Annotated in this window: 54 protein-coding genes, 2 pseudogenes and 1 riboswitch (1 of these 57 running past the window's edge); of the genes and pseudogenes, 39 read left to right on the top strand and 17 right to left on the bottom strand. The window is 50.6% G+C overall.

Features of this window, described 5'->3' with window-relative positions; translation table 11 throughout:
- The 3 genes from ACNQ6O_RS14880 to ACNQ6O_RS14870 form a co-directional block, all read left to right on the top strand.
- On the top strand, positions 1-183 hold the 3' portion of the coding sequence (locus tag ACNQ6O_RS14880; RefSeq protein WP_323753461.1) for an IS630 family transposase. It extends 924 nt beyond the left edge of the window; 183 of the gene's 1,107 nt are visible here — the last part of the coding sequence; the start codon falls outside the window, past its left edge; the stop codon is at positions 181-183.
- 23 nt (positions 184-206) lie between these two features.
- Positions 207-2,978, top strand: coding sequence for a LuxR C-terminal-related transcriptional regulator (locus ACNQ6O_RS14875; protein ID WP_418053977.1), 2,772 nt, complete (start codon positions 207-209; stop codon positions 2,976-2,978).
- Between the two features lie 139 nt (positions 2,979-3,117).
- Positions 3,118-4,251: a CaiB/BaiF CoA transferase family protein gene (locus ACNQ6O_RS14870; RefSeq protein ID WP_053114429.1), complete on the top strand. Its 1,134-nt coding sequence runs from the start codon at positions 3,118-3,120 to the stop codon at positions 4,249-4,251.
- A 35-nt stretch (positions 4,252-4,286) separates the two neighbouring features.
- On the opposite strand, the pseudogene ACNQ6O_RS14865 reads toward ACNQ6O_RS14870, so the two are convergent.
- Together ACNQ6O_RS14865 and ACNQ6O_RS14860 are read right to left on the bottom strand one after the other, a co-directional pair.
- Positions 4,287-4,742, bottom strand: a pseudogene (locus tag ACNQ6O_RS14865) (DDE-type integrase/transposase/recombinase); the annotation flags it as partial.
- A 2-nt stretch (positions 4,743-4,744) separates the two neighbouring features.
- Positions 4,745-5,085 (bottom strand): annotated as a pseudogene (locus ACNQ6O_RS14860) (transposase); the annotation flags it as partial.
- Between the two features lie 151 nt (positions 5,086-5,236).
- Here ACNQ6O_RS14860 and ACNQ6O_RS14855 point away from each other — a divergent pair.
- From ACNQ6O_RS14855 to ACNQ6O_RS14805, 11 genes are all read left to right on the top strand, one after another.
- Positions 5,237-5,464 (top strand): ATP-binding protein, encoded by a 228-nt coding sequence (locus tag ACNQ6O_RS14855; RefSeq protein ID WP_053114435.1) that lies wholly within the window; start codon positions 5,237-5,239, stop codon positions 5,462-5,464.
- Positions 5,465-5,613: 149 nt separating this feature from the next.
- Positions 5,614-6,420, top strand: coding sequence for an ABC transporter ATP-binding protein (locus tag ACNQ6O_RS14850; RefSeq protein WP_323753289.1), 807 nt, complete (start codon positions 5,614-5,616; stop codon positions 6,418-6,420).
- Entirely contained in the window at positions 6,417-7,139 is a 723-nt protein-coding gene (locus ACNQ6O_RS14845) for an ABC transporter ATP-binding protein (RefSeq protein WP_053114438.1), read from the top strand. Before ACNQ6O_RS14850 ends, ACNQ6O_RS14845 begins: the two co-directional genes overlap by 4 nt.
- A 100-nt stretch (positions 7,140-7,239) precedes the next feature.
- On the top strand, positions 7,240-8,457 hold the full coding sequence (locus ACNQ6O_RS14840) for an ABC transporter substrate-binding protein (RefSeq protein WP_323753288.1): 1,218 nt from the start codon (positions 7,240-7,242) through the stop codon (positions 8,455-8,457).
- A gap of 104 nt (positions 8,458-8,561) precedes the next feature.
- The gene (locus ACNQ6O_RS14835) at positions 8,562-9,449 is read left to right on the top strand and encodes a branched-chain amino acid ABC transporter permease (RefSeq protein ID WP_323753287.1); all 888 of its coding nucleotides are present in this window, start codon (positions 8,562-8,564) and stop codon (positions 9,447-9,449) included.
- 2 nt (positions 9,450-9,451) lie between these two features.
- Positions 9,452-10,447 carry a branched-chain amino acid ABC transporter permease gene (locus ACNQ6O_RS14830; RefSeq protein WP_323753286.1) on the top strand — a complete coding sequence of 332 codons (996 nt, stop codon included), beginning with the start codon at positions 9,452-9,454 and terminating at the stop codon, positions 10,445-10,447.
- 414 nt (positions 10,448-10,861) lie between these two features.
- On the top strand, positions 10,862-12,010 hold the full coding sequence (locus tag ACNQ6O_RS14825) for a DcaP family trimeric outer membrane transporter (protein ID WP_323753285.1): 1,149 nt from the start codon (positions 10,862-10,864) through the stop codon (positions 12,008-12,010).
- 534 nt (positions 12,011-12,544) lie between these two features.
- Positions 12,545-13,729 (top strand): lipid-transfer protein, encoded by a 1,185-nt coding sequence (locus ACNQ6O_RS14820; protein ID WP_273045151.1) that lies wholly within the window; start codon positions 12,545-12,547, stop codon positions 13,727-13,729.
- Between the two features lie 69 nt (positions 13,730-13,798).
- Positions 13,799-14,896: a TRAP transporter substrate-binding protein gene (locus tag ACNQ6O_RS14815; protein ID WP_418053976.1), complete on the top strand. Its 1,098-nt coding sequence runs from the start codon at positions 13,799-13,801 to the stop codon at positions 14,894-14,896.
- Between the two features lie 83 nt (positions 14,897-14,979).
- Entirely contained in the window at positions 14,980-15,528 is a 549-nt protein-coding gene (locus tag ACNQ6O_RS14810; protein WP_323753284.1) for a TRAP transporter small permease subunit, read from the top strand.
- A 31-nt stretch (positions 15,529-15,559) separates the two neighbouring features.
- Positions 15,560-16,924 (top strand): TRAP transporter large permease, encoded by a 1,365-nt coding sequence (locus ACNQ6O_RS14805; protein WP_323753283.1) that lies wholly within the window; start codon positions 15,560-15,562, stop codon positions 16,922-16,924.
- A gap of 1,291 nt (positions 16,925-18,215) precedes the next feature.
- On the opposite strand, the gene ACNQ6O_RS14800 is transcribed toward ACNQ6O_RS14805, so the two are convergent.
- Positions 18,216-19,013 (bottom strand): tyrosine-type recombinase/integrase, encoded by a 798-nt coding sequence (locus tag ACNQ6O_RS14800; RefSeq protein ID WP_418053975.1) that lies wholly within the window; start codon positions 19,011-19,013, stop codon positions 18,216-18,218.
- Positions 19,014-19,755: 742 nt separating this feature from the next.
- A riboswitch (yybP-ykoY riboswitch) is annotated at positions 19,756-19,883 on the top strand.
- 48 nt (positions 19,884-19,931) lie between these two features.
- Here ACNQ6O_RS14800 and mntP point away from each other — a divergent pair.
- Positions 19,932-20,489, top strand: a complete 558-nt coding sequence (gene mntP / locus ACNQ6O_RS14795; protein WP_418053974.1) for a manganese efflux pump MntP — start codon at positions 19,932-19,934, stop codon at positions 20,487-20,489.
- Positions 20,490-20,609: 120 nt separating this feature from the next.
- Here the strand turns inward: mntP and ACNQ6O_RS14790 are convergent, their stop codons facing one another.
- Positions 20,610-21,467, bottom strand: coding sequence for a DMT family transporter (locus tag ACNQ6O_RS14790; RefSeq protein WP_418054069.1), 858 nt, complete (start codon positions 21,465-21,467; stop codon positions 20,610-20,612).
- Positions 21,468-21,740: 273 nt separating this feature from the next.
- Between ACNQ6O_RS14790 and ACNQ6O_RS14785 the strand changes: the two genes are divergently transcribed.
- From ACNQ6O_RS14785 to nhaD, 6 genes are all read left to right on the top strand, one after another.
- Positions 21,741-23,849: a TonB-dependent receptor family protein gene (locus ACNQ6O_RS14785; RefSeq protein ID WP_418053973.1), complete on the top strand. Its 2,109-nt coding sequence runs from the start codon at positions 21,741-21,743 to the stop codon at positions 23,847-23,849.
- Positions 23,850-23,866: 17 nt separating this feature from the next.
- Positions 23,867-24,772, top strand: a complete 906-nt coding sequence (locus ACNQ6O_RS14780; protein WP_418053972.1) for an ABC transporter substrate-binding protein — start codon at positions 23,867-23,869, stop codon at positions 24,770-24,772.
- The gene (locus tag ACNQ6O_RS14775) at positions 24,772-25,773 is read left to right on the top strand and encodes an iron ABC transporter permease (protein WP_418053971.1); all 1,002 of its coding nucleotides are present in this window, start codon (positions 24,772-24,774) and stop codon (positions 25,771-25,773) included. The genes ACNQ6O_RS14780 and ACNQ6O_RS14775 overlap by 1 nt, the downstream gene beginning before the upstream one ends.
- Before the next feature lies 1 nt (position 25,774).
- The gene (locus ACNQ6O_RS14770) at positions 25,775-26,821 is read left to right on the top strand and encodes a FecCD family ABC transporter permease (protein WP_418053970.1); all 1,047 of its coding nucleotides are present in this window, start codon (positions 25,775-25,777) and stop codon (positions 26,819-26,821) included.
- A 14-nt stretch (positions 26,822-26,835) separates the two neighbouring features.
- Positions 26,836-27,648, top strand: a complete 813-nt coding sequence (locus ACNQ6O_RS14765; RefSeq protein ID WP_418053969.1) for an ABC transporter ATP-binding protein — start codon at positions 26,836-26,838, stop codon at positions 27,646-27,648.
- Between the two features lie 105 nt (positions 27,649-27,753).
- A complete protein-coding gene (gene nhaD, locus ACNQ6O_RS14760; protein ID WP_418053968.1) occupies positions 27,754-29,007 on the top strand; it encodes a sodium:proton antiporter NhaD in 1,254 nt (417 codons plus the stop codon).
- A 51-nt stretch (positions 29,008-29,058) separates the two neighbouring features.
- On the opposite strand, the gene ACNQ6O_RS14755 is transcribed toward nhaD, so the two are convergent.
- Positions 29,059-29,610, bottom strand: coding sequence for a porin family protein (locus tag ACNQ6O_RS14755; protein ID WP_418053967.1), 552 nt, complete (start codon positions 29,608-29,610; stop codon positions 29,059-29,061).
- A 241-nt stretch (positions 29,611-29,851) separates the two neighbouring features.
- On the opposite strand from ACNQ6O_RS14755, the gene ACNQ6O_RS14750 reads away from it, so the two are divergent.
- Entirely contained in the window at positions 29,852-31,270 is a 1,419-nt protein-coding gene (locus ACNQ6O_RS14750; RefSeq protein WP_418053966.1) for a TrkH family potassium uptake protein, read from the top strand.
- A 25-nt stretch (positions 31,271-31,295) separates the two neighbouring features.
- On the opposite strand, the gene ACNQ6O_RS14745 is transcribed toward ACNQ6O_RS14750, so the two are convergent.
- Positions 31,296-32,501, bottom strand: coding sequence for a 1-acyl-sn-glycerol-3-phosphate acyltransferase (locus ACNQ6O_RS14745; protein WP_418053965.1), 1,206 nt, complete (start codon positions 32,499-32,501; stop codon positions 31,296-31,298).
- Positions 32,502-32,672: 171 nt separating this feature from the next.
- On the opposite strand from ACNQ6O_RS14745, the gene recQ reads away from it, so the two are divergent.
- The gene (gene recQ / locus ACNQ6O_RS14740; RefSeq protein WP_418054068.1) at positions 32,673-34,544 is read left to right on the top strand and encodes a DNA helicase RecQ; all 1,872 of its coding nucleotides are present in this window, start codon (positions 32,673-32,675) and stop codon (positions 34,542-34,544) included.
- Here the strand turns inward: recQ and ACNQ6O_RS14735 are convergent.
- Positions 34,535-35,089: a YiiD C-terminal domain-containing protein gene (locus ACNQ6O_RS14735; protein WP_418053964.1), complete on the bottom strand. Its 555-nt coding sequence runs from the start codon at positions 35,087-35,089 to the stop codon at positions 34,535-34,537. The two genes, recQ and ACNQ6O_RS14735, sit on opposite strands and share 10 nt — an antisense overlap.
- Positions 35,090-35,275: 186 nt before the next feature.
- Here ACNQ6O_RS14735 and ACNQ6O_RS14730 point away from each other — a divergent pair, with 186 nt between their 5' ends.
- Complete coding sequence (locus tag ACNQ6O_RS14730; RefSeq protein ID WP_418053963.1) at positions 35,276-36,181, top strand: hypothetical protein; 906 nt, start codon at positions 35,276-35,278, stop codon at positions 36,179-36,181.
- Positions 36,182-36,232: 51 nt separating this feature from the next.
- Here the strand turns inward: ACNQ6O_RS14730 and ACNQ6O_RS14725 are convergent, their stop codons facing one another.
- The gene (locus tag ACNQ6O_RS14725; protein ID WP_418053962.1) at positions 36,233-38,122 is read right to left on the bottom strand and encodes a methyl-accepting chemotaxis protein; all 1,890 of its coding nucleotides are present in this window, start codon (positions 38,120-38,122) and stop codon (positions 36,233-36,235) included.
- 187 nt (positions 38,123-38,309) lie between these two features.
- Here ACNQ6O_RS14725 and ACNQ6O_RS14720 point away from each other — a divergent pair, with 187 nt between their 5' ends.
- The 3 genes from ACNQ6O_RS14720 to ACNQ6O_RS14710 all read left to right on the top strand — a co-directional run bounded on the left by ACNQ6O_RS14720 (position 38,310) and on the right by ACNQ6O_RS14710 (position 41,012).
- Positions 38,310-39,848, top strand: a complete 1,539-nt coding sequence (locus ACNQ6O_RS14720) for a GNAT family N-acetyltransferase (protein ID WP_418053961.1) — start codon at positions 38,310-38,312, stop codon at positions 39,846-39,848.
- A gap of 100 nt (positions 39,849-39,948) precedes the next feature.
- Positions 39,949-40,347 (top strand): hypothetical protein, encoded by a 399-nt coding sequence (locus tag ACNQ6O_RS14715; RefSeq protein WP_418053960.1) that lies wholly within the window; start codon positions 39,949-39,951, stop codon positions 40,345-40,347.
- A 41-nt stretch (positions 40,348-40,388) separates the two neighbouring features.
- Positions 40,389-41,012, top strand: coding sequence for a helix-hairpin-helix domain-containing protein (locus ACNQ6O_RS14710; RefSeq protein ID WP_418053959.1), 624 nt, complete (start codon positions 40,389-40,391; stop codon positions 41,010-41,012).
- Here the strand turns inward: ACNQ6O_RS14710 and senB are convergent.
- A complete protein-coding gene (senB, locus tag ACNQ6O_RS14705) occupies positions 41,009-41,980 on the bottom strand; it encodes a selenoneine biosynthesis selenosugar synthase SenB (RefSeq protein WP_418053958.1) in 972 nt (323 codons plus the stop codon). The two genes, ACNQ6O_RS14710 and senB, sit on opposite strands and share 4 nt — an antisense overlap.
- Between senB and ACNQ6O_RS14700 the strand changes: the two genes are divergently transcribed.
- The 5 genes from ACNQ6O_RS14700 to ACNQ6O_RS14680 all read left to right on the top strand — a co-directional run bounded on the left by ACNQ6O_RS14700 (position 41,970) and on the right by ACNQ6O_RS14680 (position 45,898).
- On the top strand, positions 41,970-42,128 hold the full coding sequence (locus ACNQ6O_RS14700; RefSeq protein WP_418053957.1) for a hypothetical protein: 159 nt from the start codon (positions 41,970-41,972) through the stop codon (positions 42,126-42,128). The two genes, senB and ACNQ6O_RS14700, sit on opposite strands and share 11 nt — an antisense overlap.
- A gap of 16 nt (positions 42,129-42,144) precedes the next feature.
- Complete coding sequence (locus ACNQ6O_RS14695; protein WP_418053956.1) at positions 42,145-43,023, top strand: putative selenate ABC transporter substrate-binding protein; 879 nt, start codon at positions 42,145-42,147, stop codon at positions 43,021-43,023.
- Positions 43,023-43,673 (top strand): ATP-binding cassette domain-containing protein, encoded by a 651-nt coding sequence (locus tag ACNQ6O_RS14690; RefSeq protein WP_418053955.1) that lies wholly within the window; start codon positions 43,023-43,025, stop codon positions 43,671-43,673. The genes ACNQ6O_RS14695 and ACNQ6O_RS14690 overlap by 1 nt, the downstream gene beginning before the upstream one ends.
- Positions 43,674-43,690: 17 nt before the next feature.
- Entirely contained in the window at positions 43,691-45,157 is a 1,467-nt protein-coding gene (locus ACNQ6O_RS14685) for a PhnE/PtxC family ABC transporter permease (RefSeq protein WP_418053954.1), read from the top strand.
- A 156-nt stretch (positions 45,158-45,313) separates the two neighbouring features.
- A complete protein-coding gene (locus ACNQ6O_RS14680) occupies positions 45,314-45,898 on the top strand; it encodes a hypothetical protein (RefSeq protein ID WP_418053953.1) in 585 nt (194 codons plus the stop codon).
- Here ACNQ6O_RS14680 and ACNQ6O_RS14675 read toward each other — a convergent pair.
- Together ACNQ6O_RS14675 and ACNQ6O_RS14670 are read right to left on the bottom strand one after the other, a co-directional pair.
- Positions 45,891-46,187, bottom strand: a complete 297-nt coding sequence (locus ACNQ6O_RS14675) for a hypothetical protein (RefSeq protein WP_418053952.1) — start codon at positions 46,185-46,187, stop codon at positions 45,891-45,893. The genes ACNQ6O_RS14680 and ACNQ6O_RS14675 overlap by 8 nt on opposite strands.
- A gap of 37 nt (positions 46,188-46,224) precedes the next feature.
- The gene (locus tag ACNQ6O_RS14670; RefSeq protein WP_418053951.1) at positions 46,225-46,677 is read right to left on the bottom strand and encodes a hypothetical protein; all 453 of its coding nucleotides are present in this window, start codon (positions 46,675-46,677) and stop codon (positions 46,225-46,227) included.
- Between the two features lie 133 nt (positions 46,678-46,810).
- Here ACNQ6O_RS14670 and ACNQ6O_RS14665 point away from each other — a divergent pair, with 133 nt between their 5' ends.
- Genes ACNQ6O_RS14665 through ACNQ6O_RS14655 form a run of 3 tightly spaced genes read left to right on the top strand, consistent with a single transcriptional unit; the run spans position 46,811 to position 49,017 of the window.
- Positions 46,811-47,731 (top strand): ABC transporter ATP-binding protein, encoded by a 921-nt coding sequence (locus ACNQ6O_RS14665; protein WP_418053950.1) that lies wholly within the window; start codon positions 46,811-46,813, stop codon positions 47,729-47,731.
- Between the two features lie 24 nt (positions 47,732-47,755).
- Positions 47,756-48,517, top strand: a complete 762-nt coding sequence (locus ACNQ6O_RS14660; protein ID WP_418053949.1) for an ABC transporter permease — start codon at positions 47,756-47,758, stop codon at positions 48,515-48,517.
- On the top strand, positions 48,514-49,017 hold the full coding sequence (locus ACNQ6O_RS14655; RefSeq protein ID WP_418053948.1) for a DUF192 domain-containing protein: 504 nt from the start codon (positions 48,514-48,516) through the stop codon (positions 49,015-49,017). The genes ACNQ6O_RS14660 and ACNQ6O_RS14655 overlap by 4 nt, the downstream gene beginning before the upstream one ends.
- Here the strand turns inward: ACNQ6O_RS14655 and ACNQ6O_RS14650 are convergent, their stop codons facing one another.
- On the bottom strand, positions 49,018-49,800 hold the full coding sequence (locus tag ACNQ6O_RS14650) for an enoyl-CoA hydratase (RefSeq protein ID WP_418053947.1): 783 nt from the start codon (positions 49,798-49,800) through the stop codon (positions 49,018-49,020). It lies immediately after the preceding gene.
- A 184-nt stretch (positions 49,801-49,984) separates the two neighbouring features.
- Here ACNQ6O_RS14650 and ACNQ6O_RS14645 point away from each other — a divergent pair, with 184 nt between their 5' ends.
- The 4 genes from ACNQ6O_RS14645 to ACNQ6O_RS14630 all read left to right on the top strand — a co-directional run bounded on the left by ACNQ6O_RS14645 (position 49,985) and on the right by ACNQ6O_RS14630 (position 54,127).
- Positions 49,985-51,376 (top strand): hypothetical protein, encoded by a 1,392-nt coding sequence (locus ACNQ6O_RS14645; protein ID WP_418053946.1) that lies wholly within the window; start codon positions 49,985-49,987, stop codon positions 51,374-51,376.
- A 167-nt stretch (positions 51,377-51,543) separates the two neighbouring features.
- Entirely contained in the window at positions 51,544-52,089 is a 546-nt protein-coding gene (locus ACNQ6O_RS14640) for a PEP-CTERM sorting domain-containing protein (protein WP_418053945.1), read from the top strand.
- Positions 52,090-52,194: 105 nt separating this feature from the next.
- Positions 52,195-52,734, top strand: a complete 540-nt coding sequence (locus ACNQ6O_RS14635; RefSeq protein ID WP_418053944.1) for a hypothetical protein — start codon at positions 52,195-52,197, stop codon at positions 52,732-52,734.
- A gap of 265 nt (positions 52,735-52,999) precedes the next feature.
- Positions 53,000-54,127: a zinc-binding dehydrogenase gene (locus tag ACNQ6O_RS14630; RefSeq protein WP_418053943.1), complete on the top strand. Its 1,128-nt coding sequence runs from the start codon at positions 53,000-53,002 to the stop codon at positions 54,125-54,127.
- A gap of 135 nt (positions 54,128-54,262) precedes the next feature.
- Here the strand turns inward: ACNQ6O_RS14630 and ACNQ6O_RS14625 are convergent, their stop codons facing one another.
- The 5 genes from ACNQ6O_RS14625 to ACNQ6O_RS14605 all read right to left on the bottom strand — a co-directional run.
- Entirely contained in the window at positions 54,263-54,661 is a 399-nt protein-coding gene (locus ACNQ6O_RS14625) for an ACT domain-containing protein (protein ID WP_418053942.1), read from the bottom strand.
- 91 nt (positions 54,662-54,752) lie between these two features.
- Entirely contained in the window at positions 54,753-55,160 is a 408-nt protein-coding gene (locus ACNQ6O_RS14620) for a GFA family protein (RefSeq protein ID WP_418053941.1), read from the bottom strand.
- A 103-nt stretch (positions 55,161-55,263) separates the two neighbouring features.
- Entirely contained in the window at positions 55,264-55,689 is a 426-nt protein-coding gene (locus ACNQ6O_RS14615; RefSeq protein ID WP_418053940.1) for a DUF1761 domain-containing protein, read from the bottom strand.
- Positions 55,690-55,779: 90 nt separating this feature from the next.
- A complete protein-coding gene (locus ACNQ6O_RS14610) occupies positions 55,780-56,148 on the bottom strand; it encodes a DUF3703 domain-containing protein (protein ID WP_418053939.1) in 369 nt (122 codons plus the stop codon).
- Between the two features lie 49 nt (positions 56,149-56,197).
- The coding region (locus ACNQ6O_RS14605; protein WP_418053938.1) for a GNAT family N-acetyltransferase at positions 56,198-56,768 on the bottom strand (571 nt) is incomplete at its 5' end.

The following is a 56,768-nucleotide window of genomic DNA, read 5'->3' as shown; positions in this document are numbered from 1 at the left end:
AGCGTTGGTGAATCGAAGTCAGGGATTAAGAAGTGTATTACGGTTCACAACGAAAAACTGGCCAAGCCCTTCCGGTGGAATAAAACTACTGGACACGATTGTATCATTGGCATGGCAATTTTGCGCTTAATCGATAATAAGCGTGTAAATTTAATAGGCGCTATATTTGGTGGGCTGGAATGAGGCAAAAACAAGATCTAAGAGGCATGCGACATCATCTGAGTTCGAATTGGCGCCTGCCGTTGATTCCGACCAAACTTTCACCGCCAAGGAGGTCTCAGCCTCGCTTTTCCCGAAAACGGCTGGAGAGTCTTGCCCCGGCAATCATGAAGCATGCTTTGACACTAGTCCAGGCGCCTGCAGGGTATGGAAAGACTACAATCGTTGGCCAATGGGCGGACATGTATCGAGGTGAAGATAAGCTTATAGCTTGGTTAAGTCTCTCAGAAGAAGACAACTCAGAAAAACGATTCTTATCATATCTCATCGCCTCACTGTCAATAACGAAGTCGAATTTCTGCAATGAATCTATTTTAGCGATTAACTCTGAACTATCTTCATCGATTGAAGTTGTTGAATCGATTTTGCTCGCCGAGTTAGAGGCCTCTCGAGAGGAAATCCTACTTACATTAGACGACTACCACTGCATTACTAATCCTGAAATTCACTCGCTAATGTTGCGTCTGATACAGAATCGACCCGAAAATCTCCATATTATCATTGCAGCCAGATCCGAAATTCCCATACGGCTATCTAAGCTGAAGTTGGAAAACCAATTGTTAATCTTGGGTGTCTCTGATCTTCGAATGGATTTTAGTGAGCTTGAGATGTTTCTAAACGAAGTTGTTGAGTTGGATCTACCTAAGAACGTCGCGAGATTGCTTTACGAGGTTAGCGAGGGATGGGTTGCCGGCGTGCAAATGGCGGCTTTGTCACCAAGGCTTCGCAAAGAACCAAAACAATTCCTTAATGAATTTGCAAGCGGATCGAAGGATCTTAAAAACTACCTCCATGAGGTATTAGTGGAACTATTACCTTCAGATTGTGAGGAAGCCCTTGTACGCTGCTCAATTTTAGAGCGCTTCAACGTATCGCTATGCGAGGTGGTTGGTGGGGTAAGCGATGGGAATGCCTTTTTAGAGAAATTGTCTCGGTTGAATTTGTTTATATTTTCGCTTGATGACAATAATGAGTGGTTCCGGTTTCATCGGTTATTTTCTGATTTTCTTCGAGAACGTTTGGGTCAGTTAGGTAAAAAGGAGGTGTTAGCCCTTCATCGTCTTGCTTGCAACTGGTTCGTCGCTCATGAGTTGTGGTCTGAAGCAGTGAGTCACGCTTTAGCCATTGGTAATTCAGATCTTGCTAAAACGTTCATCGAACGCTGTGCATCGGAAATGCTAGAAAAAAGCCGAACGGCCACACTGGTCAATTGGGGAAAGCAAATACCAGAGCATGAGTTGAGCAAGAATATTGACATACGCTTGGCAATCGTCCGGGCTCAGATGCTAATGATGGAGCTTCCTCCCATTCATGGCTTGCTTCATGAGATAGAGTCTGACTTGCAGAAAAGTGATGATGTTGATTTGATGGAAAGAAGAGAGGATTTGCAAAAACAAATACAGACAACGTCATCGCTACTTGGACTACTTGAGGACCGATTGGAAGACGCTAGGCGCTCTGCGGAGCCATTGATGGAAGCGCCTAGTGAGCTCAATAGATTTGAGTACGAAGTGGTCTTCAATGTCCTAGGCTATATTTATCTCCATCAAATGCGTTTTGATGAGATAGTTGAGGTACAGCGGCAAGCAGCTCGAATGACCAATAAGCTTCACTTCGGTGAGGGATACCGAAAAAGTTTTGAAGGCTTGGCCTGGTTCTGGCGTGGACGCTTAGATAGAGCTAAAGCATTGCTGGGAGAGTCTTTAGCGATTTCTGAAAAAATCGCCGGTCGGCGTTCGATGGCTTCTGTGACAGCCATCGCGAGCTTGGCCGAGCTTTGCTATGAGCGTAACAAAATAGAGGAGGCGGAGGAATTATTGGCATCTGCAATGACGGGCTCTTTGGACGCCTGCCTATTGATAACAGCACAAACCATTTATTCGCTTCTTGCTCGAATAAGTAAGCTGCGCGGAGAAAAAGCAGAATCTTGGATATTACTGGATAAGCTCGAAAAGGTTGCCATGAAAAGAGGGTGGGTCCGACTGGAGGGCCACTGCTATGCAGAGCGTATTCAGTCTGATATTTGGGAGGGTGATGGGGTATCAGCAACGAGAGAGCTAGGGCGTTTTGAACAGTATCTTGAGACCGTGAATCCGGATGTTATTGCTAAAGAACTCCTACATGATGATTGGCTAATATCGAAGGCACGAATTGAACTCCTTAATCAACCATCCAAGGGTTTTATAAAGGAGTTGCATGAGCGTATTACTGTTCTAGACCGTCAGGGTGCGTTTTATCGTAGTGCTAAATTCAGAATGCTGGCTGCGCTTGGAGAGTGGAAAATTGGCCAAACCAAGGCGGCTAAGAAAAGCTTAATTCCAGCACTCGCACTAGGTCAAGCGCAAGGCATGTTTAGAACCTTTGCAGATGAACTTCAAGGTGGGCAGTGTCTTCTAAAAAATATTGCTTCAAGTTTAGACGCACACGAAATGCGGTTGATGCCTTATATTGAAGGCTTAGTAAACAATATGGAACCTGCACCAAAATTGTTAGGCAATTTTGAAAAAGACCTTGAATCTGACTCGTTACCATCTGACATTTCTGATCTCGAACTCTTGAGTGCATCAGAGGTTACTGAAAGGGAGCGTGAGATTCTGGAACTAATTGGGGATGGTCTATTTAATAAGGAAGTTGCGAACCTATTAGGAATATCCGAGGGTACTGTCAAATGGCACCTAAAAAACCTATACAGTAAATTGGGCGTTTCCAGCCGAACTCAAGCCTTAAAAAGGGCGCATAGTCTAAAACTGATAAATTAACCTTCCCTCCCTGTCCCGCCCTTTCGAGGGGGGGAAGGTTGTTTATTTTTGGTTAGTATTTTGGGCCGCGAGAGTAAAGTAATACTGCTGAATTAAATGCCATTTCGATCGAAAGCATCTCGGAATATTAGGAGTTTTTATGGGGCCTCTTGAGGGAGTCAAAGTTGTAGAGTTTGCAGGGATTGGTCCAGCGCCGATAGTGGGTATGCTGTTAGCTGACTTGGGAGCCCAAGTTGTGCTAATTGAACGCAAAGTGATGAATTCAAACGCTGCAACAGTTGATCCCACTTTGATGGGAAAGGCTGCATTTTTTAAACGAGGTAAGAAGTCAATCACACTAAACCTCAGCAAATGTAGTGATGTTGAGGCTGCTTTGAGTTTAGTTGCAAAGGCTGATGTGCTCGTGGAGGGTTTCCGCCCTGGCGTTATGGAGAGATTGGGGATTGGACCAGAGGTATGCCTCGAAAAAAATCCAAAACTAATCTACGGTCGGATGACTGGATGGGGACAGACGGGACCGCTAGCGCCTTCGGCCGGTCATGACCTGAACTTTTCTGCCATCACAGGAGCTCTTTTTTACGGCGGTTTGCCAGGGGATATTCCGTTCCCGACGCCAACTTTGCAGGGTGATGTGGGGGGAGGGAGCATGTCTTTGGCGCTCGGTATCCTATCTGCACTGTTTCATGTCAATAAAACTGGCCAAGGTCAAGTGATTGATGCGGCTATTTCTGATGGTGTAATTTATAACATGATGCTTCTGGCCAGTTTGAGGGAACAAGGAGTCATTAGTGATGGCGACCGTAATGACTTTTTCAGTGGTGCGGCTCCGTGGTGCAGCACTTATCGGTGTGCCGATGATCGCTTTGTTACCGTTCAAGCATTAGAGCCTAATTTTTACCAAAAGCTAGTTTCTATTTGTGGTTTTAGCGATGATCCAGACTTTGTAGACCAATACGATAAGAGTTGCTGGCAGATAGCGAAGACGAAGATGTCAGCGTTTTTTGGCTCCCGTACGCAGGCTGAATGTTGTTCGCTTTTGGAGGGAACAGACGCTTGTTTCGCTCCGATTTTGAATTTTTCTGAGGCTGCAAATCATCCTCATAATCAGGCGCGTGAAAGCTTCATTCGTATTGACGGAGTGCTGCAGCCTGCACCCGCACCTAAGTTTAGTCTCACTAAGCAGGTGGTTGGTAGTATACCTGATTTGGGTGAGCACAATGACAATATTTTGGGACCGCTAGGTTTGTATAACAAATCCAATCTCTCTGATTGATATCAGAATCTTAGACGCGAAAGGTCAGAGGGGTTCTACCCCATTTCCACGGACGGTTTTAAAACGGCTGACAACTTCCGATCCTGAACGGCAACTCTACGTCGCATCCTGGGATTATGGAACCGCTCAATGTAGTCGAATACATCAGCTCGCGCTTCGTTCTGAGTGCGGTAATGCCGGTGGTGAATTCGCTCCCGCTTGAGCATCCCGAAGAATCCCTCGCAGGCAGCATTATCGCCACAATGACCGACCGCACTCATGCTGCTTACCAAACGGTTGCTACCAAGATATCGCTGGTAGTCACCACTGGTAAATTGACTGCCTCGATCTGAATGCAATACCACCGGGACTTTCCCCTGGCGCTGCCAAACGGCCATCTCAACGGCTCTGATCACCATATGCCGATCCTGCCGGTAATGCATGGGCCAACCAACGATCAGCTTGCTGTATAGGTCGAGAACCACGCACAGAAAGAGCTTTCCTTCCTGCGTGGGCACATAATACGTATTGGGAAATGGCTGCGACAACGTTGAATCGCCTGATACCTCAGGGCGACTCCTTTGCGAAGAACACCGCCGCTTCGCGCAAAAAATCACGCTCCTTCTTCACGCGAACCAATTCTCGTTTGAGACGGGCAACCTCCTCGTCTCTGGGAGAACCAGAGCCCTTGAAGGCCTTGTCTGTCTCCTCATCCGCTTCTCTGCGCCACCGAGACAGCAGGTTGGGATTAATACCAACCTCTAGGGCAATCTGGCGACAGCTCACACCGGGCTGACGGGTTAAAGCGATGGCTTCGCGTTTGAACTCTGGGCTATATCTTCTGCGTCTGAATATGAATACTCCTTTGGCACAGTGTGCCTCTTTTTAGGAATGTCCGCAGTAACGGGGTAGAACCCATCCGCCTCGGAGTGGCTGTAGCCCCCAGGCCACAGAGCCAGCTACTTTCCTTGCTGGATTAGCAGTTCCACGACGAACGGAAAACCTGGTGTTTATCAGCCCGTCAGGTGTGGGCAGGTCAACCCAGCAGGCCCGCTACAACTTGCTCCAGTTGATCGATAGCCTTTACGAATACCGGTCGATCATCCTGACCACCACCAAGAACCTCATCAGTTGGGGCGAGTTCTTCCGCGACGACAACGTGGAGGTGCCGATCATCGACAGGACGATACAGCCACTCACACTTCTTGTGTTGGGAGGCGAAACTCTCGACTGAGGCAGAAAGCTACAAGATTCACGATGAAGAGTGGGCAAAGTAGATGGCCATTGGAAAATCTTTACGCGGCCCCTTCTTTTGGGGGGGGAGTCATATGATTTATGAAGATACTTTGGACAAAGTTCAAAAACAAAAATAGTAGGCAAGAAATGAGTAATCCATATGTATTGCAAACCCGAGGCCTCGTAAAGAAGTTTAGGGGATTTCAGGCCGTTGATCATGTCGATCTACAAATTCGGCAGGGCGATATTCATGCCTTAATTGGCCCTAACGGTGCCGGCAAGACCACGGTTTTCAATCTCCTGACCAAGTTCCTGATCCCGACCAGGGGGCAGATCCTTTATAAGGGAGAGGACATCACCTCTCTGAAATCCGCCGCCATCGCCCGTAGGGGTGTGGTTCGGTCCTTCCAGATTTCCGCTGTGTTCCCGCACATGACTGCCCTCGAGAATATCCGCGTCGCATTGCAGACGTTCGAGGGCAACTCTTTCAGCTTCTGGCAATCCGGAGCCCGTCTGAACAAGCTCAATGAGCGCGCTATGGAATTGCTGGATGCGGTGGGACTGACCAGTTTTGCCAATACCACCACCGTGGAGCTGGCCTACGGCCGCAAACGGGCATTGGAGCTGGCGACCACGCTGGCGATGGAGCCGGAAATCCTGCTGCTCGACGAACCCACCCAGGGTATGGGCAGCGAGGATGTGGATCGCGTGGTGGAACTGGTGCGCAGCGCGGCCAAGGGCCGTACCGTGCTGATGGTGGAGCATAACCTGAGCGTGGTCAGCAAACTGTGTGACCGCATCACCGTGCTGGCCCAGGGGGCCGTTCTGACTGAAGGCGACTACGAAACCGTATCTGCCGATCCCCTTGTGCGCGAGGTTTACATGGGATCCGACGGTAGTGGCGAGCGAGGCGCGACCGAGACCAATCCCGCCAGTGCGGAGGCCGCCCAATGAGTCACGGACCGGACAAGGAATACGAACAGCTGCGGGTTTCCGGACTGCACGCCTTCTACGGCGAGTCCCATATCCTGCATGGCATCGACATGGTGGTGCACCGGGGTGAACTGGTAACCCTGCTGGGGCGCAATGGCGCCGGCCGCACCACGACCCTCAAAGCGATCATGAACATGGTGGGCCGCCGCACCGGCTCCATCATGATCAACGGGGAGGAGACCATGTCCTGCGCTCCCCATCATATTGCCAGGTTGGGTGTCGGGTATTGCCCCGAACATCGGGGCATTTTTTCGTCACTCAACGTCCAGGAAAACCTGACCCTGCCACCGGTGGTGCGCAGCGGCGGCATGAGCCTGGAAGAAATCTACACCATGTTCCCCAACCTCTACGAACGCCGATTCAGTCAGGGGACGAAGCTCTCTGGCGGTGAGCAGCAGATGCTGGCCATGGCGCGCATCCTGCGCACCGGTGCCAATATGCTGTTGCTCGACGAAATTACCGAGGGGCTGGCGCCTGTCATCGTGGAAACGTTGGGTGAGGTGTTGGTGGCCTTGAAGAAAAAGGGCCTGACAATCGTTCTAGCTGAGCAGAACTTTCACTTTGCAGCGTCCCTCGCAGATCGCCATTACGTTTTGGAGTACGGCCAGATTGTGGAAGAGATTAGCTCACATGAGCTGAGTTCTAAAAGGGCATTGCTGGATCATTATCTCTGTGTATAGCGAAAGCCAACAATAGGAAAAGAAGTTTGGAATATTGGCGTGCAGTAACTCACTAGTTTTAAACCACAATACAATTAGCGACCTAGTTGGAGATATAAAAATGATAAATATGAAAAAGTCTTTCTTGGCGATGATTTTGTCCGCAGTGATCGTTAGCGATGCGAAAGCAGAAATTTCTGACGATATTGTGAAAATTGGCTATCTAGCTGATATGTCCGGTACCTACCGAGATTTGGTTGGGCCAAATGGCCTTGCTGCACTGGAGATGGCGGTGGATGATTTCGGCGGCAAGGTTGGCATGGCTGATATCCAAATCGTTAGCGCTGATGATCGTAATAGCCCCGACGTGGCTTCAAGCACAGTGCGCCGGTGGTTAGAGAATGAAGACGTGGATATGGTAGCGGGATTTGTAGCCTCTTCTGTATCTCTAGCGGCCATTGAAGTTATAAAAGAGAATAATAAATTAGGCATCGTGTCGGGCTCAATCGCATCAAGTATCACGAATGAGCATTGCTCTCTGAACCATATTCATTATGTATACGATACATATCCGTTAGCTGTTGGAACTGCCCGTGCTGTCGTAGAGGAAGGAGGAGAGTCATGGTTCATTTTGACTGTCGACTATAGTGGAGGCCATGAACTTGAAGCGGCGGTTTCAAGTGTCGTCGAGGCGAGTGGAGGTGAAGTTATAAAGACCCTTCGCCATCCGTTTCCTACACCAGACTTTTCTTCATTCATCCTTCAAGCCCAGGCCTCAGGAGCAGATGTGGTCGCTCTAGCCAACGCCGGAGCTGACGCGATTAACGCTATCAATACCGCTGGCGAATTTGGCTTGACTCAATCCGGCCAGAAACTCGCAGCATTGCTGCTCTTTCTTACAGAAGTGCACTCGCTTGGAGTCGAGACTGCTCAGGGGATCCAACTCACAACAGGTTGGTATTGGGATATGAATCCGGAAGCTCGCGCTTGGGCAGACCGATTCTTTGAAAAAACAGGTGTGCGTCCGACAATGGTTCATGCCGGTATCTACTCCAGCACAATACATTATCTTAATGCTGTCGAAGCTACGGGCTCCGACGACTCTCAGATCGTTCGCACTCAGATGATTAATACCCCCATCAACGACATGTTCGCAACTAACGGAAGGATTCGTCAGGACGGTCGTATGGTCCATGATATGTATTTGGCTCAGGTTAAGACCCCGGAGGAATCCCAAGGGGAATGGGATCTATATAAGATTGTCCGCACAATCCCTGCCGAGGAAGCGTTCCGTCCCCTTTCAAATAGTGTTTGTCCTCTAGTCACCGACAACAGGTAATTTTTCGACATGGGCTCTTGAATATTGAGTTTGAAGAGCCCTTGCCGGTCGGTTCGAATAACTTTTGACTATACATTTTTATTAGCTGATTTGGAGTCCGTTGCATGTCAATGGTGTTCGGCGTTCCTCTTGCTGTGCTGTCCGGCCAGCTCCTGATCGGGATTATTAACGGTGCCTTTTACGCCCTGTTAAGCCTCGGCCTTGCGGTTATCTTCGGTCTGTTGAAAATCATCAACTTCGCCCATGGCGCCATGTATATGCTCGGTGCCCTGGTCACCGTGGTTCTGTTTGACCTGCTGGGCGTCAATTACTGGGTAGCTCTGTTTGTGGCCCCAGTCCTGGTTGGCGCTTTCGGCTTGTTGATTGAATACTTCCTGCTCCGGCGCATTGCTGGTCAGGATCACATCTACAGCCTGCTGCTCACCTTCGGGGCGGCCCTGATCATCCAGGGCGTCCTCACCAACATCTACGGAGTGTCCGGGTTGCGCTATTCCATGCCGGATATGTTCAAAGGGGGCATCAACTTGGGTTTCATGTTCCTGCCGTACTACCGGGCCTGGGTGATCGTGGTGGCCCTGCTGGTGTGTTTCGGCACCTGGTTCATCATCGAGAAAACCAAGCTGGGTTCCTACTTGAGGGCGGGCACAGAAGACTCGCAGCTGATGCAGGGCTTCGGCATTAACGTACCCTTGCTGGTGAGCCTGACCTACGGATTCGGCGTCATGCTGGCGGCATTCGCCGGTGTGCTGGCGGCACCCATTTATTCGATAACTCCGGTGATGGGGTCCAACATTCTCATAGTGGTCTTTGCGGTGGTGGTGATCGGGGGCATGGGCTCCATTGGCGGGGCCATTATCACGGGCATCCTGATGGGCGTGATCGAAGGCCTCACCAAAACCTTTTACCCGCCGGCGTCCTCGGCCGTTATCTTCCTCGTGATGGTGGTGGTGCTGATGATCCGACCCACTGGCCTGTTCGGTAAGGAGGCATAATGATGAACCAGCCTGTTAATCCTGCCGATATCCACAAAGCCATTGTCGAGCAGCAAAAGATCCAGGACCGCAAGAAACTGATGGTGAACGGCGTTCTGCTGCTGTTGTTGCTGGCCGCGCCCTTCGTGATGTACCCGGTCTTCCTGATGAAGATCCTGTGTTTTGCCTTGTTTGCGGTGGCCTTTAACCTGCTGTTCGGGTTTACCGGTTTGCTGTCCTTCGGCCATGCCGCCTTCCTGGCCACCGGAGGCTACACCACGGGCTACCTGCTCAGTAATTTCTCCGGCCTGACCACGGAGATGGGGATTATTGCCGGTACCGCCATGGCCACCCTGTTGGGGCTGGCCTTTGCGTTACTGTCGATCCGCCGGCAAGGCATATACTTTGCCATGGTGACCCTGGCGCTGGCACAGCTGGTGTTTTTCTTCTTTGTGCAGTCGGAATTCACCGGCGGCGAAGACGGCATGCACGGCATCCCCCGGGGCGAGCTGTTTGGTCTGATTAACCTCGAAGACAACCTCAACATGTACTACTTCGTGCTGGTGGTGTTTATCACCTGTTACCTGCTGGTGCAGCGCATTGTCGGCAGCCCGTACGGGCAGATCCTGAAAGCCATCAAGCAGAACGAACCGCGGGCGGTCTCGCTGGGTTACAACGTGGATCGCTACAAGATCCTGGCCTTTGTGATCTCCGCCGCGCTGGCGGGTCTGGCCGGCTCCATGAAATCCGTGGTGTTCCAGCTGGCGTCACTGAACGATGCCCATTGGCATATGTCGGGCGAAGTTATTCTGATGACACTGGTTGGAGGTATGGGCACGCTGCTCGGACCGGTGGTGGGCGCCACCTTTGTGGTGAACATAGAGTATCTGTTGTCGCAGGGCCCGCTACGTGACTGGGTAGACCCCATCCTGGGTGGCACCTTTGTGCTAACCGTTCTGGCGTTCCGCAGCGGTATTGTGGGTGAAATCCAAAAATTCATAAAAAAGAACTTGGGGTGATTTAAACAGAATGTGGCTGGTTTTATTTTGGCGAATTGAGCTACTAGTCATTCTAAATAACGAAATTTTTAGCTCCCTGCAAAAATCCATAAAGACAGTATTTCTATAAGTAAAAGCTACGTGACTAAAAGACATTATCTCAGTTCTACTGATATCCTGAAGTTGAAATTAAATTTGTGGGTATTCGATTTATTCCGGCAGTGGGAATTAATTTTTGGTGCCCTGAAAAATTAATGTACAGATCTAGATTTTCTAAATGTTAGACATATACGTTGAAAGCCGAATATATGCATCAAGCCCCCCCCCACTTTTGAGAGGGGAGCCCATCAGAGGGGTGCATTACGATTGTTTTAGCATTACAAATTAAGTTTGAGATGCAAGTAGGTTTCAATAATTTAAAAAAGGAAACAATTAATGAACTATAAAAAAACCAATATCTATAAACTTAGCGCCCTTGCAGCAATTACTATGTTTTCTACATGTTCGGTATCTGCCTTTGAACTAGATGTGGCTGATATGAAGGCTAGCATTTATGGATATGCGAAGCTCGACATGATTTATGACGTTGACGGGTATATTGGACCTACTGTTACCCACCGTCTAATTTCCCTCGACAGTCAGGAGGGGGCGGAGGGACATGCTAATCTTCACGCCTTTCAAAGTCGATTAGGGTTTAAGACTTCCACTCCCGTCGCCGGAAGCACGCTCAACACAACTATCGAGGGCGATTTTTACGGAGGTGGAGGCGGTCAGTTCCGACTGCGACATGCATATGGTGAATGGAATGGAGTTCTTGCAGGGCAAACATGGACGAATTTTGGAGGTTTCCTGGGTTTTACGCCGGTTGTTGATTTCACTGCTCAGTTTGGACAGGGGAACATTACACGCCAAGCACAGTTGCGATATACGAGCGGTGGATTATCCATAGCATTGGAGGACCCCGGAAACATCGGAAGCAATGTTGATATGACTAATAGCCCCAGTACTGATGATGAGTTAAAGAATGGATATCCCGATTTAACTTTTCGGTATGGAGATCGTTATGGCGCTATTAGTTATGGCGTCTCCACGGTTTTAAGAGAGATCGCATATTACAATTCTGCTAGTGATAGCGATGAAAGTATTCTGGGCTGGGGGGTAAATTTTGAGGCTGCTTCAAAGGTGACGGATAGATTTACCCTTAGGGGCGCATTTACTCATGGTGATGGATTGGGGGGCTATCTTTACGGGTCACCTAGTGGTGCCGGATTTATTGACGCTAGCGGCTCTGTAGAGGGAATTAAGGGTATTGGCGGCACTGTTGGTATGACGATTTCGGTTGGTACCGGAAACGTGAATGTTGCCTATGGAATTGCAACGGTGGACTTGGACGATGCAGTTGGCCAGGGTGCAATGTCTTCGCTAGCGACCGACAGAGCGGAAAGCATCTACCTAAATTATATTTGGTCACCTGCTAAGCGTATCAACTATGGCGTTGAGGCCGGTTATCACAGCCGTAGAACACAAAGTGGCGAGGAGGGTGATGCAGTTCGTTTACAAGGAATGGTGCAGTATGTTTTCTGACGTGCCGTATATGAAAATGTTTGGATAGAATAAAGTCTTATCCCGAATATAAATCGACATTTTGCCCCCGTTGGTATCTTGCCAACGGGGGATTTTACTTGGTGGAGTGTAGAGTTTAGCAAATCTATTGGAAAGTCAAAGTATGAATTTTAATATTTAAATAATATATTGTGCTAGTGTTTTTGATAATAATAAATAAGTAAAAGTGTAAATTCACGATGAGAATAAATTTCTCTAAATAACAATTAAGTTTGAAATTGGCAAGATCGAATTTATTGACTTAATTGAATTTACCTTGCAAAGCGTGCCCCCCCCCTTTTGAGGGGGGATGATTTGGAAATAGGAAACTAATATCCGTTTGTGGCTAAAAGAATGGTTTGATATCGGTGCCTTTGGTGAGTCAGATGTCTTCGATAGAGCTAATACAATTTACCGGCTTTCGCATTGGTTGAGTGCGGAAAGTGTAGCTAGCTAATAACTAAGGATCGGTATTTTTATAAGTTTGAAATATTTATTTTGATAGGAGGCTTTCAAATGGCGGCGTTCATCGCTGGTACAAGTCTTGTGCCGTTTGCGAAACCGGGCTTCTCTGAAATGTATGACAGAATGGGCTCCGATGCACTTTTGCTGGCATTAAACGACGCTGGACTCTCACTCAAGCATCTAGATCAGGCTTATGTTGGGTATGTCTACGGCGACAGCACTTCAGGGCAACGAGCCGTTTACCGTGTTGGAATGACCGGAATTCCCATTATCAATGTAAATAACAACTGTGCGAGTGGATCAACCGCCCTGTTTTTAGCGCGACAGGCTGTAGAAAGCGGTGTTGCCGACTGTGTCTTAGCTTTAGGCTTTGAACAGATGAAACCTGGCGCACTTGAGCAAGTCTTTAGTGATCGACCCTCTCCTTTAGAAAAATTTGAAATGATTGCTGATGAAGCCTTTTTCGATAAGCGTGATTTGCCGGTAACGTTAAAGTTGTTTGGCGGGGCAGGGAAGGCTCATATGGATCTTTACGGAACAAAGCTCGAAACGTTCGCTCGAATTCGCGCAAAAGCCAGTGATCATGCTTTCAACAATCCTCAGGCGCTTTTTCGGAAAAAAGTTTCTACAGAAGAAGTGCTTCATGCTCAATCAATTTGGCCAGGCGTAATGACGAAAATGATGGCATGTCCGCCAACCTGTGGAGCTTCAGCTGCTGTCGTGGTTTCGGAAAGATTTGCGTTGAAGCATGGGTTAGATGCAACTGTTCGAATCAGGTCGCAGGCGATGGTTTCCGATTTGCAAGATACTTTCGAAGGTCCAGACATGATTAAGTTGGTTGGAGCCGGCCTAACGGAGTTGGCGGCCGAAAAAGTATATGAGCAAGCTGGAGTGGCACCTGAAGATATTGACGTAATTGAGTTGCACGATTGCTTTGCTCAAAACGAACTTATCACCTATGAGGCTCTTGGTCTTTGTTCTCCAGGAGAGGGTGAGCGTTTAGTTGAAGATGGTGATAACACATACGGTGGAACGTTCGTTACAAATCCTTCCGGTGGTCTTCTTTCAAAAGGACATCCTTTGGGCGCAACTGGGCTGGCTCAGTGTTTTGAGTTGACTCAACAATTGCGCGGGAACGCTGGAGCTCGTCAGGTCGACAATGCCCGATTTGGATTACAGCATAACTTAGGGCTTGGTAGCGCAGCTGTAGTTACATTATATGAAAGAACGAGATAAGGCTTTCAGAAATCCTATAATTTTTTTGGTAGAAGCTGAATTAACAAAACTAATAAAGGAGTTAAAGAAATGATTAACATAAAATACATACAAAAAAGAATTAAGTCTGGGACTGCCAAAAAGTTGGCATTAAGGTTAGTACTGTTGAGTGGTTTTTGTAGCGGTGCAGCGCCCGTGTCATCTCAAGAGATTGAGCGTGTGCGGTGGCAAGTTCCTACTGGCGCACCCACTACAGTTCCCGGTCTTGATGCAATAGTTCATGCTTCAAAATGGCTCAGCGAAATTTCGAATGGCCACGTTACCTTGAGAACCTATGAGCCGGGTGAGCTCATACCGGGATTTGAGGTAAGCAGTGCTGTTGAAAAAGGAACGTATCCAGCAGGGTTCACTTATACAGCATATGATCAGGGTTCTATGCCTGAAGCTTCACTTTTCTCATATATCCCTTTTTATTTGGGTCCAATAGACTATATCGCCTGGCATTATAGCGGCGGCGGTGAAGAACTGCTAGTTGATGCTTATAGTAAGAGAAATATACACCCAATTCTTTGTGGTGTTACCGGACCTCAATTGGGTGGGTGGTTTACATCACCTGTCAGTTCTATCGAGGATCTTAAGGACCTGAACTTCAGAATTGCAGGCTTTGGCGCAGATGTTCTTTCTGAACTTGGAGTAAATGTATCTTCAATTTCTGCAGCGGAGACTTATCAGGCGTTGGAACGTGGTGTGGTGGACGCTGCAAAACTAGGCCAACCTCTTGTGGGCTTAAAGTTTGGCTTTCCAGAGATTGCGAGATACTACATGGTTCCAGATTGGGCCCAGCCGAGCACTGCAACTCACCTCATGATAAATAAGGGCAAATGGAATGAGTTGGCGGTACCCACTAGAAGATTGATTGAAATGTCTTGTAAGGCAGCAACACTTTATACCCTTTCTGAAACCGAATTTTTGCAAGGTAAGGCAATTAAGGCCATAACTGAAGCTGGGGCTTCGCCAATTCAGCTTTCTGAAAATGACTTGACTAAATTGAAAGAGATAACAGACCAAGTACTGTCGAAGAATAGTGAAAACAGTGCGGCGTTTGCGCGTGTTTTACGAAGTCAGGTTGAGTTTTCAGAGTCCTATAAGAAATGGTCTCAGCAAGGTTATCTTCCTAACAAATATTGACATCTGAGGTATTAGGGAGAGTAGGTGAGCTCTCCCTAATATTGGTGAGGGTTATATATTTTATTAAAACATCTGGGGGCAGGGTGGTTAAAAAAAAGGAAGGCCATTTAAAAAGCGGGTTAAAATTAGAGTATATAAGTTTCTATATAGATAGTTTTGTTGTATTGATAGGGAAGGCGGTGTCATGGATTTGGTTACTGGTTCTGCTCGTCGTATTATTTAATGTTTTTAGTCGTTATTTGTTTAATAGCGGGTCAGCTGCCATGTTGGAGTTATCTTGGCACCTGTTTGGAGCGACCATGTTGATAGTTTTATCATACGCTGTTGTTACAGACGATCATGTGCGCGTAGATTTTTTGTCAGAGAAGCTCCCCGTTAGATGCGTAGCTTTAATTGAATTTTTATTAATTAGCGTTTTGGTAATTCCTCTTTTAGTTTTTATGACTGAAACTCTTGTACAGTACGCTTGGAATTCATTTGTTAAAGGTGAATCGTCTATGGCTCCCGATGGGTTGCCATATAGGTTTATTCTTAAAAGTATTATTCCATTCTCTATCCTGTTGTTGATGCTCTCATTGGTTTCTCGACTTATAAAAGATATCGCTTTAGTGCTCGGAAAACCAAAAAAATAGTAATATTATTTCTGATTTATCGGTTAACTATATGATTAGTGAGCAAGTTCTTGTAAGTTCGATGTTTGGATGCTTCTTCCTATTTCTGCTGATGGGTTTACCGGTAGCGTGGGCGCTATCTGCAGCCGGTTTTTTGTTTGCGATCATAGGATTCTTGTTAGTTGAGTATTTCAATTCGGATATTTGGTTTACGTGGCAAGGAACTATTGGTTCCTTAGATGCGAGAATTTACGGGTTGGTTGCAAATGAATTGCTGGTTGCGTTGCCAATGTTCATTTTTATGGGGATCATGCTTGATCGATCAGGAGTTGCTGAGAAATTGATGCACTCGCTTACTGGCCTATTTTCCACTCTGAAGGGAGGATATGCGGTATCAGTTGTCATCGTAGGAATTCTTTTGGCGGCTTCGACCGGGATCGTAGGCGCTTCTGTGGTGCTATTAGGAATGCTTTCTATCGGCCCTATGCTTTCTCAAAATTATAATAAGGGTTTGGCGGTAGGGACGGCTTCAGCTGTCGGTGTTTTAGGGGTAATCATTCCACCGAGTATTATGTTGGTGTTGCTTGCTGATAGACTCGGTACACCCGAGGCCTCTGTTGGACGGCTTTTTATGGCTGCAGTTGTCCCGGGGTTACTTCTGGCTTTTGGATATATACTCTATATTGTAACCTCTGCATATTTAAGACCTAGCTTTGCCCCATCGCAAGACACCGTTAGAAATTTTTCAATTCGTTATTTAATTGGTTTTTTACGGGCCGCTTTACCAGCCCTCGCTTTAATATTTGGCGTTCTTGGTTCAATTGTCTCCGGTATTGCCACTACAACCGAGGCATCGGCTATTGGAGCTGCTGGTGCTCTAGTTCTCGCAGGGCTTAACAAGCAGTTGAATATAATGGTTGTATCTGCAGCGCTTCATCAAACGAGCCGAACGATTGCATTTATATTTGGTATTTTTCTAGGAGCAACCGTATTTGCATCAGTTTTACGTGGTGTTGGTGGGGACGACGTAATTAGAAATTTAATAATTGATCTTCCGTTTGGTGCGACGGGTGTCGTAATTTGTATTTTGCTGTTAACATTTGTCTTGGGTTTTTTTCTTGATTGGATTGAGATAACGCTTATAGTTCTTCCCCTGGTTGCCCCAACTGTTTTTAGTTTAGGTGTTGACCCTGTTTGGTTTGCGGTCTTATTCGCTTTGTGTCTTCAAACATCTTTTTTGACTCCTCCAGTAGGACCTGCTCTTTTTTACATTAAAGGCGTATGTCCGACCGCTATTAAAACCAGGGATATTTATACTGGCGTTTTTCCGTTCATTATTATTCAGTTGTTGGTTCTTTTTGCGGTTTTTGTTTTAGATGATTTGGCTACCTGGCTTCCAGATATTATTCATAATTAGAGATTCCCATTGCATTGTGTTGCGATCCTTTTGGCCCCTTGTGGGGCCATTTTTTTGCTTGCGAAGCCGGCAATCCCGGCCATCTGAAACTCAGTGGTAATAGCAGAGAACAATTCTACTGGCAGTGGCGTCGCTGGCTTACGTGGGTCTTGAAGAATCCTTAGGACGGTAACGGTACATAAGGCAAGTGGACCTGTTTCTGAAGCCCGGGAGGGTAGGTGTGCAGAAATGCGCGACACCCGTTACTCAGTTAGACCTGTGCTTTGCTAGTAGAGCGTGTGATCTTCAAACCGTGAGCCAATTTAGCAATCGGGAAAGTGTGGCACAGAATCCTGGAGCAGCTGGGTGCAGCTGCGCGAGGTAAAATCCGAGGTCGCGGTGTGTGTGAGGTGGCTGATGAAGTTGTAATAGCGACTATTTTTCGGATTTAGAAACCTCTTATCAGCGTGGATCACAAAACCGGGATGACTGCTAGGGAGTTTCAGCGAACCTGTCTGGGCTACATACTATGGTTGGATGCGAAGGGAGGGCGAAAATCATTGAAGTGAAATGCGGAGGACCAGTGTGAGGGATGCTGCGTTCAAAGGCTGCCCGACGGGTTAGGGATGTGCATCGAGGCGCTGCGGGGACACATTGGCTTGGTAAGGGAGCAGAGAGATACTGTGGCGGCCGATTGCCAGAGTGCTAGTACCCGGACGGATCGGTTGATACAGACCGGCAGCCAGGCCTATCCTCTATGCCGGCACGACAGAGATGTGCAGGCAGGAAGGCATACTATAGTCTGAACTGTTTGATGAAGCATGATGGGCAGTTGTTGTTCTCTTATACGGGCCAGGTTTACCAAGGGTGCTGTCATAAGGGCCAGATCATTGCATAAGCCTGACCTTCGCTGGTTCTTGGATTGCCTTAAGAATCGCTACTGGAACCTCGTTGCATAACCATCTATCAACTAACCTGTGGCTGTTGGCGAACGCTCCTACGCTGTCGCTCCGGCACGCCGCAAAGCCAAGGCGTTATTCCAAAATCTGAATGTCCGCTTTGCGACCAAACCCAACTTCGCATTCAGGCACCAATGCATCCCTAATAGCCATGAAATCTACGTTTGCTTGGTCAGATTCGGCATATGAGTCGTGATTGGAGGGGCAGGGCAGCTGTCGGTGTCCGGCGCTATCAACAAGACACATAACAAATGGGCTGAAAAATATAACCTGTCAGGTACGCAAACCAAGGTGCATTTGAGGTGGTTGAACAATAATAACAAGTGCTCTTGAAAGTTGATTCGGTTGCCGTACTAACCAACATATTTGTACCCGGCATCTTGCAACGCTTCCTTCAGTGACTCCTCGGGAGGTTCTTCGTAAATGAGCGTGGTTGACGGTGAGACATGGCCAGCGATTTTTTGCGCGACTTTAACCGACTTCTTTTGTTCATGAATGATATTCGTCATTAACGTCCTCCGGCCGCTGTGGGAGCTGGCTCGCTCAATACCTGCCCAATGTCTCTGCATGAGAGCAAAGTGTTCCTGGAGAGTATTGGGAGAATAGGCGCCTCCTTTTTGAGTCAGAAATAGAGGATCCGTCCTTTTCACTGAGGGTTGTGCTGCCAGGCGGATCGCAAGGTGATTTCCTATAGCCGTTCTCAGCGCAACGTCATTCATCGGAAGATCACGCGATTTACCACGATGTTTTTTGACCTCAGGATAAAAATCCTCCGGCTTGATCTCGGCACCGGCCTTGACCATGGTTTCAATTCGCTGAATAAGCTGATGAAAATCGTAGACACTAAAACTGATTCGACGCCGCTGGTACGTGGATTTGGATCGCTTTAACGCATCGGAACCTTTAGTGTAGGCCGCAGGCAACGCCAGAATTTCTTTAAGCTTGAACGAGCGCTGACCAGAACGTTCAGGGCCGAGTTCTGCGACGTCCTTGATCTGAAGAAGCGCGATCTCCTGAACTCGCAGTCCAAGCTTGAAGCTGATCTGAACCAGCGCCGTGTTCTTTTCCGGGTAGCGATGCTTCTGGATAACACCTAAGAGGTGGGCGAACTGTTCGGGCGTGAGCACGCGTGCCTGGCCGGTTTTGCTCATCGGATAAGCTCCTGGTAAGCCGCTCGGATGCGAGGAGAGGGTAAAGATAAAATCCGTAATAATGTTATTTTAACGGATTTATGGTTTAGACCACAGGGTAAATTTCGATACTGTAAAAATGTCCAGTATTTGAGAGTACTGGACATTATTGCAACCCTATCAAAATCAAAGCTGAGTGCTTGTATTTCCATCGGCCGTTCCCCGCTTTGCAATATTAGCGAGCTCCGACGCAGTAGATTTTTTTGGTGAGTATCCAGGCCGGAAAAAATATTCGGACTTAATGGATGAACGTTTTCTCAAAACTTCCTTCAGTTTCGTGGATTTCCAGAAAATGATGGAGCAAGAATACCTAGGGCTAGGCTGACACCACCAACACCAATGGTTCCCAGCGACGCGATGTTGAACAGGGTGACGAAGTAATTGTCCATCACATCAAAGTGCGCCGGCGACACCCACCAACCGGAAGGGTTTGTCAGCTAAACAATAGGCTTCTTTCTGCAAACGATAAAGAACAAGGAGGTGGATCTATTGATACTTGGCCGTACCAACTTTTGAGGGATACGCCGGATTTAGTGTTTTGTGTGGAAATTTAGCACTTTGTGTGGAGAAATTTAGTACTTTGCGTGGACGTCTAGCTGCACCTCTGGATACCGAGTATACAAAGTTCTGCTCCATCCACAACTGCGCATAATGTATATTATGTTAAATCATAGTTGTGATTGGAAATACTCGTTGGTAAAGTACGCACTTCTTTGGGGAGTAGCCTGCTTCCATTAACGGAAGAGTCCGTATCAACATACTTGGCCACATGCCATGGTGCGGACACCACTTCGGTTGGCGAGACCATTGATATACCCATGCCTTAGGTCGGGCGTGTGGCTATATCGTGGACTCAATATGCCCGACCGGAGTTAAGGAATGAACCCAGTAGCCCTTCTTTTACTTGCTTTTGCCATGTCCACCGATGCTTTTGCCGCCGCGATTGGTAAAGGCGCAACCTTGAAGAACCCTCGATTTCTAGATGCTTTGCGGATGGGGCTGATTTTCGGAACCGTGGAAGCCATTACGCCCTTGATTGGATGGCTAATCGGCAAAACAGCTGCCGCATATGTTGAGGCGTGGGCCCACTGGATCGCATTTTTCCTGCTCGTCGGCTTAGGCGCACACATGATTTACGAAGGCATGAAGCCCGGCGATGAAGAGGCAGAGAAACCGTCTAGCCATTCGCCGCTCAAAGTTATTCTAACTGCCATCGGCACCAGTATTGATGCTATGGCCGTGGGTGTCGGCTTGGCCTTCATCAACGTGAACATCTGGATCGCAGCAGGCCTAATTGGTGCAGCAACGACCATCATGGTAACGGTCGGAGTGTTAGTAGGAAGGACGGTCGGCTCGTTGTTGGGTCATCGAGCGGAAATCTTTGGCGGGCTTACACTTGCAGGCGTAGGAGTGTGGATTTTGATGAGTAATTTATAGGTCAGTTCACTCAGTTTTCTTGCTTGGTCCAATTCAAATACCAGCGCTCGCTCTCAGTAGGATGCACGTTTTCTCTTCTGAGAGCGATGAAGCGCCACCCTCCTCTGCCTGATCCGCCCGTTACCGAGACGTTTTAATAACCGCTAACGCAACTCCCAACACCGATAGCAGACCACCACAAAGAGCTAGCACACCGAGACGCTCATCAAAAAGGATGTAGGCCTCCAAGGCTGTCACAGGAGGTACCAAATAAAACAAGCTAGCAACTTGAGATGCAGCTCCCCGGCGAATCAATTGCATTAAGAGCAGGATGGCACCCACTGATAGGCCTAGCACCAGCCAACCCGTGGCCAATATCAATTGCAGTTCCCAGGCAACTTCCCGCGATTCAAACGCAAAAGCGCCTATGGCAAACAGGACTGCGGCCGCGCAGTACTGAACGAAAGCCCCTGGGACCAACTCGACACCTTGGCAGTAACGCTTCTGATAGACCGTGCCAATCGAAATGCCACCTAGCGCGATCACAGTCCAGAGTAATGTCCAAAGAGGAAAGCCCGATGCTTGATCCGCTCCCCCCATTTTTTCCAGCATCACTAGAGTGACACCGACCAACCCCAGCACCAAGCCGAGCCACTGACGCATCGCGATGGCTTCCCGAAGAACCACAACTGCCACTGCCGCCGTGGCTAAAGGTTGCAAGCCGACGATAATCGAAACAACTCCAGCGGGCATACCATCCTGAATCGCATAAAACACTCCGCCCAAATAGAGTCCATGTACTAGCAACCCGGTAACCGCTGTATGGGCCACTCCATTTATAGAAGGCCATTTCGACTTCAACCACCAAGCAACCAGACCCAGAACGCCGATGGTCGCCAGCATTCGGTATAGCAACAATGTGAATGGTTCGGCGTAGGGTAGCCCGTACTTTGCGCCAATAAAGCCGGTGCTCCAAAGCCACACAAAAACTATCGGCATCAAACCAACCGTGAAACGGCCATAGCGATTAGCGGACAAAATCCTGGTTCCTATTGTGGGTCAGACAATTACTACCTGAAATCTGGCGCCGGGAAGTGGCTGCATTGCATTGAATTTTCATTCATTAGCGGTTGGAGTGTATCTGTAATAGACGGCACTTAATACTCGGGCTCGTTCGATAGCTGAATACCTCGGGACCCATAGAATAGAATTGTAATGAGAATGCTTCTCAGTATAATGCGCATCATCTTTCCTTGAAGCGCTGGAGCCCCCATGACCAAACCAGAAGTAAAAAAGCCGCTTAACCGTCATCCCCTAGCCGTTGCCATTTCACTGATTCCCTTGTCGTTGGCCGCAATGAGCGCAGCACCGGCAATGGCCCAAAACAATGAAAGCACCTCTACCCTACTGCCCGGCTTAACCGTAACGGCGGATTGGTTGGGGGCTCCGACCAAGGAATCTGAGAAAACCTACACCGGTGCTCGCACCGTCGTAGAAAAGGACCAATTGCAAAATTCGGGCGCACTGAATCTGGAAGATGCCCTGCGCCCAGTGGCAGGCGTAACGGTGCTGGATGAAACTGGCACGGGTATTTTGCCTAACATCGGCGTTCGGGGTCTCAACCCATTAAGAAGTGAGCGGTTGCAGCTGCTGGTCGATGGCTATCCAATCGCAATTGGACCATACAGCAACGTGGGTGTCTCGCTATTCCCGGTTACACTTCCCAGCTTGGAAGTTGTAGACATAGTGCGAGGCGGCGCCTCTGTGCACTACGGCCCCAACAACGTTGGCGGCGTCGTCAATATGGTGACTAAACCCATTCCCGCAGAAACCACGCAAACGCTGCGCGAGCGGATTACCATTGCCGAGGAAACGGGCAACGTCTTTACCGACACCTATTACCGTATCGGTGGGCGAGCAACTGACAACCTCGATTTGCAGCTTCAGGCAAACGTGCAGCGCGGTGACGGGTTCCGTGACCACTCCGACACCAAAGTCGACAACCTGATTCTGGACGCGCGCTATTACCTGAATGATCAGCACGAGCTGGCATCCCAACTGCAGTACTACCGGGTAGAAGCCGACCTCCCCGGCGCGCTCTCGCCAGAGGCCTATAAAGAAGATCGCACCCAAAGCCAGCGGCCCCACGACGGCTACGAAGCCGACATGAAGCGTGCAACCTTTACCTGGACCTACACGCCATCCAATAACGTTGAGTTTCAATGGCGTAATTTCGTGCACGATGCCGATCGAACGTTCTTCTTTGGTCAGAACTTTAGTAGCGGCGGCCACTGGGCAGACCCAGCGGAAGACTCTACGCTTGTTGCCGATTCCCCGCGCCTGTTCACTGTCTACAGCACCGAACCAAGACTCGCGATCAAGCGTGGCCGGCATGACATCACCGTTGGTGCCCGCTTCGTCAGCGAAGATGTGGAGTTTGACGTAAACCGGCTCACTTTGGAGACCAACGAGCGTAATGCCGCACGAGATTGGCATCTGGACACCCGTGCCATGGCGTTTTACCTGAGCGATACGGTGTCGTTCCTTGATGATCGCCTGACCGTCACACCGGGGCTTCGGTACGAAGACGTTGCCATGGACTTTCAGGATAATTTGAACAACCAGAAAGAAGAGAATAACGCAGAAGAGTGGTTGCCCGGGCTGACCGTTGGTTTACAAGCGTCAGACGAACTGTTCGTGTTTGCGAACAGCCAGCGGTCACTCGTACCGGTGCAGATTGCCCAGACTACCCGCGAAGGCGAAGTGGCAAACGAAACCGCATGGAACCACGAGCTGGGCGCTCGTCTTCAGGTTACGCCGGATTTACTCTCTTCAGCGACTCTGTTCCGGATCGATTACGAAGATCAGATTCAGTTCAACCGATCCACTAGCCGATACGAAAACCTTGGCGAAACCCGCCATCAGGGTGTCGAGCTGTCCAATCGCTTGTACCTCAACAACACATGGGAATTGGGGCTTGGATATACCTTTTTGGATACCGAACAGCTGAACGGCGGCAACGAAGGCAATGAGCTGCCTAACGCCCCGCGCCACAAAGTCAGCGCCGATGCGGTGTACAACTATCAGGCGTGGGATGCCCGCCTTAACTGGGTGTACGTCAGTTCCAGCTACAGCGATGCGGACAACACCGAACAGGAAACCGACAACGGTAGCTCAGGCAAGCTACCGGATTACCATCTGGTCAATGCTCGGCTTGGGCGTGATTTCGCGGTCGGCAGCGGCAACGTGTTAAACCTTGGCTTGGCCGTCAACAACTTGCTTGATGAAGACTATTACTTCCGTGGCGTAGACGTTAGCCCGGTTGGCCGTGTGCCGCAGCCTGGCCGTAGCTTTGTTCTCGAAGCACAGCTTGATTTCTAATGTTTGGTTTTCGGAATTTGGCAATAGCGCTGCTCTGTGTTCTGGTTGTCCCGGCCGGCTGGGCGGACAATCAGAACCTAGAGCTGACCGATGACCGCGGGGCTACCCTGCGGTTAACGTCAGCAGCAGTCCGACCAGCAGCAATTTCATCCTTTGGCGCCGATGTGTCGTTGGCGCTTGGCATCGTTCCGGTAGCCGTTACGGACTACGGCCTTCAAGGTGTGCCAGACTACCTGGCCGGCCAACTTAAAGGCGTCCAGACTTTGGGCCCACGGCATCAGCCCAATTTGGAAATACTGTCGGAGCTCTCGCCTGATCTCGTTATCGCCATTCGGCGCTATACCGAGAAAGACGGGGCTCATATCGAATCGATCGCCCCCCTACTCGCGCTGGACCTCATATCCTTACCCGACAGCCTTCGCGCTGTAGATTTGGCGGGGCGAGCATTGGGAGCCCATGAAAAAGCAGTCGCGTTGAATGGGGAATTTCTGGAACGGCTTAAGAAACTCGCCGCACGCGCCGACGGCAATCCCGTAAAGACGATTGCATTGCTGACCAGTGGCAGTGAAACCCCCTTCATTTATTACGACCACTTTCTGCCTACCGCGTTGCTGGAAAAGCTCGGCTTCGACAGCGTAGGGGGCCATCCAAACCCGGAAAACGGCATTCCGTTGGGCTACAGAATCAGTCTGGAAGCACTGCTGGAGCTTAATCCGGACATCATTCTTATGTTGCCGACAAGCCGACAGCGTGCATTTACGATGAACCCGATTTGGCCATACCTGAAAGCAGTACGCGGTGACCGCGTATTTGAAGTGCCTCACTACTGGAAAGAAGGTGCAGGCCCAATCGCCCGCGAGCGCATCCTTGAAGACATCGAGCGGTTGCTAGTCCATCCCTCTGAAGCGGTCGCTGATAAATAATGGAAAATGAAACCACCGTGCGCCCTCATAGGCTGTACAGCGCAGCAATCTTGGTTTTGTCTATCCTGTTTGTACTGGGTTTAATGGCCGGTTCCCGGTGGGTCTCGCTGCCGTCTTTATGGGCCGCAGTGAACGGTGGCGGAGATATGCTGACCAAAGTCAGCGTGATGGAGTTACGACTACCCAGAAATCTGCTGGGCATGCTGGGCGGTGCAGCGCTGGGAGTAGCCGGCGCGGTCATGCAGGGCGTTACCCGAAACCCGTTAGCATCGCCAGGCCTGACCGGCGTGATTGCATGTGCAGCATTGGCGGTGGTCTCACTCAGAACCTTAGCCTCACCGGATGCATTCTGGCTCCCCCTGATGGCACTTGCCGGAGGCCTTCTGGGTGGCGCGCTCACCTTCGTGATCGCTGGCAGGCGACAACTTCAGCCTGAGCGGGTCGTACTTGCTGGTATTGCAGTCACCTCTCTGGCCACTGCTGTGACCACTGGCCTATTACTAGTTTCCGGCGCTGAAGCAGCCGAACTCTATTATTGGTTAGCGGGGAGTCTGATGGGACGCGGATGGGTGCACTTCGAGTTGGTGCTGCCGTGGCTTGCGTTACCGCTGTTGGTTATGTTGTTCATGCATCGCCCGTTCAAATTACTGCAACTCGACGATGACCTCGCACTGGCCATGGGATTAGCCGTTGGGCGCTGGCGTCTCACTTTTCTGCTGCTAGCACTCCTGATGGCCGCCGCACTCGTGGCTTTCACCGGCCCGATCGTGTTTATCGGATTGGTATCACCCCACATCGCCAAACGATTGATTGGCAGCCAAATCAAACACTGGCTCCCTCTGAGTGCATTGCTCGGAGCATTGCTGCTGCTGGCCGCCGACATGCTGGCCCGACAGCTCGCTTTCCCGCAAGAGTTGCCAGTGGGCATGCTCACTGCCCTGATCGGAGCGCCCTGGCTGATCTATCTTCTTAACACCAAAGCATCAGCCCGGAGCGCATAAGGTGACAGCCAACGTAACGGTAAACAAGCCTTCGAATCGCCTAGCCACAGGCCTGGTAATCGGGGGGATTGGCTTAATACTGGCTGTCACGACTGGCGTCCAGGCAGGGTCCGTAGACCTGACATGGTCGCAGATCTGGGCAGCTTTGGCAGGCGACAGCACCGAACACGTTCAAAGGGTCATTTTCGAAATCCGATTGCCCCGAACCCTGGTTGGGCTGATGATCGGAATTCATTTTGCCGTGTCGGGGTGGTTACTTCAGCTACTCAGCCGAAACCCCTTGGCGGAACCCGGTATTCTGGGTATTTCTGCTGGTGCCAGCCTGGTGGCGGTGATCGCCTTTATCATCGGAGACTGGTTGGTTTCCAGCGCGAATCCCTATAACAACGCTTCTCCCGTGCTTCACTATTTACCGTTGTTCGCGATGGCCGGTGGATTAATTGCGGCATCGGCGGTGTATTTGTTGGGTCTGAGCAATGGCCGTTTGTCACCGTTGAAGATGACCCTGACCGGCGCGGTGATCGCCGGTATGCTCCATGCATTGACCACCGGTGCGCTGGCGTTCTGGGGCCACGCCCATACCGAACTGGTTGCGCAGTGGCTAGCCGGCTCGCTCTATGGCGCAAAGTGGAACCATCTTAGTTCGTTGCTTCCATGGACGGTCATCGGGTTGGCTGGTGTTGTCCTGCTCGTAAGACCATTGAAAGTGATGCAACTGGACGACCAACACGTTCACACCCTAGGGTTGTCGCTCAATCGCTGGCGAGCGTTTGCCCTGCTGATCGCTACCCTGCTCGCGGCCAGCGCCGTTGGCGTTGCGGGCCCAGTGGGCTTTATTGGGCTATTGATTCCGCACATTAGCCGCAAACTGGTTGGAGCAAACCTACCGGCGCAGCTTCTGTTTTGTGTCGTGTTCGGCGCCCTGCTGACGGTTGGCGCTGATGTGCTCGGGCGAACTCTGTTTACACCCTACGAGGTGCCCGTAGGCGTAGTGTCCGCCATTCTCGGCGTGCCCTTCTTTCTCTATCTGTTATCGCGGCAATCCTGAGGCCAGATACCACCATGATACGAACCGAACAGCTCTCGTTAGCGTATGGCGCAACACCCGTTGTAAACAATGTTTCTCTGACGATTCCCGAAGGGGGGATTACCTGTTTGCTGGGGCCCAACGGGTCCGGTAAGAGCACCTTATTAAAAAGTTTTGCCGGGTTGTTGCCAGCACGTTCCGGACAGGTTTTGCTGGACGGGCAACCAGTAAACGAATGGGATCGCCGCCGTTTGGCATTACGCCTCGCCATGTTACCGCAAAAGCCGATAGTGCCAGACGGCATCCTCGTGAAAGATCTGGTTGCGTTGGGGCGTTTTCCTCATCGAAAGTGGTGGCAGCGTCACCACGCCGACGACAATCGAATCGCCTACCAATCCATGGATATGACCGGGGTATCCCAATTAGCTGAGCGGCCAGTCGAGTCGCTTTCCGGTGGGCAACAACAACGAGTGTGGATAGCCATGGCCCTGGCTCAGGAAACCACAATTTTGCTTTTGGATGAACCCACTACGTTTCTGGATTGGGGCTACCAACTGGAGGTGCTGGAGCTTCTCGCCAAACTTAATCGCGAGCATGGATTGACCGTGGTCATGTCTCTGCACGATCTCAATCAAGCTGCACAGTTCGCCGATCAGATTGCGATTATGGCAGAGGGTCAGCTGGAGACTACCGGTAGCCCCAGCGAAGTCATTACCGAAGCATTGATCCAAAGAGTTTTTCGGGTTGAAACCACCGTGTCACATCAAGCCAACGGCAGACCATTCTGTTCGGGCTATGCGGCTGCCTATAAAGCTGCAACGACTACTCTTAACATGCATCATGTTTAGTAGATTCAGGTGATAGCTTGCTCATCATCAAAGGTTTAGAATTGCGCCAATCTTGGCTGCTGGAAGCCATGTTCCGACCACTCTAGTATCAGGTTTCTTGTCCCTATGACTGCCCTCGATATTGCTCTCATATCTTTTGCTGTGCTGGCGCTGCTTGGCGTTATCTTCGAAGAAGTTATTCACGTAAATAAGGCAAAAACGACGTTGTTCTTCGGAACACTCAGTTGGATGCTGCTTTTTTTGTTCAGCGGCGGTTCTGAAGAAACGGCAGTCATTGGTACGGGTCTTTCCGAAAGCATTGCAGAAATTGCAGGCCTCTGGCTGTTTCTGGTTGCGGCCATGACGTTTGTTGCTTACCTAAACAAGAAAGGCATGATCGAGAACATGATCTATCTGATTATGCCCCGGCACGTTACGGAGCGGCGCTTACTGTTCCTGACAGGCCTTTTCTGTTTCGTGTTTTCATCGTTAGCAGACAACATAACCGCCACGCTGGTGTCATGTTCACTGATCCTGTCATTAAACCTTGAACTTAAGAAACGATTACAATTCATTGTTTTAGTTGTATTTGCCGTGAACTCGGGCGGGGTCTCTTTGATCACGGGCGATGTGACCACCCTGATGATTTTCTTGGCAGAGAAGGTTGAGATCGTGACTTTGCTCACGTTGGCCATTCCAGCTTCTATTACGGTATTCATACTGGCGGTGCTTCTGTCTCGGGGCTTAGACGGGACGGTTGAGCTGAAAGCCAATACAAATGAGGTTCGAACGGTAGACGCCGTCATTGCCGGGCTCTTTCTGGTCACTATTATCGGGACGATCACGGTTAACGCGCTGTTCAGCGTGCCGCCTGTACTTACTTTCCTGTTCGGCCTTTCAATCATGTTCCTGGTGTCCCGCTTTATGAGCGACGACAACGACCTGGACCCGATCCTTGAATACATACGAGTGATCGAGTTTGAGACCTTGCTGTTCTTCCTAGGCATTTTGCTGCTGGTCGGCATGCTTAAGGAAATTCATGCACTGGATTCCTTAGTCGCGATTTATGACGTGCTACCGCCCATCTATGCGAACTACTTGATGGGGATTTTCTCGGCAGTGATCGATAACGTGCCGTTAACGGCTGCGTTGTTGAAAGCGGGCATCGATATGAGCCCAGCTGAGTGGATGGGCCTAACTTACGCAGTAGGTGTTGGAGGTTCGTTGCTGGTTATTGGCTCTGCGGCCGGTATTGTCGCCATGAGTAAGATCGACGGTCTGACCTTCGGTGCTTATATGCGTTATGCGCTGCACCTGCTGCTGGCTTATTCGATGGGTTATGGTGGCGTGTTGCTTTTGGGTCGTTTCATATTGGCTTAACGAAAAATGCCCGCGGGCTTTCAGCGCGCGGGCATTTCTTGGCAGGCCGGTTTAGAAGTTAAACTGAACGCCTAAGCCGATGCCGTCTATGGTCACGTCGTCGTCATCGTAGTAACGCATGTATTCGAGGTTACCTGATAGGTTTTGGGCCATCTCGAAGTTTAGACCGGCACCGTAAGAAAAGTCAGAATCATCATCCGAATCAGAACCGAAAGCCGTGTCGACTTCAAGCTCAGTGCGGGTAAAGCCGATCACAGCGTATGGAGTGACGGGGCTTTCGTTAACCATGTTAAAGGTCGCGTAGCCACCGAAGAAGTTATTCACTTCTATATCTGCCACCCCGTTAATATCGTCATCATTAACGCCAAAGCCCGCACGAGCTTCAAAGCCTATGTATTCGTTAGCCATTACGCCAACCTTGCCAGAGAGAGTACCTACGTCGGCATCTTCCCCGTCAAAATCCAAGTTCATAAACGTGTAATTCAGACCCGCATACAGCGCACCAACCCCAGACTTATACATGTCCGCAGCCGATGCCGTTCCTGCCATAGCGATACCCGCGGTAGCAATGGATGCGATCAGCAAGTTTTTTCGAATAGTCATCAGCTTTCTCCTCAGCATGAACAACGTTATTTTGCTTCTCCCTTTAACTTGAACGATCAAGGCCGATATAGCCATAGGGAAAAACGAAATTTAACGTCTTTTAATTTCCCGTTAATACTTGGTAGAAGGCCCTGTTTCCTTGCGGTTGCACGGAACGGGGGGTATCCTTCCGCATCTCACTGTTAGCTGTTTTGGGCACCTCTTGAGAAACCTTAGTCCTGTCATTCTAATCGTCAGCATCATGTTTATACTTCTCAGTGTATTCATGACGTTACCGATTTTTCTGCTTTCTTTTACACCGTCTGGTGCGCCCAATGCCACTGCGTTCGCAGAATCGGCGGCTCTGGTATTTATCATTGGGGTGATTGGCGTGCTGAGCACCCGCCACCGGTCAAGAGACTTAAAACCTCGCTACATGTTCGTGCTGACCGTCTCCAGCTGGTTCATTATTTCTGCGTTATCTGCACTGCCCTTCTATCTGAGCGACAACGGGTTGTCTCTGGCAGACGCTGTTTTTGAGGGCACATCAGGGATCACAACCACTGGCGCAACGGTGTTAACGGGGCTCGATGATTTCGATAAAGACCTGTTGCTTTGGCGCTCGATTCTTCAGTGGCTGGGCGGCATTGGCATCATCGGTATGTTCGTTGCGGTACTGCCGCTTCTCCGTGTGGGCGGCATGCGCCTGTTCGCCACCGAATCCTCTGAGTGGACAGATAAAGCACTACCCCGCATGAAAACTCTGAGTCGCGGCCTGCTGGTTGTCTATGTGGTGCTGACAACGGTCGCCGTGTTGACGTACTGGGTGTCGGGCATGTCGCTGTTTGATGCCTTTAACCACGGCTTGACCAGTATCGCGACCGGCGGGTTTTCAACATCTGACTTCTCGATGGGCAAATTCAACGACCTGATTCTGGCAGAAGCCACGCTTTTCATGATTCTAGGCAGTTTGCCGTTCTTCCTGTTTGTTCGGGAAATGCATGGCCAACACTTCGCCTTGTTTCGGGATCAGCAGGTTCGGCTTTTTCTAACCATCCTGCTTACCATTCCGGCGCTGCTAACGCTTTACCGCTGGTGGGTATCACCGGTTCATTTTGATCCGCTGCATAATTACATCTCGGTGCTTTTCAACGTAACGTCAGTGATCAGCACATCCGGCTACGCCTCCGAGGACTATTCCGCGTGGGGGCCTTTGGCTTTCGTGGTGTTTTTCTTTCTGATGTTCGTAGGCGGGTGTTCCGGCTCCACCGCCGGCGGCATGAAGATCTTCCGATTCCAGCTTTCGTTGATTGTTCTTCGTGAACAGCTGATGAGGCTTTTGCATCCCCGAGCAGTGTTCACCCGAAACTACAACGGCAGAGCGGTCAGCGATGAAATCATCTCGTCAATGATTGCCTACACATTTATGTTTCTGCTGTGCTTTCTGGTGATCACGGTTCTGCTGGCCTCCCTTCAGCTCGACTTCATCACCTCCTTGTCCGGCGCTTTAACATCGCTGACCAACGTTGGCCCGGGCTTGGGTGACATTATCGGCCCTGCCGGTACGTTCGGTCCGCTACCAGACGCTGCGAAATGGATTCTGTCGGTGGGTATGCTGATGGGGCGACTGGAGATTTTGAGTGTGGTGATTGTGCTTTCACCGGGGTTCTGGCGCGGCTGATCCTGCCACGCCAGAATATGCCCGGTTAATCTTGCTCGGGCTGATGGCTCTCATCGTGCCTGCGTGCTGCCAGTGCATTAATGACTGGGTTCGCATACATATCAAGCAAATACCTTCTGCCGGCCTCATCGCAAGCATCCAGACGCCTGTTCAGCTCGGCCTTCGCTTCTTCCCGCTCTTCGTTCGAATAAGCGCCAGCCGCAATCGCGTCGATACCCAGGGTGTTAGCCGTTTCGGGTGTTTCAACTTGTAAGCTGCGCATTTCATAAGCCGCCAGGTTCGACGCGTGCAGGTGATAGTTGGCATGCATCTCATGGTCGATACGTGCAGCCAGTGCCTTGGGGTTATCAGGTGCATCGGAAATTGGTGCCCCGAAATGCACGTGTACATGCCCTTTCGGCCCGGTTAGTCCTTTCATGATCTGCTCGGAATCCTCGCCCTCAGCCTTCATGTACGTTCCGGTACGCTCGCGAATCTCCAGCTCTCTGGCTTTGTCGGCATCGCAGGGGTCGTATTCGTAGGAGATAGACACCGGCACAATGTGAAGTCGGCTGAGCGCTTCATCAAAGCCCAAACCGGATTTCTTCTTGCTCATGTAGAACATTTTGATGATGGCCGGGTCTGTGGCATCGATGCCGTCTTTCGCCCGCCCCTCGCGCTGAGCAATCCAAACGCTGTGATTGGTATCAATGCTGTGATTGATGAACCCGGAAAGTGTTAGGTAAGCATCGCGCATCTCGCGTGGGCTGGTGATATTACGTCGCACCAGAAAGCTTTTGTTGAGCTTCATCATTTCGGCGAACACACGGTTGGACAACAGGTTGTCCCCGATAGCAATCCGCGTGGTCTGGAACCCGTTCTGGAACAGCAGGTAGTTCACGATCATCGGGTCGCAGACGATATCACGATGGTTCGAGATAAACAGATGAGCGCTGGTCTTGCTGAGATTCTCAAGGCCGCTGTGGGTGACTTTCAGGGTGGTATTCTCAACCAACTCACCGACATAACCTGACAAACTAATTTGGAGGTCATCGACCGTCTTGATATGACCAAAGTGCTTCAACAACCACCGGCGGATGTAAAATCTTAGCGGCGCCGGTGCCCAAGCAGCCAGCCGCGGGGATCTGAAGCGGCCGATCATGTTCAGGAATTCAGAATCATTAACCAGCCGTTGAATAGTGGGAGCAGTTTCTTCGTCCGAGTAGGGTCGAATTGAGTCAAATTCCTGCATGCGGGCCCTGTTGTTGTTCGCGGATGTTAATCGGATTTATAAGCGGTGCGGTATTGTAGCCGGTATAGAGCCGGTTTGCCTCTATCCAAAAGCCGTGGGCACCCTTCCAAAGACTGAATCTGGTATGATTCCGAGCCTGAAATGAACCCTGCCCAAAGGCCAGCACGCATCATGTACCACGATCAGGACTTCGAGCAATTAGCCAAAGAGCGCCCATTGGTTTCGGACAAGAGCCCGGAGCAAGTGCTGCACGAGGTTTTTGGTTATGAATCCTTTCGCCCACTGCAGGGTGACATTGTTCGTGAAGTCATTAGCGGCGGCGATGCATTGGTACTCATGCCCACCGGCGGCGGTAAATCCCTGTGCTACCAAGTGCCCGCACTGGTTCGAACCGGCACCGCGATTGTTATTTCGCCGTTGATTGCGTTGATGCAAGACCAAGTCAACGCACTGCGTGAATTGGGTGTAAAAGCGGCGTTCCTGAATTCGTCCATGGACTACGAGCAGGCTCGCGCCACTGAATATGCGCTGATGACCGGCGAGCTGGATCTACTCTACTGCGCGCCCGAACGCCTGATTCAACCACGTATCATCGAACTGCTGCACAACGCATCGTTATCGATGTTCGCGATTGATGAAGCTCACTGCGTGTCACAGTGGGGCCATGATTTCCGGTCGGATTATCTTCAACTCAGCATGTTGGCCGAAGAGTTCCCTGGCGTACCTCGCATTGCGCTAACCGCAACCGCAGATGAGCGAACTCGGAAAGAGATTGCCGAACGTTTATCTCTCACGAACGCCAAGCATTTTGTCAGCGGTTTTGATCGGCCGAACATTCAATACCGAATCACACCAAAGACTAATGCAAACAAGCAGTTGCTGGACTTTATCAAAGCTGAACATCAGGATGATTGCGGAATTGTCTATTGCCTTTCCCGAAACAAGGTAGATGCTACGGCGAAGTTACTGGCCGACAAAGGTTATACCGCCCTTCCCTATCATGCTGGCCTGTCCAATGAAGAGCGGTCCCGCAATCAGGAACGTTTTCTGAGGGAAGACGGTGTCATTGTTGTGGCCACCATCGCCTTTGGCATGGGCATCGACAAGCCTGATGTTCGGTTCGTTGCGCACCTTGATTTGCCGAAAAGCCTGGAAGCTTACTACCAGGAAACCGGGCGTGCGGGGCGGGATGGAAAGCCTTCAACGGCTTGGATGGTTTACGGCCTGCAAGATGTCATCAAGCTACGCCAAATGCTGGAAACCTCCCAAGGCAACGATCAGTTCAAGCGAGTTGAACGCCAAAAGCTGGACGCCATGCTTGGCCTGTGTGAAGTCACCCAATGCCGTCGTCAGGTTTTACTGCGCTACTTCGGCGACACTCTGGAAGAACCCTGTGGGAATTGCGATACCTGCCTGACACCGCCGGAAACTTGGGATGGCACTGTCGCCGTGCAGAAAGCATTGTCCTGCGTTTTCCGTACCGGTCAGCGTTACGGCGTAACTTATCTGATTGACGTGCTGCGAGGTTCGAGTAATGAACGCATCCTGCAGGCCGGCCATCAAGCCATATCTACCTTCGGAATTGGTACCGAGCTGTCGGCAAACGAATGGAAGTCAGTCTTCCGTCAATTGGTGGCAAACGGCTACCTGCGAGCGGATCCAGACGGTTACGGGGCGCTTCAGTTAACGGAGATGTGCCGCCCCTTACTAAAAGGCGAACAACGCATCGAGTTGCGCAAAGACCCGGTGGTGAAGAAGTCGTCGTCCAGTGCCGGATTTGGCAAGCGAAGCGGCTCCAACGTAAAAGACCAAATCACCGATCAGGCTGGTTGGGATGCGCTACGTGCCTGCCGCAAAGAGCTGGCGGACAAGCAAGGTGTGCCGCCTTACGTGATTTTCCACGACACCACGCTATTCGACATGCTGGAACGTCGGCCAAACTCGCTGGAAGAGCTGGCCGAAGTCAGCGGTGTCGGCGCAGCGAAGCTGGAGAAATACGGTGATATTTTCCTGCAAACGCTGCGCGAGATTGCTCAGGCCTGAGGCTTGAAGCCCTTCTTGCGCACGCGGTATTGGGCATAAGACGTAGCAACGTGATTGCCGTCTTTATCCCTTAGAACGCCTTCCAGAGTGAACTTGCCTCTGCCGGTCGCATCGGCTTCTGCCAATACCGCAGCCACGGTTTCTTCAGGGAGGTTGAATTCAACTTCCACGTCTGAATCGGCAGGCTGTAGAAATTCCAGCGTCATGCTTTTCAGGATAGGCGTGTAGGCAGGGCCCAGATCGAACAGCGCCAAAATGCCGCCCGGGATCTCAGCCACGAGGAAGTAGGCACCGGCATACAGACTGCCAAAATGGTTTTTGTTGCCCTTCAGCTTTACCTTGGCCCGCACATAGCCTGGGCGAACTTCTTGAACCGAGAAACCGTTACGGGTGGTAAACGGAATAGCCATACCCACAATGCGATTGATTGCGGTATAGCTGCCCGTCTTTTTTAGCCACTCCACCGGCTGCAACAAGGTTGCTTTTGCATCGGTATGTCCAACCCACTGGCCGGCAGTGCCGATGAGCGTATCAATAATAGCCATAATGCGGCTCCTCTAATTGTTGAGGAGGGAATAATTACAATACTGTTGCTTCGGTTCAAGAAACTTCGCGTAATTTCGGGTATTTTTAACGAAGAATACTCAGTTTTCCGTTAATCTTGCAGATCGTCCGATCCTGTTAGCTATAGAAGGACCTAGAGCTTGTTATCCCTTCTCAGAATCAAAGTAATGCGAGCGCGATACCTTTTGGGAGTTACAGCGGCACTATTATGTCCGCAAAGCTTCGCTGAGCCAGCTGACTCACCCGGCATCAGTAGTTACATTCTTTGGTATCGGAGCTACGACAACCCGGCCATTCTCTCCTTGATACAGCTGGCCCTTGAGAAAACGCCTGAATACGGCGACTTCAAACTGATTCGAAGCCAGGAGTTAAGCCAGGGGCGCGTCCTTCGGGAGCTTGCTAATCCCGAGTCCCGCTTGGTCGATATCGCCAATGTAGCCACCTCACCTGAGCGCGAACGCTTTCTTACACCGATCCCCATTCCAGTCGATGGCGGGCTCCTTGGATTCAGGGTCTGCTTGGTGCTACCGGAAAACCTGACAAAGTTCGACGACATCCAAAGCCTGGAAGACCTCCACACCCGGAATCTTCGCATTGGTCAAGGCGCACACTGGCCGGACACCCCCATTCTCGAAAGTAACGGCGTTAACGTGGTCACGCACAGTCGCTATGAAATCTTGTTTGCCATGCTCAGAAATCAGCGCTTCGATTGTTTTGCGAGGGGAATTAGTGAAGTCATGTTTGAAATGGGGCGAGCGGAGACAAAAGGCCTGGTGGTCGAGCCTACGCTGCTTTTCGCCTACGCCATGCCCTCTTACTTATTTGTCGGCCCAGACGATCTTGAAACCGCACAACGCCTACAACTGGGCCTGGAGCGCGCCATTGTTGACGGAACGTTTGCCTCATACCTGAAGCGTTCGTTCGGAGACAGTGTGGCCGAGCTGAAGCTTGATAGTAGAACCGTCATCACCTTAGACAACCCTCACCTAACGGAAGACTCCGAGCATGTTGCTAGAAACATACTCGATAACCTGAAGCGTAGAATCGAGTTTCTAACCAAGGAAGAGGATTAGGAAAGCTGGAGCTATTCGCGGGCCATCCATGGTCCCGCTCGGTAAACACAATCACTCCACTTTAAAGCGGCTCACTTTGTCATGCAGTGTTTGGCCGATGGTTTCAATTTGACCGCTGTACACGTCATTCTCACTCGTGGCCTCCGCCGCTGCCTGACCTTGCTCCGCAATGCGCGTGATCGACGCGTTCAGCTCTTCAGTAACAGACGTCTGCTCTTCCGAAGCGGTGGCAATCTGAGAGGTCATCTGACTGATTGAAGTGATGGCTTCTGCAATTCGATTCAAAGACTCCATCGCATCCTGAGCTTTTTCCATACTCACATTAGAAACCGCGGTAGACGCCTTCATCACGTCAACAGCATCGTTAGCACCTTTTTGCAGGCGCTCGATCATATTATTGATTTCTTCGGTTGAGGCTCGGGTGCGTTGCGCCAGATTCCGTACTTCATCGGCAACCACCGCGAAACCACGGCCTGCTTCGCCAGCTCGAGCCGCTTCAATCGCAGCGTTAAGCGCCAGCAGGTTGGTTTGTTCAGCAATACCTTGAATCACTTCAAGAACCGTGGTGATCGAAGAAACGTCCTGTCCGAGCTTATCAATCACCTCAGCGGCAGCCGTAATCTCATGAGAAAGCTTTTGCACGGCATCACGCGATGCCGCAACCGTTTCCCGAGAACCCAAGCTTTCATGATCAGCTTGCTCGGCGGCTTCCGCTGTTTGCTGGGCGCTTTGAGCAATTTCGTTCGCAGCGGCGGACATTTCATTAATGGCCGTAGCCACCATGTTGATCTCGCCTTGTTGCCCTTCCACGCTGTCGCGACTTTTGCTTGAGGTTTGCCTGAGTGATGTCACATTCTGAGACAACTCCTCACTGCCTTCCTTAACTTCACTCACCACTTGCTGAATATTAGAAACGAACTTGTTGAAGTTCCCCGCGAGAATCCCGAATTCGTCACTGGCACTGTCATCAAGGCGCTGAGTAAGATCTGCATCACCGGACGCAATATCTGACATGGCATCGTTCAATCTCCGTACCGGAGCCATCAATGTACGAATACCAACGTGCAAAATGATCAGGGCGAGAATCAAACCAACAATGGCGATGGACAAGCTGGCAACTCTTGCATCCACGACAGGCTGGGTGATTTGGTCCCAATTAACAACGGAGCCAATGTACCAATCCACGCTTCGAGCATCAGAGATGGGAAAAAACGCGACGCTCCACTCTGTACCATCCCTTTCGAATCTGGCCGGGGTGCCATCCTTTGCCGGAGAATACCCAAGGAAATCCCGTGCACTTTTACCGATCAGCGACTGGTCGGGGTGGAACAGGATGGTTCCGTTACTGTTCATCAGTATGGCGTAGCCGGCATCTCCGAGGGTGATCGAAGCCAGCAGCTCTTGAATCATGTTCAGGCTGATATCCATACCTGCAACACCTTCGAATTTGCCCGAAGAAACCGGGGCGATGGCAGATATGATTGTTTCACCAGATGCCGCATCCTGATAGGTTCCGGTGAACGAAACTTTACCTTCCTCGCGCGCCTGTTTGTACCAAGGGCGCTTCCTAGGGTCGAAGCTGTCGCCCAAGCTTTGCTCGGAGGCTTTCGAGCGCATGATCATACGGCCATCCGTAGTGCCGACATAGACATCCTTCGCATTGCCGCCTTCAGTCATGGTGTTTAAAAGCAAACGTGCCTGCTCGTCCGTTTCTATTTTTGAAAGCGCCTTCGCTGTGGCACTGGTCATATCCAAACGGGAGTTCAGCCAGCCAGCGATGGTATCGGTGCTCTGGTTAACCGCACCGTCTAACATCGCAAATACATAGGTGTCTGTCGTCTTCTGAATTTGCCGATCAGAAGTAAAGGTGAATACTGCCATGATGACGGCGATCAGTACGCCGACAGCAACCAGCAGCTTCTGCCCGAATGAAAGTTGCACGATGAATGTTCCTCCAAAGAATGAGCGGTGCGCGAGTTTAATTTAGTTGTACGCGCGGCACAGTTACCAAGTGTATCGGCGGCCCCTGCTTGTTCTTTAGGTGAACGTGTGGGTGCCGGCATACTCTGCTAATATTCGACGCACCGTCGTCTTTTGCCGATGCTGAACCCTAACGGAGAGAGTTTGAATGGCCCACGAAGATCTACATTTGAATCTGCGCAACCTCACCCTCGATGACTACAGCGAATTACAGGCGTTGATGGACGATGTGTATGACGACATCGGCGGCGCTTGGCCAAAAGACACCATCAAAACCCTGGTTGAACAGTTTCCGGACGGGCAGGTTTGTATTGAGGAAAGCGGCAAACTTGTGGCCGTTGCGCTAACTGTGTGCGTGAAGTACGAAAGGTTCAGCAACCCGCACGCCTACGACGACCTGATTCTTCGAAACGAAAAGATTTGGCATAACCCCAACGGCGACTCGTTGTACGGTCTGGATGTGTTCATTCATCCCGAATACCGTGGTTATCGTTTGGGCCGTCGTTTGTATGAAGCGCGTAAAGAACTCTGCCGCTCCATGAACCTTAGGGCGATTCTGGCAGGTGGGCGAATTCCTAACTACTTCAAATATGCCGAGCAATACACGCCGGAAGAATACATTCAGCGGGTAGATCGAAAAGAGATCTACGACCCTATTCTGAGCTTCCAGCTATCCAATGACTTTCAGGTCACCCGGTTAATGCACAAATACCTGCCGGAGGATGAAAAGTCACTTGGTTATGCCACTCTGCTGGAATGGCGCAACATCCTTTACCTACCGCCCACCTCCGTTCTGGACGTTAAAAAAACCCAAGTCCGTATGGGTGCCGTTCAGTGGCAGATGCGAGAGTTTGCTTCCGTCGAAGAAGTCCTTAAGCAGGTTGAGTATTTTGTCGATGCTCTGTCCGACTACAAAAGTGACTTTGCCCTATTCCCTGAATTTTTCAACGCACCTTTGATGGGCCTGACGGATCAGATGGATCAAACCCGAGCCATCCGTTTCCTGGCCGGGTTTACCGAGCAGTTCCGTAACGAAATGTCGGATATGGCGGTCAGCTACAACATCAACATCATTACAGGGTCGATGCCCCTCATTGAGGATGACCGTGTGTACAACGTTTCTTACTTGTGCCACCGGGACGGCCGCGTTGATGAACAGCGCAAAATTCACATCACCCCCCACGAACGACGCGATTGGGTGATCGAAGGCGGCCACGAATTTAACGTGTTCGAGACGGACGCCGGCCGAGTCGCCATCCTCATTTGTTATGACATTGAGTTCCCCGAGTTGGGCCGTATTGCCGCCGAAAAGGAAGTCGATATCATTTGCGTGCCTTTCTGGACGGACACCAAAAACGGCTATCTCAGAGTGCGGCATTGTGCTCAGGCAAGAGCCATTGAAAATGAGTGTTATGTTGTCATTACTGGCAGTGTTGGTAACCTACCGAAGGTCGAGAATCTGGACGTACAGTACGCCCAGTCTTCCGTGTTTTCTCCATCGGACTTTGCCTTCCCTCACGACGCGGTGATGGCCGAGACAACACCTAACACGGAAATGATCATGTTTTCCGATATGGACCTCGACAAACTCAAGTTGGTACGAAATGAAGGCTCGGTGACCAACCTGCTGGATCGTCGGGTCGATCTTTACCAAATAAAAACGCGAAAAACAGCAATAGAATCATAAACAGGGAAAACGGGTGTCATTGCCAAACGGATACAGTCCGTCTATTGTTCAAATTACGCCCGTTTTAAGTTGTCGCCATTAGAAACAGAGAACAGGTTTCATGAATAACGCTTTACCGGACCTTATCGCCCACTTCCGCTACCGTCATGGCTTCTTCCGCCGCGAAGCCGTTCATGCCCGGTTGTATGAGCTGGACAGCTTTGGTTGTGTGATGAAAACCGATAAGCCTTTCGAACCTGGCGACACGGTCACGCTTGATCTTGTGATGAAAATGCCACTGGATGACATTCGGGCAGAGGGTATATCCGGCCTCGTTACCGAGAAAAGAAAACACTGCAGCAACTTCTTCTACTCGATTGATTTCATTCATCTTGATGAGAATGAAAACTCCCTGTTAAGCGATAAGCTACGCCGAATTAGAGAAGTGCTCTACAAGAAGCAAACGCTCAGATCGCGCAGGGCTGCCGGCCCAGCATCATTATCACGGCAAACAGCCTGAATTGTTTTCTAACCTACGCCTTCCAGCAAGGAGACAGCCTGATGGCAAAGAAATCCAAGCCAAGCATTGAAGCAATCGTTAAATCGGTTAATAAAGAATTTGATAAAGCATCCACGCAGATCGAGGGCTTAATTAATGACGCCCTTAAGCAATTGGATCAGCTGCAGAGCCAGGTTCAGGAGCCTGTCCGCAAGCTACTTAAGGAAGTCGAAGAGCTACGGGAGCGTGAAATCGGGCGCTTTAATGACGAGCTCGAACGCCGAATGAATGATTTCCATGAGCTGCAAACAAGCTTGCTTGAGAAGTTGGGGATCGCGTCGAAAGAAGTCGAAACCGACGTAAAAAAAGTAGCGAAAAGCACAGCCAAAAAAGCTAAGAGTGCAACTAACACCGCTAAGCCTGCAGCCAAGAAACCTGCTGCGAAAAAGGCCCCTACCAAGAAGCCTGCGGCTAAGAAACCTGCTGCAAAAAAGCCAGCCGACAAGACAGACCTGACCTTAGTTAAGGGCATTGGGCCTGCAACAGCCAAGAAAATGAAAGAGGCCGGCATCACCTCGATTGAGCAAATCGCTAACCCGAGTGGTGACGACAAGAAAAAACTGGAAGGTTTTAAGAGCGTGAAAGGCTTCGACAGCCTGTCTAGTGAAGCGAAAAAGCTACTTTAAGCTTTAGGCTGACCAACGAGCGCCAGGGCTTTCTCCAAGCTCTGGCGTTCTTGCTCAGGTTGGAAGGTGTCAGAAAGCTCCACCACCCTCTTCTTAAGCTCCGCCAAAAACTCTTCATCACTCTCAACACGTACCAACAAATCTGCCAAAGCACGGTCATCCTTAGCCGGGAAATACCCCGGGTAATCATCACCCAGTAATCCCCTGTTCCCCGGTATGTCCGATGCCAGTATCGGCAATTCAGCCCGACAGGCTTCAGAGATAACGTTGGCGCCCCCCTCCATAACGGAGCTGATCACCATCACACTGCTGACCGCTATCAACGTTCCTAACTCAGTAGCGTTGAGCTCACCTAACCAACGAAACCTTGGGTTGCTGCGGCTCTCCTGTAAAGCCCTTTCTCGCCATTCATCACTGTGAGGCTTACCGGCACAGGAGACAATAATGTTTGAATCGTCTGGCAGGTGGCGGCTGGCTACAGCCGCTCTCAGGGAGTCTTTTTCATCTCTGAGGTGCCCCAGTACACAAATGTGAAATTGCCCAGGTTCCAGTCGAGAGCCTCCGAAGGCTTCTGGTTTGTCCGCTGATTGGCGTAACGTCAGCAATTTGCTTTCATAGCGTTTGGGGATGTCCTTCCCGACCAAATCGTGCAGTCCGATCAAAAGGTCGGCAAGGTCCATCGACTCATAGGTGACTTCTGGGTATTCGTGCTGGTGGTAATAAATATCCGTGCCGGTCAGCACTACAATCAGCGGCGTTCCCGGCCAGGCAGCCTTGAATGCTTTGATTGCTTTCGCGCTGCGCCAGGCATGAAGAGCGATGAGAACATCGCATTGAACGCCCTGATACTCCGTTTCAACTGCAACCTGATGACCAGACTGCTGAAGCAGCCGCTGCCATCGCATAGCTGTTGCCCGGTTGCCAGCTTTGGAATCCGGCCCTGCCGGAGTAATAATAATGATGTTCATAATCGCCAAATTCGGAGGTTTCAAAGATTCTGCATGGGTAGATGCGTTAGGTAAAGTATTGACTTGGAAAGCGGTTCATCAATCGCGTAATTCAAGGTATCCTGAAATGGATATTGGCATCCGCCTTTCCCTCGCTGATCTGAAATAACAAAGGAATGAATTCCATGGCGATGAAACAATTGCGCAAGTGGTTAGCCACTGGCCTTATCTCAATGTCTGTGTTTTCAGCAGCTCACGCAGAAACGTTCATTTTCACCGCAATTCCCGATGAAGACGAAACCAAGTTAGTTGAACGGTTTCAGGGCGTAGCGGACTACCTATCAGAAGAACTGGATGTAGACGTTCGTTACATCCCCGTTAAATCCTATGCCGCTGCCGTATCGGCGTTCCGCAATAATCAAGTTCAGTTGGCGTGGTTTGGTGGATTGTCCGGCGTTCAGGCACGCCGCTTGGTTGATGGCTCCGAAGCAATCGCACAAGGTGTTGAAGACAAAGCATTCGAAACCTATTTCATCGCCAATACCGAAACAGGCATCGAGCCTTCCGATTCACTGGAAAGCCTTGAAGACAAGCTTCGCGGCAAAACCTTCACCTTTGGTTCCAAAGGTTCCACCTCTGGGCGCTTGATGCCAGAGTTCTATATTCGTGACACATTTGATGAAGCTCCAGACTCCGTATTTTCACGGGTCGGTTTTAGTGGCAACCACACCCGCACTTTACGTCTAGTTGAAGCGGGCACCTATGAAGTAGGCGCTTTGAACTTCCAGGTTTGGGAAAAAGAGTTGGCAGACGGCAACATCGACACCAGCGCCGTGCAGGTGATCTGGAAAACTCCAACCTACCCTGATTACCAGTGGACTATCCGTGGTGACGTGAACGAAACCTTCGGTGAAGGCTTCAAGGATCGTGTCACCAAAGCACTGCTGGAACTGGATGACCCTGCCCTGCTGGAAAGCTTCCCGCGGTCCGGGTTTATTCCAGCTTCCAACGATGATTACGAGCCAATTCGTAAGACCGCTCAAAACATCGGAATCCTGGATTAATGTCAGAGTTTGATTTTCATGGCCTGACAGCCAGCTTTGAAGGACAGCGGGTCATTGGCCCGTTGTCTCTTCACCTCCGGGAAGGTGAGCACATCGCCTTGGTCGGCAAAAGTGGAGCGGGTAAATCCACACTGATTAAAGTGATTTACGAACGCCTGCAACAGCGAGCCTCCCTGATCCCTCAGGGCTTGGGATTGGTGAATGCATTACCGGTCTTCCACAACGTCTTCATCGGTCAACTCGACAAGCACCCAACCTGGTACAACACGGTGACGTTGCTACGCCCCTTTTCGAAAGATAAGCGCGACGTTAAAACTCTGCTGGAAGAACTTTCGATTTCAGAGAAGCTTTGGATTCCCGCAGCAGCACTGTCGGGCGGTCAGCGCCAACGCGTGGCTATAGCCCGTGCACTCTATCGACAGGCACCCATACTACTGGCTGACGAACCTATTTCAGCCCTGGACGGCCCGATGGCCCATGCCGCCATGAAATTACTGACCGGTCGCTTTAATACCAGCATTGTTGCGCTGCACGACGTGGAGATGGCGCTTGCCTACTGCGACCGGATTATCGGCATTCAAGACGGCCAGATTGCGCTGGATGAACCAGCGGCTAATCTGGTAGCGTCAGATATCGCTTCGATTTACTGACCGGCCGATCACAACTCATGTTCGCCTACCCTACCGTCCGCACCAGTTTCATCTTCTTGGCTATCGCCATAGCCGGATTGTTAGTAGCCGACATCGCCATTACCACGGCAAACCCTTGGCAAGATCTTGGTCGGTTATTCTGGGGCATCGTAACCCCTAACTTTTTCAGCACCGAAGGTTTGTTGACGGCACTTCTTCGCACGGTCGCGTTTGCCTTTGTGGGCGTTGCTCTTGGCAGCGTGTGCGGGTTCTTGCTTTCGTTGGTGTATCGATTCTTACCCGTGCGCATGTTCTGCGCGTTTATTCGTTCTATCCACGAATTATTCTGGGCGCTGATCTTTCTACAGTTTTTCGGATTTCATCCGCTCACCGGCGTATTGGCGATTGCCATTCCCTACGCGGGTATCTTTGCCAAGGTGTACTCAGAGATATTCGAAGAGGCAGACCCAGAGCCAGGCCGGCTGCTGCCTCCTGGAACCCGATCAATCTCATCGTTTCTTTACACCAAAATTCCAGACTGCTGGGTGCAACTGAGAACCTACACCGCTTATCGTCTCGAATGCGGTATGCGTTCGTCGGCCATTCTGGGCTTTGTCGGCTTGCCAACTTTGGGCTTTTATCTGGAGTCTTCCTTCTCCCAAGGATTGTATTCCGATGCAGGCGCCATGCTGGTGTTGTTTTACATTTTAATTGCCACCATGCCGCTTTGGGTGCGCCCAAAGTTACTGCCAGCTTACGTGTTGGCGGCACCGTTCTTCCTCGGCGATGGTATGCCCATTATTTGGGGCAACGTAAAACGCTTCTTTACCGAAGACATTGTTCCCGCACCTATTCGTAACGGTGAGGGCCTAATCGGGCTTTCTGAGTGGATGGGAGATGTCTGGGTTAACGAGGCTCTACCCGGCATCTGGAATACAGTGGTGCTCACCCAAGTAGCCTTGGTGGCCACCGGCATCTTATCGCTGTTGGCATTCCCGTTGATTTCCAAGCATTTCGGCGGGCCGGTTCGGCGCACCTCCGGCCATATCTTTCTGGTGATCGCTCGCTCTACACCGGAGTACATCCTCGCGTATATTCTGCTTCAGCTTTGGGGGCCGTCCATGCTGCCAGCGGTGGTGGCTCTGGCGCTACATAACGGCGGCATTATCGGCCACCTGATTGGCAGGCAGACCAACACCATTACACTGCGCCCTGACGCACCAACCGGCTTTTCCCGCTACAGCTGGGAACTGGTTCCCCGCGTATACCGGTCCTTTTTAGCCTTTCTGTTTTACCGGTGGGAAATCATCATGCGGGAAACCGCCATCTTGGGCATCTTGGGTATCTACACCCTGGGCTTCTACGTGGACAGTGCCATTCAAAACATTCGCTTCGATCGGGCGATGGTTCTTATCCTGATTACTGCACTGCTCAACATTGGCGTAGACGCACTCGGCCGCCTTATTCGCCGAAAGCTTGCTCTTAAAACCATGCCCACCTGCTGAATTAGCCCATTCCGCTGGGACAAGCGTCACAGATCAACAAGGCCGTGCGAAATCTGCGCTGAACTGTGGAGTTGGTTGCAATGCTCGCCAGTTACTCAATGTTACACTCCATAACATCTAGTGATGCATCATCCATGTTTTCAGGAACTTAGAACAATGGTTTACGGAGTGGTGGCTATAACTCAAATCGGGCTTCTTTTACTAGTCTGCTTACTAGGTGCGCGCATTTACACCCTGACTCGCACTGAACTCGCCGCCCCTCAGGGAGCGTCTGCTTCAACCGGCACCGGTATCTCCCTTCGATCCAGCCAACGAACCCGCGCACACGAAAACAGCGCGAATCCGTTAACACTCGATCGCACAGAACTGTGTTCCAAGTTACATATACTGGCGGGGCTTCAAGAACGTGATTGCCAGTTGAAAGGGTTGTCGTTAGCTGAATCACCGAATGCCGTGCGGGCGTTCGCAACCGCCTGGCTTTACGGAGCGAGTTGCTCCCTGTGCCCAAAGGCTGTGCGACATTCTGAGAATTTGGCCGGAATCGTAGCGGGCATTGCCAGCCGCAAAACTGGCATTCGTCAATCAGACGCCATGCAAACCATTGCTACGCTGACATCCAGCAATATTTTGCTCGCATGTTATCGAGCGGGACTTGAAGGCGCAGAGTTCTGGGAAGAAAACCACTACGTGCCTGCAACTTCAAGCCTATATGACGCCGTTACCAGCAATGCCTTTATCTGACCTTTTCTAATTCCCAGTCAGTACCAAGCGAGACGACTTCGGTTACTTTGTCTGTGTCGGCCAAAACACAGGTGAGCGCCGGCATACTGTAGCCACCCTCTTCGGTGTGTTGCATGGAATCAACATCCACCGCACGCACTAACCAGCACTGCCCTTTGGCGATCACTCGGGAGCGATGGCTTAACCCAAACACGAAGCGGCAGTAATCGAGCTTGAGCTGCAATAAATCTTGCTCGGTTTTTCGGATTTTCCGCAGCAGTACTTCCTGTACACTTTCCCCGTAATCCATCACTTAACCCCCGGAAGTAAAACCATCGGAAATTTAACTACGTTTTCGCCCTGAAAAACAGGATGGGTGCCTCACTTCCCAACATTTGTTGGCCGCTTTGTAAATCGATCTGCCAGACCATCTCGGAGCCTGTCGCACACAAGGGCGCCTCAAATTCTGCCGTAAAGTGGCTAGTGGATTGTCGCTGGAGAGGAACCGGATACTCACCCATGTACATCGAGCGCCCGCGCAGAACAGCAAGAAAACGGGCGGGGGCCGCCGGGGTATCCACGTTCAGCGCATACAGATGCTCACCGGCACTGTCTTGCTGAGGCTTCAAGCTTACGCGCCATTCCCCTTCTGGCGTGCTCCAGGTGCAAGGGCCATCTAATAGATCACATTCGGAGCGAACCCCTTCTTCTTCAGCATCACCCAAGTACTGCGAAGCAAAAACGGCCAACCCAATGACTGCGATCAGAGCGATCGATACCGAAAAAACACGTAACATCATAAGCCTCAGTTTGTATGCAAGCTCACATTATGGGGATATGTGCGCACAAGGCAAAGGTTTCTAAACTGCCGCCACCATGAGAAAATGTTCGGCTTTCTGGTTTGAGTCACCCACATAGACAGGACACATAGCCGTGCAGCCGGATATCTCCATAAAGAACCTGAATAAGATTTATGAAGGTGGTTTTCAGGCGCTCAACGATATCAATCTGGACATCTACCCAGGGGAGATTTTTGCCCTACTCGGCCCCAACGGTGCTGGCAAAACAACGCTCATCTCCATTATTTGTGGCATCGTCAATAAAACCAACGGGCAGGCGACCGCTGCAGGCTACGACATTGTTAAAGACTACCGTAAAGCCCGTGAAGCCATCGGCTTGGTGCCACAGGAACTCAACACCGACTCGTTCGAAACGGTTTGGGATGCGGTTTCTTTCAGCCGTGGGCTGTTTGGCAAATCCCCGAAGCCCAGCCACATCGAAAAAGTGCTGAAAGACCTATCCTTATGGGATAAGCGCAACAACCGAATTATGTCTCTTTCTGGCGGCATGAAGCGTCGGGTGATGATTGCCAAGGCCTTGTCTCACGAACCTCGCATCCTGTTTCTGGACGAACCCACTGCAGGTGTTGACGTAGAGTTGCGCCGCGACATGTGGGAAATGGTCAGAAAGCTCCGCGAGAACGGCACCACAGTGATCCTGACAACCCACTACATCGAAGAAGCCGAAGAAATGGCCGATCGCATCGGCGTTATTCGCCAGGGCCAGATCATTTTGGTGGAAGACAAAGACCGCTTGATGTCGAAGTTGGGCAAGAAGGAGCTGCGCCTGCATCTGCAGAACAAACTGGAAGCCATTCCGGGAGAGCTGACACTCGAGCCCTTAGAACTTTCGGAAGATGGCTACCAACTGATTTATACCTTTGACTCCCAGAAACAACAGGCCGGTGTAGCCAGGCTCCTACGGACCTTGGGTGATTTGGGCATTGAGTACCGTGATCTGCAAACACGGGAAAGCTCTCTGGAAGAGATTTTTGTTGGCCTAGTTAACGAGTAAAACCGCGCCCGCACGGAGATGGACATGAATTTGTACGGTGTAAAAGCAATTTATAAGTTCGAAATGGCGCGTATGCGGCGCACGCTGATGCAAAGCGTGTTGTCGCCGGTCATCTCTACCTGCCTGTACTTCGTGGTGTTTGGATCCGCCATTGGCTCTCGCATGGGCGACATCAACAGCATCAGTTACGGGGCTTACATCATCCCCGGCTTAGTGATGCTTTCGTTGCTCATGCAAAGCATTTCAAACGCTTCGTTTGGCATCTACATGCCGAAGTTTTCGGGCACAATTTATGAAGTACTTTCAGCGCCTGTATCCTACTTCGAAATCGTATTGGGCTATGTGGGTGCGGCTGCTACCAAGTCGGTTCTGCTTGGTTTGATCATCCTCGCTACCGCTAGGTTGTTCGTTGACTATTCGGTTCTTCACCCCTTCTGGATGGTGGCGTTCCTCGCCCTGACGGCAGTCACCTTCAGCCTGTTCGGATTCATTATCGGCATATGGGCAGACGGTTTCGAGAAACTGCAGATCGTTCCGATGATGATCGTCACGCCTCTTGTGTTCCTGGGCGGCACCTTTTACTCCATCGATATGCTGCCTGAAATCTGGCAAACCATCAGCCTGTTCAACCCTGTGGTGTACTTGATCAGCGGCTTCCGCTGGGCCTTCTATGGCGTTTCAGATGTTCATATTGGCGTGAGCGTGGGCATGACTCTTATGTTCCTCGGCATGTGCCTGACCACCATCTGGTGGATCTTCAAGACCGGCTACCGTCTGCGCTCATGAAAGTACTCTCCTTTTTAATCCCCTTCTTCGCACTGGCCTTGGCGGGCTGTGGCGCGGCAGAAGCGGGAAAGTCCATCGCCCCGGTTGAACTGCCCCGCGCACAAGCCTGCTTTGTCAGTGGTGGAACGGGGTACCCGGTCAAGGTCGAGATTTCCAGCGACTCAGAAGAACGGAAAAAAGGGTTAATGGGTCGGCGCACGATGGCGGAGGACGCCGGAATGGTGTTTGAGTATCAGGAAGAACGGCCTGCGCGTTACGGGTTCTGGATGTACAAAACGCTCATACCGCTCGACATAGCGTTTCTCGATGAAAATGGCGTGATTGTGAGCATACGTCATATGCTGCCCTGCACATCCTCCCGCAGCTCAGGCTGCCCCATTTACCCGGCAGGAACCCCTTTCCGGAACGCCGTGGAAATGAATGCCGGTTACTTCAAAGCTCGGAGCATCGGAGTGGGTGACCGGCTCATTTGGCCTTCCGATGGCGCCTGCCCACCCTGATTATTTGTGGCGCCACTCTGGCTGGCGCTTATCGAGAAAGGCAGAAATCCCTTCTTTCGCATCGTGAGTCACCACGTTGCTGGCCATCACTTCCGCGGTGTAGTCGTAAGCTTCGTTGAGTGGCATTTCCAATTGCCGGTAGAAGGCTGTTTTACCCACGTTCAGGGTGTGAGCGGATTTCCCCGCAATCGTTGCCGCCATTGTGTAAACCGTTTCATCCAGCAACTCCGGTTCCACAACCCGATTCACCAACCCTATTCGCTCTGCCCGTTCGGCATCAATCATCTCACCGGTCAACAACATTTCCATCGCATGCTTGCGAGACACATTGCGTGAAAGCGCCACCATAGGAGTGGAACAGAACAGTCCGATATTCACTCCCGGCGTGGCAAACCGCGCGCCCTTCTCGGCGACCGCGAGATCACAACTCGCGACCAACTGGCACCCGGCCGCCGTGGCCACACCTGCAACGCGAGCGATGACCGGTTGCGGAAGATTTACGATTTGCTGCATCACCTCACTGCATTTTTCAAACAGCTCTTTTTGAAACGCGTAGCTATCGAACTGGCTACGAATCTCCTTAAGATCATGGCCCGCACAGAACACATGGCCTGCTGCTGACAGGACCACAACTCGGGAAGCTTCCTTCGCCGCGATATCCGAAAGCGCATCGCCCAACGCATTCAGCATGTCCATCGAGAGGCTGTTGCGGCGATCCGGTTGGTTCAATGTCAGCGTTGTGATGCCATGGTCATCCGTGCTGAGTGTGAGCAGATCTGCCATACCTAATATCTCCGAAATGCTTAATTGTTAGAATGCGCCCAGTATCAGACAAGTTGATTCGACTGTCGAATAGTAGCGGCAACACAGCCTTTTCCTATACTCTAAGGTACACCTAGATCCTTGATAAATCGCCGGATTCACCAAGGCTAACCCTGAAACGTGTATTGGCTGTTGGGAGAGCAGTGTGTTTTTACTAAAGCGCAAAGGTAACCATCGCCTACAGCTTACCCGCACACTGTCGGAGCCGGGGCGCTACCAGGTTGATCTGTATCTGTTTACCCCGCACGAAGACAGCCTGACCTCCTGGACACTTTCAGAGCAGCAGTTCCTGTTCAATTCGATCGAACACCGGTTCAGTTTGCTGGGCCTGCCGGAGCAGGATCGGATCGGTAAATCCAACCAAGCCTTCGCCCTGCTCTCACCTCACTACGAGATCACCTTTGGTTCCTGGCTGTTTCAATATCGGGCCTCCATGGAGCGCCTGCGCCAACAAATCGAAACCTCTGGCCTGAGTGTTGAGCTGATCAACCGGGCACTTCGCCTGAGCCGTAACTTTGCCCAGCGTTTGCGCAACTCATCACCGGCTAAAAGCAGCCAACAGCGTTATTACCGCTTGGCGGACATTTATTACTCCTGGCATACCGAACAGTTCTTGCTGGAATGTTTGGCGATAGAAGGCTTTGATGAGCTGGGGGAAGAGATCCGGGAATCGGTTATCGAATTTCTTGAACGGGAATACCAGCACCGGCAGGAACACGAATACCAGAGCAGCTTCAAAGGCGACGCAACGCGCGTGTGGAACCGGATGGGCCTTTATCACCGCCTGCTTGAATACCCGGTATTACTCAGGCCGAAGGTGATCGAGCTTGGTGACGGAACGCGCAAGATGGTTAAGGCCGTCTCAACCACACTCATCATGGCGCTGTTCACCTACATTCTGTTCAACACCCGAACCATCAGCGAGCAGTTGTCCCTCAGCCTATTGTTTGGCATCGCGCTGATCTACGCCGTTCGGGATTTGTTGCGCGATGACATGATCACCGCCATCACCCGTTGGCTACGCAAAGGCAAACCCCGCTGGAAAATCCGCCTGCTAACGCCCTACACCAGTAAACCCTTTGCCGGAAAACGAGTGTGGCTGGATTACCGCAAGCGTTCCGACCTACCCAAACAGGTTAAGGAAAGCTCCGGAAAATGGGTAACGAACGAAGCCCAACAAATCGTGTGCTATCGCTCGGTAACCTACCTGGACCACTCCGCGCTGGAGAAAAGCCATCTTCAGGAGCGCCTGAGCTTGGACTGCGAAGCGCTATGCGAAATGATTCAGCCCACCACCAACAAACTATACGCCTGGAGTGAAAAAGACGACTTCACCTCTGAGATCAAAGCCCACCCCATCGAGAAGCAACACGATTACGACCTGCTTCTGGTGTATTCCCAGACGGGCCAAGAACACCAGTCGGCGCAACGCTGGAGCCTGCGGCTAAGCAGCAGTGGGATTGTGGAATGCGAAAAGAAGAAGGCGAATTGGCCGAAGCCCGAGAGTGAGGAAAAGAAAGATAAGCAGGAGAAATAAATAACCGAAGGGTCAGCGATTTGTCGGATTTTTTTACACATTGAAGTATATGGTTCGAAGGGCTTGTTTGATAAACACCTGTATTGAATTGAAATTACACACGGTGGTGCAATAAATGCCTTCTTTACCAGTGAGGTCGTTATCAGCTTCATATAGGTAAAGTAGCTATGAAAACCACAATTCGACTAATGGCAATGAATGTTCTTGCGGTGTCTTTGCTGGCAGCCAGCCAAGCACAGGCGGGATTGATGTCGTGTTCCTCTGCAACTAGCTATTCGTTGTCTAATGCAACGCAAAGCGCGTGTTTCACCGGTAATGACAGCAACCAAATTGATAAGGATTTTTCGCTGTTTGGAATGGATGGATGGATGCTCGCTCACAAGAACGATGGTCCAGATGGTGATGGTCTAATTAGTTTTACGAGCGCACCGGATAATGGTGCTAAATCCGGGAATTGGGCAATCGATACGCTCGCAGGACTGGATAATATCGTGATCACGCTTAAGGCAGGAAACGGATTCGGGGCATTTCTCCTAGATTTGACTGTCGGTGATCCGCTCAGCGGAACATGGTCGTCAGGTAAAGGCCTATCGCACGCCTCGATCTACTACAAGGGTGAACCGACGATCAAAGTGCCAGAGCCAAGTATCCTCGCCTTGATGGGATTAGGGTTGTTGGGAGTTGGCATAGCCAGGCGAAGAGTTCAAAAATAATAAGCAATTAAAAGCCTAATTATTTAAGCCATCTCAAACGAGGTGGCTTTTTTTATAATTTACCTGAGGTTTTCACGTTTGTTAAATACCTCGAGGATAACTCCCATGAAACAGAACACTCCCCTCGTGACCGTATTTGCACTCGCTATCACTTATAGTTTTAGCGGGTATGCTGCCGAAAAACCGCAATCTCTATTAGAAGATGCGCTCAGTGCCGCACCTCCGACATTACGGGACACCGTTACCGTTTTAGACTGGAACCAAAATGTCCTTCAAGAAGGAATAAGCAACTACACCTGCTTCCCGACCCCACCCCAACTCACGGGAAAAGCACCAATGTGTATGGATGGGCCATGGATGGACTGGGCCCAAGCCTGGATGAACAAAGAACCTTTTCAGGCGAAAGCCATCGGAATCTCTTACATGCTCGCAGGTGATGGAGGGGCTAGTAATACAGACCCGTACGCTGAGGGGCCAACCGCTGATAATGAATGGATCGTCGAAGGGCCACATCTAATGATGATTACTCCAGATGCAGCTCTCTTAGAGTCATTACCGACGGACCCTAGCCTTGGTGGCCCTTACGTAATGTATAAAGGGACTCCATACGCACACATCATGATACCGGTAGGTTCTAGAAAATAGTCCGTTTCAAGGTATCGTGGTATGTAGTGGTGCCTTGTTACTCATAACGCCAGTGTTAGGTACCCCAGCCATCTGCTCATTGTCGGTGTCTTTTGGGACAGATGAACATTATGCCGGGTGAAATGCTAACCTGATCCCAGGTTTCCGCTACGATAAGACAGTCCAGCGACGCGGGTCACGCAGTTGCTGAGGGCTTGCCCCTCATTTTACGAGGCAACATCGGTTAGTGAGGTACCAGACCACCTAACTTTTTCAGGAGTAAAGAATGTCGGATACCAACATCGAACTTATTTCCACCATTAGCGAAGACAATAAACTGGAACTTGCCCTGCGCGAGATAGAGATCCCCCAGCCCGGCGAAAACGAAGTGGTCATCCGCATCGAAGCCGCTCCTATTAACCCGTCTGACCTGGGGGTGATGTTCAGCGTGGCCGATATGACGACGGCCACCCAATCCGGTAGCGCCGATCGCCCGGTTATCAGTGCCGATGTCCCGGCCAAGTTCATGGGTGCCGTTAAAAAGCGGGTTGGCAAGCCTATACCCGTAGGCAACGAAGGGGCCGGTACAGTCGTCGCTGCGGGCTCATCAGCCGCTGCGCAAAGCTTGATGGGCAAAACCGTTGCGGTAATTGGCGGTGGTAGCTACCGCCAATACCTCTGTGCCAATGTGCAAAGCTGTCTAGAACTGGAGCCGGGTACGACTGCAGCAGAAGGCGCGTCAAGCTTTGTTAACCCGCTGACGGCATTGACCATGGTAGAAACCATGCGCGCTGAAGGTCACAAGGCTATCGTTCACGCTGCCGCCGCCTCAAACCTCGGACAAATGCTCAACCGCGTCTGCATCGCCGACGGCATCGACCTGGTCAATATCGTCCGCAAGCCCGAACAGGAAGCGTTGCTGCGCGAATTGGGTGCCAAATACGTGGTTAACTCCAGTAGCGACAGCTTTATGGCAGACCTGACCCAAGCACTGATCGAAACCGGCGCGACTATCGCGTTCGATCCTATTGGTGGCGGTAAATTGGCTAGTGATATTCTCACCTGCATGGAAGCCGCCGTCGCTCGAAACATCACTGAATACAGCGTGTACGGGTCTGACATCTTTAAACAGGTTTATATTTATGGCGGGCTTGATCGTGGCCCCATCACGCTAAACCGCAGCTTTGGTTTTGCATGGGGTGTGAACGGCTTTTTATTGTTTAATGCATTAGGAAAACTGAGCAAGGAAACCACCATCGCCATGCGGAAACGCATAGCCGCCGAGATCAAAACCACGTTCGCCAGCCACTACACTCACGAAGTATCCCTGGCCGGTGCTTTACAACTGGATGCGATCGCGGTTTATGGCAAACAGGCTACCGGAGAGAAGTTCCTGATCAAACCACAGAGCTAACGTTTGATGTCTGTCCGCAAGGCAATCTCAGGCTGCTGGAGTAAGAATGACTCCAGCAGCCTGAATCTCTTTTTGTGCTGTTTACCCCCAGCATCAACGGCGTGGCCGTAGGCCACGTCCGATTATATGCGCTTGTTAACGAGCAAATTCATCAAGTGCCTCTATAGCTCTCTCTGCAGATTCGCTCTGAGTAAAAATATGATCGTGGTAATAACCTGAAATTACGTTTGCACTAATTCCATGCTCAGCAAGTTTATTTGAGAAAGCAGCTGTTAGCCCAACGGCATCAAGGCTTGAGTGAACACTCAATGTAATTCCTTTAAACACAGATTCGTAATCAACGTTTTTCTCATCCGCCTTAGATTTCGGAATGACTAATGTAAGCCCCTGAGATTCGCTGATGGATGCTATTGGTTCCAAATCTGAATAGTCTCCGTATCGAGCATCCTGGAACGTGCAAAATACATATTCCCCATCCATTAGTTCTGGGGACATGGATTTGAGTAGCTTTTCTAAGTTTTTCTCGCCAGTCATGGTTTGTCTCGCTCGCTAACGCCGCGCTCTGCGGCGCTCTCGTAATGAAGTCGAAGCCGCAATGAAAAGGGCATCCGGTGGAGAGCCTAAGTTATGGCTGTTTGTCATACACCGCTACGCCTTCCGGTATAGAGTACCAGTCTTGCTTCTCGCTCACCCAAACATGAGCGGTCGGTTGAATGATGCTGGTATCTGAAAGGTTTGACGGCTTGAGCTTGATTTTTTCAGGCTCCTTCGGATCAAAATGATATATTCGGTTTCCACAGGTTGGGCAAAACTTTGCTCCATTTGTGTTGCCGCTATCCGCGACTCTGCTCCAATCAACCATCTCGCCCTGAAACTCAACCATGTCAGCACCTACAACCGCGGTGATGCTAAATGCGCTTGTAGAAAGTTTCTGGCATTCTTTGCAGTGGCACGCAACAATCATCAGAGGAGCTGACAACAATTGGTATTTTACTCCTCCGCATTGGCAGGAACCTTCGATCGGGTATTTCATTTCCATCTCCGATAGCTCTATAAATCGCTAACGCTTGCATTTGCGCGCACAAAAAGCCGGGCGTAGTGAGTGTCTGCATGATGCACTGGTTAGGCTGTGTTTGCTAAGTAAAGGCACCAATAATTGCACCAATTAAAGTAAGCTCAACAACGCTATGAGCCGAATTTATTAATGTTAGTTTTGATGATGTACGAGCGAAACCGTTGTAGTAACCTAGCGACGTAATAGTAAACACGATCGCAACTACTGCGCCAAAAAATGCGCCGCTAAGAACACCAGAAACGTTTGTTACTGCTATCAGCAATGCAATTAACAGGGCTTTTGTTAGCCCCGAGATTAAAGACATAATAAAAGCACTTCCAAGGCCTTCGGTACTGTCAGCCTCTTCCTTTGTTATGCCTAAAGCATTAGCCCATGCTTCACCAAAAACTGTCCAGTGGTACCATACAAACCCAAGCAAATAACTAGCAATAGTTGCAACTGCTGCAGCGATGTAATTTATGCTTTGCAGTTCAGACATCCAATTCATGTAAACTCCTAATGTTATTTGAGCTGCCTAACGCAGAGCGCAAGTGACCTTGACGCAGCGAAGCGAAGGGCATCCGTGCGACGCGTATGGTTATACACCGGACTTGGCTTTTTGAATCAAATCTGCCAAATCCGGCGCGATTGGCATCTTCTTAAACGGACTAACATTTGCACCACCAGTATTACCTGGAGGGACCAAGCCAAATGCTGTTTTCGTCGCAGCGCCAACAATCCGAAAAACCTGACCAAGCGCCTCTCGGATTGAGCGATTTCGAGCAGCCCACACCAGCATCAATATATGGACCTTAACGTGCCAATACGTTGATTCTTGTCCTACAACGTGCGCCCGTTCTAGATAAGCAAATTCTTGCTGAGTATTACCGGCTAAATTTGCTCGCTTGGCGTTCGCCAGTTCGATTTCGACGTAAGGAGCTATTTGTTGTGAAAAACCACGTTTCATAAAGACCTCCTCTCAGGTGTCTACTGAAGTGGGGGAAGTGCAGAACGAACTACAACAACTTGTTATGCAATACACAGTCGTCGCACCTCATTCGATATACCCGCACAGGTCGGGCATGGAATTCTCGAATCGTATAATCTCCGAACCCGACCTTCTCCGTCACCCTAACGGAGGCTGTATGCTCCGGCTCGATAATAACAATTACCGACTCGCAGTGTTTTTGATCGAAAGCATACTGGAGAACACCTTTCACAGCTTCTGTCGCATACCCCTGATGCCAGAACCTGCGCGCCAGACGATAACCTAGATTGATTTCTTCAACATCGCCAACCAACTCCGGCCCAACGCCACAGAAGCCGATAAAATGCCCTGATTCCTTCTCACACAATGCCCATGGCCCTATTCCATGTGATTCGTAACACTCAAGGCACCTATCAACGAACTTTCGGGTAGCTTCTTCGTCGCAAACTCCACGAATGGAGAACTTCATGACTTCCGGATCACTGAGCATTGCGGTGAGCACAGGAACGTCTTGATGGGATAGTTTCCTTGCAACCAGCCTCTCTGTTTCAAACAATGGCACCGATCTCTCCCTGTGCATAACGAGGCTGTAGAAAAAC

The sequence above is a fragment of the Marinobacter sp. SBS5 genome (assembly GCF_048285575.1).
Classification (GTDB): Bacteria; Pseudomonadota; Gammaproteobacteria; order Pseudomonadales; family Oleiphilaceae; genus Marinobacter.
This window is presented reverse-complemented; position numbering and strand designations above follow the sequence as displayed.

Excerpts from the sequence above, each read along its gene's own strand:
- ACNQ6O_RS14875 (WP_418053977.1), top strand. The coding sequence starts at position 207 with ATGCGACATCATCTGAGTTCGAATTGGCGCCTGCCGTTGATTCCGACC.
- ACNQ6O_RS14870 (WP_053114429.1), top strand. The coding sequence starts at position 3,118 with ATGGGGCCTCTTGAGGGAGTCAAAGTTGTAGAGTTTGCAGGGATTGGT.
- ACNQ6O_RS14850 (WP_323753289.1), top strand. The coding sequence starts at position 5,614 with ATGAGTAATCCATATGTATTGCAAACCCGAGGCCTCGTAAAGAAGTTT.
- ACNQ6O_RS14845 (WP_053114438.1), top strand. The coding sequence starts at position 6,417 with ATGAGTCACGGACCGGACAAGGAATACGAACAGCTGCGGGTTTCCGGA.
- ACNQ6O_RS14840 (WP_323753288.1), top strand. The coding sequence starts at position 7,240 with ATGATAAATATGAAAAAGTCTTTCTTGGCGATGATTTTGTCCGCAGTG.
- ACNQ6O_RS14835 (WP_323753287.1), top strand. The coding sequence starts at position 8,562 with ATGTCAATGGTGTTCGGCGTTCCTCTTGCTGTGCTGTCCGGCCAGCTC.
- ACNQ6O_RS14830 (WP_323753286.1), top strand. The coding sequence starts at position 9,452 with ATGAACCAGCCTGTTAATCCTGCCGATATCCACAAAGCCATTGTCGAG.
- ACNQ6O_RS14825 (WP_323753285.1), top strand. The coding sequence starts at position 10,862 with ATGAACTATAAAAAAACCAATATCTATAAACTTAGCGCCCTTGCAGCA.
- ACNQ6O_RS14820 (WP_273045151.1), top strand. The coding sequence starts at position 12,545 with ATGGCGGCGTTCATCGCTGGTACAAGTCTTGTGCCGTTTGCGAAACCG.
- ACNQ6O_RS14815 (WP_418053976.1), top strand. The coding sequence starts at position 13,799 with ATGATTAACATAAAATACATACAAAAAAGAATTAAGTCTGGGACTGCC.
- ACNQ6O_RS14805 (WP_323753283.1), top strand. The coding sequence starts at position 15,560 with ATGATTAGTGAGCAAGTTCTTGTAAGTTCGATGTTTGGATGCTTCTTC.
- ACNQ6O_RS14800 (WP_418053975.1), bottom strand. The coding sequence starts at position 19,013 with ATGAGCAAAACCGGCCAGGCACGCGTGCTCACGCCCGAACAGTTCGCC.
- mntP (WP_418053974.1), top strand. The coding sequence starts at position 19,932 with ATGAACCCAGTAGCCCTTCTTTTACTTGCTTTTGCCATGTCCACCGAT.
- ACNQ6O_RS14790 (WP_418054069.1), bottom strand. The coding sequence starts at position 21,467 with ATGCCGATAGTTTTTGTGTGGCTTTGGAGCACCGGCTTTATTGGCGCA.
- ACNQ6O_RS14785 (WP_418053973.1), top strand. The coding sequence starts at position 21,741 with ATGACCAAACCAGAAGTAAAAAAGCCGCTTAACCGTCATCCCCTAGCC.
- ACNQ6O_RS14775 (WP_418053971.1), top strand. The coding sequence starts at position 24,772 with ATGGAAAATGAAACCACCGTGCGCCCTCATAGGCTGTACAGCGCAGCA.
- ACNQ6O_RS14765 (WP_418053969.1), top strand. The coding sequence starts at position 26,836 with ATGATACGAACCGAACAGCTCTCGTTAGCGTATGGCGCAACACCCGTT.
- nhaD (WP_418053968.1), top strand. The coding sequence starts at position 27,754 with ATGACTGCCCTCGATATTGCTCTCATATCTTTTGCTGTGCTGGCGCTG.
- ACNQ6O_RS14755 (WP_418053967.1), bottom strand. The coding sequence starts at position 29,610 with ATGACTATTCGAAAAAACTTGCTGATCGCATCCATTGCTACCGCGGGT.
- ACNQ6O_RS14750 (WP_418053966.1), top strand. The coding sequence starts at position 29,852 with ATGTTTATACTTCTCAGTGTATTCATGACGTTACCGATTTTTCTGCTT.
- ACNQ6O_RS14745 (WP_418053965.1), bottom strand. The coding sequence starts at position 32,501 with ATGCAGGAATTTGACTCAATTCGACCCTACTCGGACGAAGAAACTGCT.
- recQ (WP_418054068.1), top strand. The coding sequence starts at position 32,673 with ATGTACCACGATCAGGACTTCGAGCAATTAGCCAAAGAGCGCCCATTG.
- ACNQ6O_RS14735 (WP_418053964.1), bottom strand. The coding sequence starts at position 35,089 with ATGGCTATTATTGATACGCTCATCGGCACTGCCGGCCAGTGGGTTGGA.
- ACNQ6O_RS14730 (WP_418053963.1), top strand. The coding sequence starts at position 35,276 with ATGCGAGCGCGATACCTTTTGGGAGTTACAGCGGCACTATTATGTCCG.
- ACNQ6O_RS14720 (WP_418053961.1), top strand. The coding sequence starts at position 38,310 with ATGGCCCACGAAGATCTACATTTGAATCTGCGCAACCTCACCCTCGAT.
- ACNQ6O_RS14715 (WP_418053960.1), top strand. The coding sequence starts at position 39,949 with ATGAATAACGCTTTACCGGACCTTATCGCCCACTTCCGCTACCGTCAT.
- ACNQ6O_RS14710 (WP_418053959.1), top strand. The coding sequence starts at position 40,389 with ATGGCAAAGAAATCCAAGCCAAGCATTGAAGCAATCGTTAAATCGGTT.
- ACNQ6O_RS14700 (WP_418053957.1), top strand. The coding sequence starts at position 41,970 with ATGATGTTCATAATCGCCAAATTCGGAGGTTTCAAAGATTCTGCATGG.
- senB (WP_418053958.1), bottom strand. The coding sequence starts at position 41,980 with ATGAACATCATTATTATTACTCCGGCAGGGCCGGATTCCAAAGCTGGC.
- ACNQ6O_RS14695 (WP_418053956.1), top strand. The coding sequence starts at position 42,145 with ATGGCGATGAAACAATTGCGCAAGTGGTTAGCCACTGGCCTTATCTCA.
- ACNQ6O_RS14690 (WP_418053955.1), top strand. The coding sequence starts at position 43,023 with ATGTCAGAGTTTGATTTTCATGGCCTGACAGCCAGCTTTGAAGGACAG.
- ACNQ6O_RS14685 (WP_418053954.1), top strand. The coding sequence starts at position 43,691 with ATGTTCGCCTACCCTACCGTCCGCACCAGTTTCATCTTCTTGGCTATC.
- ACNQ6O_RS14680 (WP_418053953.1), top strand. The coding sequence starts at position 45,314 with ATGGTTTACGGAGTGGTGGCTATAACTCAAATCGGGCTTCTTTTACTA.
- ACNQ6O_RS14675 (WP_418053952.1), bottom strand. The coding sequence starts at position 46,187 with ATGGATTACGGGGAAAGTGTACAGGAAGTACTGCTGCGGAAAATCCGA.
- ACNQ6O_RS14670 (WP_418053951.1), bottom strand. The coding sequence starts at position 46,677 with ATGATGTTACGTGTTTTTTCGGTATCGATCGCTCTGATCGCAGTCATT.
- ACNQ6O_RS14660 (WP_418053949.1), top strand. The coding sequence starts at position 47,756 with ATGAATTTGTACGGTGTAAAAGCAATTTATAAGTTCGAAATGGCGCGT.
- ACNQ6O_RS14655 (WP_418053948.1), top strand. The coding sequence starts at position 48,514 with ATGAAAGTACTCTCCTTTTTAATCCCCTTCTTCGCACTGGCCTTGGCG.
- ACNQ6O_RS14650 (WP_418053947.1), bottom strand. The coding sequence starts at position 49,800 with ATGGCAGATCTGCTCACACTCAGCACGGATGACCATGGCATCACAACG.
- ACNQ6O_RS14640 (WP_418053945.1), top strand. The coding sequence starts at position 51,544 with ATGAAAACCACAATTCGACTAATGGCAATGAATGTTCTTGCGGTGTCT.
- ACNQ6O_RS14635 (WP_418053944.1), top strand. The coding sequence starts at position 52,195 with ATGAAACAGAACACTCCCCTCGTGACCGTATTTGCACTCGCTATCACT.
- ACNQ6O_RS14630 (WP_418053943.1), top strand. The coding sequence starts at position 53,000 with ATGTCGGATACCAACATCGAACTTATTTCCACCATTAGCGAAGACAAT.
- ACNQ6O_RS14625 (WP_418053942.1), bottom strand. The coding sequence starts at position 54,661 with ATGACTGGCGAGAAAAACTTAGAAAAGCTACTCAAATCCATGTCCCCA.
- ACNQ6O_RS14620 (WP_418053941.1), bottom strand. The coding sequence starts at position 55,160 with ATGAAATACCCGATCGAAGGTTCCTGCCAATGCGGAGGAGTAAAATAC.
- ACNQ6O_RS14615 (WP_418053940.1), bottom strand. The coding sequence starts at position 55,689 with ATGAATTGGATGTCTGAACTGCAAAGCATAAATTACATCGCTGCAGCA.
- ACNQ6O_RS14610 (WP_418053939.1), bottom strand. The coding sequence starts at position 56,148 with ATGAAACGTGGTTTTTCACAACAAATAGCTCCTTACGTCGAAATCGAA.